Consider the following 57,671-nt stretch of genomic DNA (forward strand, 5'->3'; position numbering starts at 1 on the left):
CCAGTGCGCCGATGGTCCAGGGACCGGTTTGTTTGAGTACCACGGCGGTAGGACCTATGCCCCATTTTTCCGCACCCAGGAGCGGTTCTGTTGCAGTGGGGAACAAAAATACCGGGCCAACACCCCAGGTTACACCACCCGAAGTGGGCCCCTTTGGTGAGAAAAACAGGCTCTGTACTGTGTCGCCCAATCCTGTTTGGTCGCCGCTGCCGGGAAAAATATCTTCCTGATTGATCACTGGAACAATGGTGCGGTTAATCAGGTTCAGGTCTTCGGTGAGTTCAAAGGGAATCACCGGCTGGATATTCAGTCTGTAGGTTCGCCCGCCTTCAATCGGTCCAACCCGGTTGTCGAAGTTATGCTGAAAAGGCAGGCTAATAAGGTCAGAAATTGGATTACTGAGCTGTTTGGCAAGGCTGCTGTCGTCGGCAGCAACTGCGATGCAGGAAATCGCGAAGGCAAAAGAAGCGATGAAACAGCGGTACATCTACATCACCAAAGTGGGAAGTTCGAAAACAACTTCCGTCAGTCTAGATGTATTTGGTAATAGTTGAGTTGGTTTGGCATTGCGGTCAACAGGCGTAGAGAAAAACGCGCTGCCTGTCGGATTAACTGTCGCGTTGCTTGCTGTACTGAAGTTCGCGCTGATTTTTGCTTAGATTGCTGCGCTGAAATTATGAAAGGTGCGGCCGGGATCGAGATCACCGGCGCACTTATATAGGAAGAAGCAGGGTGTTACTTGGCGGCAACCGCCAGTGCCACGGCATTAGGGCCGAGGTTGATACCACCGGAAAGGCTCATCACCGAACGATAGATTTTCACATTGTGCTTCTCGGCAACTTTTTCAAATTCCTTAAAGCCCGGCACCTTGTCCAGATTCTTCAACGGGCCGGCAATACTGACCACCACCGCAGGCATCAGCAGGTCACCGGCGGCCATTTTTTCCTCCGCCAGCTGGAACAGGCGACGGGTACAGCCGTCGTAGGTTTTTACGGTATCGGCTACCGCAGAACCTTGGTAGGTCATTGAAATGATCGGGTGCAGGTCCAGCAGGCGCGCAAAAAACGCTTTGATCCAGCTAACGCTTTTTTCGTTCTTCTGGCGTGCACGCTCGCGCAGATAGTACACGTCCTCAACCGAGGCATAGCCCACCATCTTGCGGCCGAATTCCTCGGTGCGCGATTTGATCTGTGCGCCAGTGAGACCCTTTTGAATCAGGGACAGGGTGTACAGCGCCAGCAGGCCCTGGCCGGAGAACAGGGTGTGGGAATCCACCGCACTGATTTGTGCGTCGTCGTTGTTCAGGCGCTTGGCCACGTTGACGGCATTGGCGTAGGTGGGACTGTTGGCACCATTAATGGTCTGTACCACGATGTCCTTATGGCCTTCGCGCAGCAGCTTCGACAGGACGGTGTCGATTTCCTCCTCGCTGGCTGGGCCAGAGGTCACCTGATGGGTGCGGCCGACCAGGTTCAGGGAGTAGAAGTGATTCATCTGCGCGGGATTGCGCTGATCCCCGAACTGGTCTTTACCCACGCTCACGCTGTGGGGAAGAACCGGGATCTTGTATTTGCGCAAAAATTCGTCAGGCAGGTCACAGCCGGAGTCGACAACTAACTGAACCATGTTGGTGCCTCTTATTTTCTGGTCCAATGAGGGGTGTTTGGCGTCGAATCTAACACTGTGGCGCGTTATTTTACAGGTCGCGCGGGGGCAAATTACGGACGGTATGTGACCTGAGAGTTCTGTGTTCGTGTGGTGCGTGGAGTAGCGGAGTACTGACGGCGTGAAAAAAAGCCGCAGACAGAATCTGCGGCAAGCGCCTTTCGGGATGCTTGGGCGATGAAGATTGGGGGGCTAGTTTGGAGAACCAGACAGGCGAACTTGTTTTCGGACGAATTCGAGAAGGGCGTGGGAGCCACTGCGAACTTCGATCTTGCTGGGGATCTCTGTGACCAGCCACTCCACGGACCAGTCCAGGGTTTCCCCGGGTTGTAGGTTGCGTGCGGCGCTTTGTACCTCGAGCTCCAGATACGGCCGTTCGCCACTCAGATACAACTCAATGTCGCCCTCGCCGGTGGCCATATCTCGCAGCGCTACCTTTGGGTAGACCTTCAGGTACAGCAGTCCATCCAAGGCATAGGCGAGCCAGCCTTCACTGCCGTTGGCGATTACCTTGCCCTCTACCAAGGGTGCATCGGCGACCATGGGGAGCCACAGGGTGTCACTGTTGAGTTCGTAAGCCACTTGCCCGCGTACGGTTTTGACGCTGTCCGTGTTCACGGGAGCAAAGGCGAGACCGCGATTGGGCACGCGGGTAATCTCCCAGGCCGCGATCTCGGGGAAGGCTTTTTCGGCATTGATACGGTAGCGCACGGTGGCGGTACTAGCGCCGTCGAGCGAGACGGTTTTCTGTACCTGTGCCCCGGCGCCAAAGGCGCTGGTAACCGTTGCGGAATCTATTGACTGTGTAATCACGGAGTAGGGCGCGTTATCGTGCTCCGGAATAGGCGGCCAGTTCCACAAGGTCTGTGGGCTGAGCCAGAAGGTCGAACCGAAGTTATTTGCGCCCGGTTGCAGAATCGCCAGCAGATCCCGATCGCGGTACCAGAGTTCGGTAATACGCCCGCCGTGATTGGGGTCCAGTGTCAGCTTAAGGCTGTCGTTGCTGAGTTCTATGGGGGCATCGGTGGCATTGCCGGCGGAGACCGCCAGCAATGCCACAACCCCAATAGCGGCAGCACTTTTGTTCAGGCGTTGCTTGCGCAGCATCGGTCAGCTCCCGCAACGCACTTGAGCCTGTTCGCGAGCGCCGGGGACGAACTTGATGTTCGCCACTGCCATTGCCAGTTTGCCTTCACTGTGCAGGGACAAGCCCTGAGATACTTTGGTGAAATCTGCACCGGCCTCGGCGAAGCACTGCAGGTCGATCGACACTTCCGCCCACTCACCCACCGGGAGCTTGCTTAAGGTATTTTGCAACGGCAAGGCACCGCTGCAATCGGTACCGTCGCAATTGATTTGTGCACTGACTGCTGCCGCCGGCGCCTCGTCAACCCGTACCTCCATGGTGAGCGCAGAAGCTTCAGCGAGGTAACGGCTCAGGTCCTGCGGCTTCTGCGTGTGCAATACCACACTGCCGGCACGCAGCCCTTTCCAAGTGAGGGCACGGGCATCTTCTTGCGACAGCATGTCGATGGAAGCTACAACGATGTTGTCGTCGGCACTGCTGGCGAGATTGCCGTTTACCCACTGTAGGTCGGTACCTTCTTCTTCAATGTACAGTTTCCAGGGCGCGCGCGGGCGGGATACCATCAACCAGGCGTCTTCCAGCTTGCCATCCACGTAAGACTCGCCGTCTTCGTTTAGGTTGTTGGCGACCTGGGTGTCGCTGGTGTAATCGAGTCCGTAGCCGTAAGCGAACAGTGGCTGGTAATCCGCATCGTTGCGGTTGATCACTGTCTGGTGCACTTGTCCGGGCCAGGTAAACGAAAGTTGACCGGTAAAGTCGTGACGCTTGTTGCCGTCTGCATCGGTCAGCAGCACATCTGCAACACCGGCGCCTTCAGAGCCCGGCAGCCAGGCCGCGACGAAGGCATCCGACAGATTCAGCTCTTTGTTCACCCACAGCGGGCGACCGGAGAGAAATACACTGACGACGGGGATGTTCTGGGCTTTCAGTTTTTGCAGCAATTCCTGATCGGCTTTGCTACCCAGCTGATACTCGAGGCTGGCGATGTCACCGTGCCACTCAGCATAGGGCTCTTCACCGTAGACGACGATAGCAACATCCGGTTTGGCGCCATTACTGAATACGTCTCCCTTTAGTTCGCCGTTTTCACTGAGCACAACTTTACCGCCGGCGGCGTCTACCGCCTGCTTGATACCAGTGTAGATGGAGGTCGCACCCGGGAAGTCTTCCGCGGTATTGCCGGTGCCCTGCCAGGAAATGGTCCAGCCACCGCTTTGCTTGGAAATATTGTCGGCACCGTCGCCGGCCACGAGAATATTTTTGCGTGCATCGATGGGGAGTAGTTGATCATTGTTTTTCAACAGCACCAGCGATTTGCGCACGGCCTCGCGCGCAATGGCCCGGTGTTCGTCACTACCGAGAATACCCGACTTACCCGCCAGTGGACGGTCGCGCTCGAACAGGCCCGCGCGGATTTTCACCCGCAGGATACGGCTTACCGCATCATCGATACGGCTCATGGGAATTTCGCCGCTTTGCACCTGGGCGATGGTGTTTTTCAGCAGTGCCTTCCACTCGGCGGTGATCATGAACATGTCGAGACCGGCATTGACTGCCTTTGCGCAGCTGTCCACGGTACAGCCGTCTACAAAGCGGTGGCCGTTCCAGTCGCCTACTACAAAGCCGTCAAAACCCAGGCGCTCTTTCAAAACGTCAGTGAGCAGGTATTTGTGCCCATGCAGGCGTTTGCCATTCCAACTGTTGAAGGATGCCATCACCGATTGCACACCAGATTCCAGCGCGGTGATGTAGCCCGCTGCATGGATCTCAGCGAGCTCTTTTTCGCTGACTGCGGTATCGCCGCGGTCGATACCGCGTGTGGTGCCGCCGTCACCGACAAAGTGTTTGGCAGCGGATACCAGATGGTGGCCGTCGAGAAATGCTTCGCTGCTTTTTTCGCCCTGAATACCTTTGATCATTTCCCGAGCGTAAGCGGCAACAATCTCTGGGTCTTCGGAATAACTTTCAAAAGTGCGGCCCCAGCGATCGTCGCGCACCACGGCGATGGTCGGAGCGAAGGTCCAGTCGACTCCGGTCACGGCAACTTCGCGCGCAGTGGCTTCGCCGATGCGGCGAATCAATTCCGGATCGCGTGCGGCGCCGAGGCCGATATTGTGCGGAAACAGGGTCGCGCCGATGACGTTATTGTGCCCGTGAACAGCGTCGCTGCCCCAAATAATTGGGATGGCTACGCCACCGTCGGAGGTATCCATAGATGCGGCAAAATATTCGTCTGCTAGCTGGCGCCAGTCGTCGGGGGTGGCAAACTTGTCATTATTGGGGAAGGTGCCACCACCATTAAGAATTGAGCCAATATGATATTGCTTCACTTCTTCCGGGGTGATGGTCTTGATTTCCGCCTGCATCATCTGTCCGACTTTTTCTTCCAGGCTCATGCGGGCAAGTAAGTCGGCGATATGGTTTTCTACTTGCTCATCCCGTGGCAATGCTGGCTCCAATGCGGGCCATACATCGATGGAATTCGAAGCCGCGCCATCCTGCAGGACAGCTTGGGAAGTTGACGGAGCTGCGGAGGCGATTGGCTTCTCCGCCTCACCGCAAGCGCTTAAACCGACCGCGAGTGCAATGCAGCTTGCGAGGCGTATTACTTGGCCTTCGCCAAAGCGACCTATTTTATTATTCATGGTGACTTCCCTAATAAATCTGAAATGATTTTGCTGCTTGTAAAAAAGAACTGGGTACACCCGCGAAAGGGTAAGAGCGGGTGTACCCAGGTAAGCAAGCATTCGGCTGGCGAATTTGCCGCTTGCGCGGCATTACGCTTCCGTTTTTAAGACGGACGAGAGGTCGGAAATGAACCCTCTCAGCCCTTCATTTGTTCAAGTTCGAGCCCTTTGGTCTCGTGCACCATGTACAGAACAAATGCTACGGACAGTAGTGCGAACAGGGTGTAGATACCGTAAGCACCGGCGAGACCGATTCCGACCAGCATAATCGGGAAGGTCATGGTGATGGCGAAGTTAGCCACCCACTGTGCGAGGCCAGAGACCGCAAGGCCGGAGCCGCGCATCTGATTCGGGAACATCTCACCCAACATGGTCCACATGGCCGGTCCCCAGGAACCGTTGAAGAAGAACACGTAGGCGTTGGCGGCGACCAGTGCCAGCAGGCCCATGCTCTGGGAAAGCTGCAGGCTGCCGTTGGCATCCACGGTGGAATTGGCGAAGGCAAAGGCCACCAGACCCAGGGTTGCAGCCATGCCGATGGAGCCCACCAGCAAAAGTGGTTTGCGGCCGATCTTGTCGATTAACGCCATGGTGATCAGACAGGCGGCGATGCTCACACCACCGGAAATGATATTGATCATCAACGCATCGGATTCAGAGAAGCCTACCGCTTGCCAGAGAACGGCACCGTAGTAGAACACCACGTTGATACCCACGAGCTGCTGGAATACGGCAAGGCCGATACCGACCCAAACGATTTTACGAATCTTGCCAACCTTGTGGCCGGTGTTTTCTAGCAGGTCTGCCATGCGCGGGCGGTGGTCGCTGGCCACAGACTGACGAATGCTGTCCAGCTTTTCGGCAACGGCGGCTTCGCCATACAGTTTGCGCAGTACTTCGGTGGCGCGTGAGGTCTGCTTGGACAGCACCAGGTAGCGCGGGCTCTCCGGGATCAGCAGCAGGGCCAGGAAGAACAGGGTGGCGGGAACGATTTCGATCCAGAACATCCAGCGCCAGGCGTTGTAGCCCATCCACCATTCGTTAATGGCGGAGCCAGCAGTGTTAGCCAGCCAGTAGTTGCTGACAAATGCTGCGAACAGGCCGGAAATGATGGCGATCTGGTTGATGGTGATCAGGCGGCCGCGGATAGCCGCCGGGGCAATTTCACTGATATAGGCCGGTGACATCACACTGGCGGCGCCCACGGCGAGCCCGCCGAGGATACGGTAGAACACAAACTCCGGAGAGCTGGCAGCAATACCCGAACCCCAGGCGCTGACTACGAAGAAGACCGCGGAAATTAGCAGCAGGGTCTTGCGGCCCCAGCGGTCAGCCAGGCGACCAGCAAAGAATGCGCCGACGGCACAGCCAAGCAGCATGGAGGCCACGTTGAAGCCGGTACCGGCGGTATCGGAGTTGAAGGCCTGCTGTAGGCCGGTAACGGTACCGTTGATGACCCCACTATCAAATCCGAACAGGAAGCCACCAATGGTCGCTACTCCGCAGATCAGGATGATAAAGGGGAGGGAAGGTGCATCTTGGCGGCCCTGGGCTACGCCCTGGATACCGTCCGCGGAATTCTCAATCGCTTGCATGGGGGACTTCCTGCTTTTTATTGTTGGCACGAAGGGTATCCGTGCTTATTTCGGTGAACCGGCAAAACCCAGCCATCTCACCTTGTTGTTTTTGTGTACAGTTTTGCTGTACGAGGACCCAATCAGGGGCTTCTTTATGGTGACGTTTGGCGGTCGTAAAAGCGTCCTACTTTGCGAATATTTGTAAAGTTGGACGCCTCTATTCCCCTGCCAAGGTCCCAGTTTGGGTGGGAAGCGCCAAAAACTGGGACCTTCTGACCTTATTTGAGGGTAAACCCTCCTTCAAGACCAGATTCCGCATTTGGAGCAATCCACACCCGGAACTCTCCAGGCTCCACCGCTTGCTGCATGTCCGCGTTGTGGAAAGCCAGCTGGTCCGGGCTGAGAGTGAACTGCACCTGGCGGGATTCACCGGGGGTTAGGGTGATGCGTTCAAAGCCTTTCAGCTCCCGTACCGGGCGTGACACACTGCCCACGAGGTCGCGCACATAAAGCTGTGCCGTCTCGGTAGCGGTGGTTTTGCCGGTGTTGGTCAGCGTGGCGGATACAGTGATCTGGCCGTCCGCGTCCATGGTGGTGTCGGACAGCGCGAGGTCTTTGTATTCAAACGCGCTGTAGGTCAGACCGTAGCCGAACGGGAACAGGGGTTTGTGACCGTAATCCAGCAGGTTGGACGAGTTGCCCGGCTGGTGCTGGAACACTTCGCGGCCGATTTTCTCGATGCGGGTGTAGTTATCGTCCGTCGGCGGGCGTCCGGTGGCCAGGTGGTTGTAGTAGATGGGGATTTGCCCTGCACCCACCGGCCAGCTGAGCGGCAGGCGCCCGGAAGGCGAGGTCTCACCATAAAGTACGTCCGCCAGCGCCGGTCCGGCCATGGTGCCCGGGTGCCAGGCCATCATGATGGCATCCGCCTGTTCCAGGGTGTCATCCAGCTGAAGCGGGCGGCCGGCGAGTAATACCATGGCCAACGGCTTGCCGGTTTCGGCGAGCGCGGCGACGAGGTCTGCCTGGGCACCGGGCAGGCGAATATCGCCGCGGCTATGGCCTTCGCCGGAGAGAATCGCCTCCTCACCGCCGACAAATAGCACCACATCGGCTTTCCTGGCGGCCTTAAGGGCCGACTTGAACCCACGTGTGCTGGTATCGCGACTGTAGTCGAGACCGGCGGCGTAAAGGATCTCTCCTTCTTCCCCCACCATCTCACGCAGTGCCGGCAGCAGGGTGTGGGAATACTTTTTATCGCCGTTGTAGATCCAGGTGCCCAACTGGTCGTGGGCCGCCTCCGCCAGTGGGCCGATGACTGCGACCGTCTGGCCTTTTTTCAGTGGCAGCAGCTGCTTGTCGTTCTTGAGCAATACGAAGGTTTCCTTGGCGGCCTCCTTGGCGGCGTTGAGGAACTCGTCGTTGCGGATAATCTGTTCACGCTCGGTTTTGGACTTGGCGCGGGGGTAGGGGTTGCTCCACAAATCCAGGCGCAACTTTACCCGCAGGATGTTGGCGACCGCGGTATCGAGCTGGGCTTCGGAGAATGTCCCCTCGTCCATTAGCTGCGGCAGGAACTGTTCGTAGGTATCGGTATACATCTCCATATCGATACCGGCATTGGCGGCCAGGGTTGCCGCGTGCTTGGCGTCGCGGGCGAAGCCATGCGGGACCATTTCCATTACCGCGTTCCAGTCGCTCACTACAAAACCGTCGAAACCCCATTCGTCCCGCAGGATCTGTTTGAACAGGAAGGGGCTGCCGGTACCCGGTACGTCGTTCAGGGTGCTGTAGGTACTCATGATGCTCTGCATGCCCGCGTCGATACCGGCCTTGAATGGAGGCAGGTAGATGTCGCGCAGCAGACGCTCTGGAATATAGGCGCTGTTGTAATCTCGCCCGCCTTCGGCGGCCCCGTAGCCGGCAAAGTGTTTGCCGCAGGCGGCGAGGCTGCTTGGATCTGCGAGGTTAGCGGTCTGGAAACCTTCCACCATGGCGACGCCGAGAATGGAGGTCAGCAGCGGATCTTCCCCTAGTGTTTCGGCGATACGCCCCCAGCGCGGGTCGCGGCTGATATCGATCATCGGCGCGAAAGTCCAGCGTATACCGTCGGCGCTGGCTTCCTGGGCAGCGACGCGGGCACCGTTTTTGATCAGTTCCGGGTTCCAGCTCGCGGCTTGGCCCAGCGGAATTGGGAAAATGGTCTCGTAGCCATGGATTACATCCTGGCCGAAAAGCAGCGGAATACCCAGCGGACTTTCTTCCACGGCGATACGCTGGAGTTCGGCAAAGGCATCGTCGTCTACAGCGCTGAAGCTAACGTTCAGAAAACCGCCCACGCGTCCTTCGCGAATGGCCTGCTTGATGGCCTTCATATCGGAAGCACCGTAGGTGCCCCAGTCACGCAGGGCCAGCTGGCCAATTTTTTCTTTTGTCGACATCTGTGCGAGCAGGCTTTGCACGCGAGACTCGATGTTGGTCTCGGCCTGTGTCACCTGTGCGGCCGGAGTGACCGCTGGTGTGGCCTGGGTTACGGGCATGACCGCACATACGGACAGCATGCCGGCGAGCACGCCAAGGTAAATCGGATTTTTTTTCATGTTGCTCTCCATCAAGGCATTGGGATAGGTGCGGTAAAGTCAGTGCGCTTGCCGGTGGAAAAAAGGGCCCCCGCAAGGGGGCCAAGTAAGCAAGCGAGTTCGTCAATTACTGCAGGGTTAGAAGTTGTAGTTGGCACGCAAGCCGTAGAAACGCGGCATGGAAACTGGGCCCTTGATCAGGCCATCGCCCCCACCGGCCCAGTATGTTTGACGCTGGTCGGTCACGTTGTAGGCGAAGGCCTCGATGTTCCACTGGTTGTCTGGTGCTTCCAGCTTCAGTGTGGTGTTCACACTGTGGAAAGCCGGCCGCACATCGCTGAACGCGTCTGGCGTTTCGGTGGCGAAGACTTCGTAGTGTTTATCCACGTTGTGGAAGGTGTGGTAGGACTTGTCGCGCCAGTAGTAGCTCACGTGAGGAACCAGCGCGAATCCATTGTTGAAGCGGAAGGTGTGGGTGTAGTTCAGCTTCGCGGTCAACTTTGGAGATGCGGCCAGATCATTACCCTTGAGGTTGACCTTGAGCGCGTCGTTCTCCGGATTGGTGGCGGTGCCGTGATCGACCTCAAACAGATCGGTGGTGGCAAAGCCCCAGTGGTATACGAAGTCACTGGTGATTTCCGTATCCAGCCAGGTCACGTAACCGTCGAAGCGGCCGTTCTCGATCGGTGCCCAGTCAAACTCGACTTCGAAGCCCTTGATTGCCGCGCGGCCGATATTTTCCGTTTGGAATACGGTCTGGGTTTCGGTGGTGATCTCGCCGGTCAGTTCGCCAGTCTGCTCATCACGCTCTTCAACGTAGAACGGAAAGATTCCGCGGGCGGAGGCCGCCTGCATGTCTTCGTAATCGCTGTAGAAGAGGGTGGCCATCAGGTTCAGGCTGCCATCCATGAAGGTGCCTTTGGTACCCAGCTCATAAGTAGTGACGATTTCCGGATCGTAGGTATTCTGGTGACGCTCTTTAATGACGCGGTCGCCATTGGTATCGGTCAGGTATTCCGCGGTGGTGGGATCTTGCTCGTACTGCACAAACACGTCGCCGATACCGCCGGATTTGAATCCGTTGGCGACATAGCCAAATACCATCAGGTCGTCATTCAGAATGTAATCCAGGCCGATGCGGTAGTTGGTGAAGTCCCAGCTTCCTTCGGTCTGGTTGTCACTGACGGCGGTGTAAATGGCTGGATCGTCAAAGTAGTCGGTGGGCAGCTGGTTATACGCGTCGCGATCCCATGCGGGGAAGCAGCGTTCACCGGTTTGCGGATTGATGGTGTCACCGTTACAGGTCATGTTGCGGCCGCCAACGTCCTGTTTGGAGTCTTCGGTGTAGCGCAAACCGAGTGTCAGGTTCAGCTGGTCGGTGAGGGCGTAGGTGCCCTGGGTAAAGAAGGCTTGGGACTTGAGGGTACGTGCGGGCTGGTTCCAGTAATCCGCATTGTTGCCGCTGTTGATCCAGCCACCCTGCATATTGTTGTCTTCTTCAAAATAGAAGGCACCTGCGATCCACTGCAAGGGACCAGAGCCGGTGGATTGCAACTGCAGCTCGTGGGACTGGGAAACGAAGGTGGCGTCGCGGAAGAAGATCGACATATCCCAACCGGTGATACCGCGGTCCTGGTCGGAGTGCTGCGAGCGCACCTGCTCAGCCCAGCCGGCGTTATAGATCAGCGCGATTTCCTCGGACACATCCCAGCTCAAATTGGAGCGCACGGAATCGATACTCAGGTCGAGGAAGCCCGGAACACTGACCGCGACGGTGTAGTCGTCGGCGCCCGGGCCGTAGACACTTTCACAGCCCAGCAGGCCGGTAACCGGGGTGGCAGAGATATTGCCGTCGGCATCCACATAGTTGCCGTCCCAGTCTTTCTTGATCCGCTTGTCCGCCATATCACAGTTCATGGTGTCGGTGCCGCCGGCGCTGTCATCCTGGAATTGCTCGTAGGCGAGCATCCATGACAGCGACTCGGAGGGCTCCCACAGCGCGCTCACGCGGAAAGCATACTGGTCGGAGTTGTTGTAGAAATCGGCTGGGTCGGCCTTGACCAGCTCCTGCACCTCACCACTGCCCCAGCGCTCACGTTGGCGCAGGCTGCGGTCTTCGTCTGCACCCGTGTATACCGGGGCATTCTGGATTTCCTCCGGCAAATAACGCACGTCCCACTGGTTGGGGTCGTAGTAGCCACGCAGGTAGGAATCGCGGGTTTCCTGCATAAAAGAGGCGCGCACGGCGAAGGTGTCGCTGACTGGCAGGTTGACCATGCCGCGGGTCTGCTGGTGATTCCAGCGGCCGGCCTCTACACCAACGGATGCATCAAACTCGTTGAAATCCGGGCGCTTGGAAATGATGTTCACATTGCCGACCGTGGAGTTGCGGCCAAACAGTGTGCCCTGAGGGCCGCGCATGGCTTCCACGCGCTCGACGTCAAACATCAGTGCCATGGCACCTTGCGGGCGTGGGGAGTAGATGCCGTCTAGGTGCAGGCCCACGGATGGGTCGCCCAGCTCGGTGATGTTGGTTGAGCGCACGCCACGCATGGCGACCACGGGAGCTGTCTGGGACGAATCCATGGAGATTTCCATGTTCGGCACCATTTGCGCCATATCTTTAATGTTGGTGAGGCCCTCGCGGTCGAGCTTTTCCTGGCTGAACGCGGTAATGGAGATCGGGGTCTCCATCAGATTGGTTTCCCGCTTGGTGGCGGTGACGGTAACTTCTTCCAGGGTATTTGCCGCTAGGGTCGTGTCGGTGTCTTGTTGCTCTTGGGCCATTGCCAGGCCCGAGTGCACCAAGGCAATGGACAGCGCCAGAGGCTTGTGCAGTAGGTTCATTAGTATTCCTCTCAGTATGTTTATTGTTTTATTGCCGTGTTCTACGCGACGGAGAGAATGTGCCAAATGCTCATGAGCGCGGCGTCCGGGTGGGGGTATTCGAACCCCGAATCCAGCGATTTCTGGCGTTCGACTGGTTCGGATGTATTCGAACCTCAAAAAACCTCATTTAAATCAATGAGTTATACGTCTATGTGGTTGCTGGCTCGTTGTCGTAAAGTGGTTTGCTCGAGCGATTTTGATAAGACAGAACGGGTGCTCGCGCTTCATTTGTTGAGTGTTTTCTAGACGGTTTGGGTGCAGGAGGAGTCGTGTCGCAGATAAAGAAATGCGGTTGCTTGTGTCTGGCGGAGCATAATTGGGGCGGGTAACACCGTGTCGCTAGGGAGTGTTATCTCTCACGATCCTTATCCGTTATTATTCTGAGATTCTGTACGAGCAAGGCGCTGCTCTCTGGATGCGCCTGTGAATTGGCTATTGGATAACCAAGAAAAAGTATAAAAGTGAATCAGGTCCTGTTTAATTTTCACGACGTAGTACTGCTGATGACGGCGATGCAGTGCCTCTTTTTTGCAGTTCTCCTGTTGGCCACGAATGTGAGCAGACAGGCCAGTACTTACTTTCTTGCGGCCTTCCTTTTCGCTCATGCATTTATCCCGCTACATGAATTGGTCCTGTGGGGAGCTGAATTCAAGTTCACTGTGCGCGAGCTATTGCCCCAGATCTACTTCCTGGGTGGTTTTGCCTATTATTTGGACGGCATGTTGCTGTTCTTCTGCGTGAAATCCCTGATCTTCCGCGACTTTTCACTGCGGTCGCGCGATGCGGTACACCTGCTGCCGTTTGTCTTTGCGCTTCTTTATATGAGTGCGGTGTTCTTCCGCTTACCACTGGAGCAGCGCCTGGATCTCATCAACAGCGAAGACCTGGTGTATGGCTGGCACTATGTGTTGGTGGAGTTCCTGTGCAAGAGTTTGCGGGTGGCCTATTGCGTGTGGTCGCTACTGTTGCTCGTGCAATACACGCAGCGGCTGAAGTCGACGCATTCCAATGTGGAAAAGGTGGATGTCACCTGGATCAGGACTCTGGTGTTTGGTTTTCTGGTGGTGATGGTGATGGAAGCGGCGTTGGGCATTGCCAAAATGTTCAGCCTGTATCAGCCGTACGATCTGATTGTGTTCGAGAAAATCGGTCTCACTGGGTATTACACCCTGTTCGTGCTGGTGAACCTGTTGGTATTCACTGGAGTACGTTATTTCGCCAACTTTGAATCGGTGCGAGAGCCTGAGAAGCCGCGCAAGCCGGCTGCGGAGCAAGTCTGTAACCCGGCGCTTGCCGAAGAAATCGACAAGAAGATGCACGCGGAAAAGCTCTATCTGCAACCGGATGTAACCATCGATCTACTGGCGGAAGGCCTGGAGATCCCGCCGCGCGATTTGTCGATGATTATCAATCGACATTTTGAGGTGAATTTCTACGAGTTCATCAACCGCTACCGTATTGAGGAGGCGATGCGACTCCTGCGCAGTGCCGACGGGCAGGGAAAGACCATCACCGATATCTATCTGGAGGTGGGTTTCAATAGTAAGTCGGTGTTCAATACCTTCTTTAAAAAAGCAGCGGGTATGACGCCCTCCCAGTATCGCAGCGCGGAGACGCTTGCCCAGCCAGTCTGATGCGGCATGCCAGCGGTTCTCGCACCGCGCCGCTGGCAGATATACTTTTGCTTCCTGTTTGCGCGTAATCATCCAGTTCCCTCATGTCCGATATTGCATCTAATCTGACCGAAGTACTGCAAACCGCACTGCGTCGTTACCCGGCCACCGGAGCGCTGTGGCTGGGGTATTCCGGCGGCCTGGATTCTTCGGTGCTCTTGCATCTACTGGCAACGGCGAAGATCCCGTTTACTGCGCTGCATATACATCACGGACTCAGCGCACAGGCCGATGCCTGGTTGGTGCATTGTGAAACCGAAGCGGCACGGCTCGGTGTGCCCTTTGTGGCGATGAAAGTGGAGGTGGATGGCAAACGCGGTGGCGTCGAGCAGGGGGCCCGGGATGCACGTTACGCGGCTTTTATTCACAAGATGGGCGCCCGTGATCAGGTTTTGCTGGCGCAGCACGGCGATGACCAGTCGGAAACGTTTTTGTTGCGCCTGTTGCGCGGCGCCGGCGTATTGGGTCTTGGGGGTATGGTGCAGCAGCGCGGGATTGGTGCCTCGGGAGAGGGGAAGTCGCTCTTGCGTCCTTTATTGGGGGTGAGTCGCGCGGAGCTGGAGCAATATGCGGCAGTCAACGAGTTGCGCTGGGTCGAAGACGACAGCAATGCTGATGTTGCTTATGACCGAAACTACCTTAGGAGTCAGGTTGCCCCTGCCCTGAAGGCGCGTTGGCCGCTGAACGCGCGAGTTGCACAGGCTTGCGAGAATTTGCGCGAGGCGGCGGGCTTGCTCGAGGAACTCGCCGGAGAGGATTTGAGCCGCTGTGGTGTTCGCGAGGAAAGTTTTGGCGGCAGTATCGGCCTTACGGTATTTCGCGACCTGTCGGTTCCCCGCCAAAAAAACCTGTTGCGTGGCTGGTTGGCCAGTTTGGGTGCCCAGATGCCAGAGGCTGCCCATCTTGGGCAGGCGTTGTCTCAACTGGAAGCTCGGGACGACGCAGTGATCGAGGTGCCCTTGGGTGAGCGAGTTTTGCGCCGCTATCGTGATCGCCTGTATCTCACACCACAATTGCCTCGTCTGGAACTAGTGGCGGGAGAGGGTGAATGGTCGTGGGATGGTGTGGTCTCGTTGGCGTTGCCCGGTGGTTGGACGCTCAGTCCCAGTCGCGACTGGCCCGCGGGCGAGTACTCCGTGCGCTTCCGCAGCCATGGCGAGCGGGCCCGGCCGCGAGAGCGCCATCACTCCCAGACCCTGAAAAAGCTGCTCCAGGAGTACGGCCTTCCTCCCTGGTTACGCGATCAGGTGCCGCTTGTGTCCCGCGAAGGCACCTTACTGGCAGTGGGCGACCTTTTTGTCACCGAAGAAGGTCCGCCGAAACCGCCAATCTGGACGTTTTTGGATTGAGCAGAAACCCGCTTTCTGGTAGTCTGGCGTCCCATCTCAAAGGCACCGAGTTGCGCGAGTCTGCGCGCTTGAGCCAGTCCCGCACGCCCGAACTCGTCGGGCATTCAACTGACCAAGGTTTTGCATGACGCGCTACATTTTTGTCACAGGCGGCGTGGTTTCCTCATTGGGGAAAGGTATCGCCTCCGCCTCTCTGGCCGCTATTCTTGAAGCCCGCGGCTTGAAGGTCACTATTCTTAAGCTCGATCCGTATATCAATGTGGATCCGGGCACCATGAGCCCATTCCAGCACGGCGAGGTCTATGTGACCGAAGATGGCGCCGAGACTGACCTGGACCTGGGCCACTATGAGCGTTTCGTTCGCACGCGCATGTCCAAGCGCAACAACTTCACCACTGGCCGGGTATATGAAACCGTGCTGCGCAAAGAGCGCCGCGGTGACTATCTGGGTGGTACCGTACAGGTGATCCCGCACATCACCGACGAAATCAAGCGCCGAGTGATCGAAGGTGGTCGCGATGTAGACGTGGCTATCGTTGAGATCGGCGGTACCGTGGGCGACATCGAATCCCAACCGTTCCTCGAGTCCGTGCGCCAGTTGCGCGTGGAAATGGGCATCAACCGCGCCCTGCTGATTCACCTGAGCTATGTGCCTTACCTGGGCACTGCCGGTGAAACCAAAACCAAGCCGACCCAGCACTCCGTAAAAGAGCTGCGCTCTATCGGCCTGCAGCCAGACATTTTGCTGTGCCGCTCCGAGCGCGCCATCGATGACGACTCCCGTCGCAAAATCGCGCTGTTCACCAACGTGGAAGAGCGCGCGGTAGTGCCGCTGCCCGATGCCAAGACCATTTACGGCGTACCGCGCATGCTGCACGAATACGGCCTGGATGAAATCGTCGTCGAGAAACTCCAACTCGAATGTGAAGCCCCGGACCTGCACGAATGGGATGACGTGGTTGACGGAAAACTGAATCCAGAGCACGAAATCACGATTGCCATGGTTGGCAAATACATGGAGCTGCTGGATGCGTACAAGTCCTTGATTGAGGCTTTGATCCACGCCGGTATCAAAACCCGCACCAAGGTTAATATCGACTACATCAACGCTGAAGATGTCGAAGGCGAGAATGGTCTGGACCTGATCAAGGGTGCCGACGCGATTCTGGTACCCGGCGGCTTTGGTGAGCGCGGCCTCGAAGGCAAGCTCGAAGCGGTTCGCTACGCCCGCGAAAACAATATTCCGTTCCTCGGTATTTGTCTTGGCCTGCAGTCTGTGGTGATTGAATACGCGCGCAACGTACTCAATCTGGACGGCGCCAACAGCACCGAATTTGACGGCAAGACCCCGCACCCGGTTATCGGCCTGATCACCGAGTGGATCGACAGCGAAGGCAACATCGAGACCCGTGACGAGAAGTCCGATCTGGGCGGCACCATGCGTCTCGGCGGCCAGGAGTGTCGTCTGGCGAAAGATTCCAAGGCTCGCGAAATCTACGGTGAAGATGTCATCGTTGAGCGCCATCGTCACCGTTACGAAGTGAACAACAACTACGTCGATCGCCTGCAGCAAGCTGGCCTGAAAATCGGCGGTTGGTCTGCAGATGACACTCTGGTGGAAATGGTTGAACTGCCCGAGCACAACTGGTTTGTGGCCTGTCAGTTCCACCCGGAATTTACTTCTACCCCGCGTGACGGCCACCCACTGTTTGAGAGCTTCGTAGCTGCGGCTGTCGAGCACAAGCAGGCTTAATCAAGAAGCATAAGCAGGCGCAGATAATGAAAACAATTGAAGTCGGCAAACTGAAAGTTGCCAACGACAAGCCGTTCACTTTGTTTGGCGGCATGAACGTACTGGAATCCCGCGATATGGCCATGAAAGTGGCCGAGCACTATGTCAATGTCACTGACAAACTGGGCATTCCTTATGTTTTTAAAGCGTCTTTCGACAAGGCGAACCGTTCTTCCATTCACAGCTATCGTGGCCCGGGGATGGAAGAGGGGCTTAAGATTTTTGAAGAAGTCAAAAAGACCTTCGGCGTGCCGCTGATTACTGATGTGCATGAGCCTCATCAGGCTGCCCCGGTTGCCGAAGTCGTGGACGTTATTCAGCTGCCTGCATTCCTCGCACGCCAAACCGACCTGGTTGCTGCCATGGCGGCAACCGGTGCGGTGATTAACGTGAAAAAGCCGCAGTTTATGAGTCCGCCGCAAGTAAAAAATGTGGTGGAGAAATTTGCCGAGGGCGGTAACGAAAACATCATTTTATGTGAGCGCGGTGCCTGTTTCGGCTACGACAACCTCGTGGTGGACATGCTCGGTTTCCGCACCATGATCGATGCCTCTGGCGGCGCACCGCTGATCTTCGACGTGACCCACTCTCTGCAAATGCGCGACCCGGGTGGCGCTGCATCTGGTGGTCGCCGTTCCCAGGTGACCGAGCTGGGCCGTGCGGGTTTGGCCATCGGTATCGCAGGTCTGTTCCTCGAAGCGCACCCGAACCCGGACAAGGCGCTGTGCGATGGCCCAAGCGCGCTGCCCCTGGAAAAGCTCGAGCCCTTTCTGGCACAAATGAAAGCCGTGGATCAGCTGGTGAAAAACTTCGAGCCGCTCGATACCAAATAACCCGCTACCAGATAGTAGACAAACGAATAACTAAAATGAGCGGCCCAGAGAAGGCGGCCGCCGCACTTAAACTTCACAGAAACACACATTCCGAGTAAATAATTTCCGGAAAAACAAGGAGCCCGTTGTAAACATGAGCAAGATTGTTGCTGTAAAAGCTTTTGAAGTATTGGATAGTCGCGGTAACCCCACCGTTAACGCCGATGTAATTCTCGAGTGCGGCGCGGTAGGTTCTGCCTGTGCACCGTCTGGCGCTTCCACCGGCTCCCGCGAAGCTCTCGAGCTGCGCGATGGCGACAAAAGCCGTTACCTGGGCAAAGGCGTTCTGAAAGCAGTTGAAAACATCAACGGCGAAATCGCCAACCTGCTGGTAGGTATGGACGCAACCGATCAGCGTGCCCTCGACCAGGCCATGATCGACGCCGATGGCACTGAAAACAAATCCAAGCTGGGTGCGAACGCCATCCTGGCCGTGTCCCTGGCCGCAGCCAAAGCTGCCGCTATTTCCAAGGGTATCCCCCTGTACCAGCACATCGCTGAAGTAAACGGCACTGCCGGTGAGTACACCCTGCCGGTACCGATGATGAACATCATCAACGGTGGTGAGCACGCCGACAACAACGTCGATATTCAGGAATTCATGATTCAGCCGGTAAAAGCCAAGTCTTTCGCCGAAGCGCTGCGTCAGGGTGCTGAAATCTTCCACGCCCTGAAAAAAGTTCTGTCCGCTCAGGGCCTGAACACCGCCGTTGGTGACGAGGGTGGCTTCGCCCCGAACCTGCCTTCCAACGAAGGCGCCCTGAAAGTCATCGCTGAAGCTGTAGAAGCCGCTGGTTACAAACTGGGCGACGACATCACCCTGGCTCTGGACTGCGCGTCTTCCGAATTCTACAAAGACGGCAAGTACGACCTGTCTGGCGAAGGTAAAGCATTCGATAGCGCTGGTTTCGCCGATTATCTGGCCGAGCTGTCTGAAAACTACCCGATCATCTCCATCGAAGATGGCATGGACGAAAGCGATTGGGACGGCTGGAAAATCCTCACCGATAAAATCGGCGAGAAAGTACAGCTGGTGGGCGACGACCTGTTCGTCACCAACACCAAGATCCTGAAAGAAGGTATCGAGAAGGGCGTTGGTAACTCCATCCTGATCAAGTTCAACCAGATCGGTTCTCTGTCCGAGACCCTGGACGCGATCAAAATGGCCAAAGACGCAGGCTTCACCGCGGTTATCTCTCACCGTTCCGGTGAAACCGAAGACACCACCATCGCTGATCTGGCTGTTGCTACCGCTGCTGGCCAGATCAAGACCGGCTCCCTGTGCCGCTCCGACCGCGTAGCCAAGTACAACCGTCTGCTGCGTATCGAAGCCGAGCTGGAAGGCAAAGCGCCTTACCGCGGCATTGCCGAGTTCAAGTAATTCGGTAAGCCCGGTAAACTGGCTAAAACTCGTATCGGCGCTTCATTAGCAGAGCGCCGATGCGAAGGTGCTGATACCGATGCCCCTTTCCGGGACCTTCTGCGACAGGGAAGTCGCGGAAGAGCCCCCAGGGATGGGTTCACGGCGTGTCCCGGGAAGGGGCATCGGTAGCAGGGCCGCCACGAAACTTCTTTCGTGTGAACTCTGAAAGCCAGAAGAGAACAAAACAAATGAAATGGCTGCTGGCAATCCTCACAGTAATGCTGCTGGTCTCCCAATACCGATTGTGGGTGGGCGAGGGCAGTTTTGCGGATGTGACCAGACTGGAACGGCAGCTTGAAGAGCAGCAGCGAAAAAATGCTGCACTTGAGCGGGAAAACCGCCACCTCCTAAGGGAAGTTCGTAGCCTCAAAGAAGGCACCGAAGGCGTCGAAGCCAAAGCCCGCTACGACCTCGGCCTTATCAAAGAAGGCGAAACCCTGTTTATTTTTCTCGATCAGGATGAGCACAAAAATTCTGCGCAGTCACAGCGAGAAAAACAATGACCCCCTCAGATAGCCATGCGACCACCGATTACTGGGTCGTAGTACCTGCCGCTGGCGCCGGCAAACGCATGGGCGCAAATACACCCAAGCAGTACCTGCCTATCGATGGTAAGCCACTCATCGCCCATACCCTCGAAAACATATTGTCCTGGCCCGGACTGAAAGGCGTCGTTGTTGCGCTTTCCGCGGACGACGCTGTATTCGCAACACTCGAATGTGCGCAGGACGATAAAGTCCAAACCGTTATTGGCGGTGCCGAGCGTGCCGACTCTGTTCTTGCCGCTCTTGAATACCTGAGTCAGCACCAATCACCGGCCACCTCAGTGTTGGTTCACGATGCTGCACGACCGCTGGTCAGTATTGAAGACATCGACAAACTTCTCGCCGCCGCCCCCATGGCACTGCTTGCCCAGCCCGCCAGCGATACCGTTAAGCTCGCCGGTGAAGCGAATTCTGTTCGACAAACTCTGCCCAGAGAACAAATCTGGCTGGCGCAGACACCACAGAAAGCACCGCTCGGTGCCTTGCTGCAAGCACTGCAACGTGGCCTTGATGAGAACCCCAAGGCCATCACCGACGAAGCCAGCGCGCTCGAATTAGCGGGCCATGCCCCCGAGCTGGTAGCGGCCTGCCGTAGCAACTTCAAAATTACCCACCCGTCAGATCTGGTGCTCGCAGAAGCCCTGCTTCGCCACCGGTCCGACGGCGCCTCATCAGGAAACAAACTATGAACCTCAGAATTGGCCAGGGCATAGATGTACATGCCTTCGGTCCCGGAGATCACGTCGTCCTGGGGGGCGTTCGTATTCCACACGATCAGGGATTGGTTGCTCACTCTGATGGAGATGTACTGCTGCATGCCCTTGCCGACGCGTTGCTGGGCGCACTGGCCCTCGGCGATATCGGCAAGCATTTTCCGGATACGGATGCCGCTTATTCCGGTGCAGACAGCCGCGTGTTACTGCGCCATGTAGTGGGATTGATTCATCAGCAGGGCTACCGGCTGGTTAATGCCGACGCCACACTGGTTGCCCAGGCTCCCAAAATGGCACCACACATCGATGCCATGCGCGTAAATATCGCTGCAGACTGCGCCGTGGACGCCGGTGCAATCAGTGTCAAAGCCACCACCAGCGAAAAGCTCGGCTTTACCGGTCGTAAAGAAGGTATCGCCGCCCAAGCGGTGGTGTTGCTGGAGAAGCTGTGAACGATTCGTTGAATCATTCTGAAAAAGAAGGTGAGCAAGCCTGGGATCTGAATTGGCCCCGTGCGCTCGGCGGAGCTGCAGTGCAGGCGGATTTCCGCAGTGAGCCGGAAGACTTTGTGGTGGATGAACTGGCGGCCCCTCAGGAGGAAGTCGGAGAGCACGTCTACTTACATATTCGCAAACGTTGCGCCAATACCGGTTTCGTCGCCCAGCAATTGGCTCAGCTCGCCGGCGTGCAAAGCAATGATGTGGGCTACTTTGGCCTGAAAGATCGTCATGCGGTGACTACCCAGTGGTTCAGTGTCTGGCTGGCACAGAAGCCCGAGCCCGATTGGACGCAGCTGAACAATGAAGAAATTCAGGTGCTGAAGCACTTTCGCGGTGCGCGCAAGCTGCGCCGCGGTGGGCATTTGGCGAACCGTTTCCAGATTCGGCTGCGCAACGTAATCGGTGATTATTCAGCTGCAGAAAACGCCCTTGCGCAGATACACCGAGGTGTGCCCAATTATTTTGGTGAGCAGCGTTTCGGTCACAACGGCGGTAACCTGAATCTGGTAGATCGTATCGTGGCGGAGCCAATTGCCGGTAAGCGCAAACGCCTGCCGCGCAACCAGAAAGCGTTTGCCTTGTCCGCCGCGCGCAGTTGGCTTTTTAACCAGGTACTGGCTGCACGGGTAGAACAGGGCACGTGGATGGAAACCCTGGAAGGGGAGCCGGAAGCGACAGGCAGTGGCCCCCTATGGGGGCGCGGAAGGAATATGGCCTCAGGCGAGCAGCTCTCGCTGGAGCAAAACGCTATGGCGCCTTGGCAAACCTGGCAGGACTGGTTGGAGCATGGTGGTTTGAGCCAAGAGCGCAGACCATTAATGTTGATACCCCAGGGGTTTGAGTATCGGTGGGAAGAGCAGGAAACGGGCAGGGATTTAGTCCTCACCTTCGCTTTGCCACCGGGCACATTTGCCACTGCGCTGCTGCGGGAAGTGGCCGAGCTGGCCAATCAATCTTCTGTGGCCCTAAAATAAGTAAAAACTAACGACAACAAACTGTGACCGTGGGAGCGAGTGTCTTCCCGGTCAATCGCCGGAAAGCGTGGTTCTTTTTGTTGGAGGACTGCTCGGGGGCCGGTGATTCGCTTGTAGGGAGACTATCAATCCTTATGGATCGATTTAGACACGAAGGCCTGGGTATGACATCCCAGCGCACCCGCAACCGTTTGATTCAACGCTTGCGCGACGAGGGGATCAGTAACGAAGAAGTGCTGGATGTTATGGCATCCACACCTCGTCACCTGTTTTTGGATGAAGCCCTGGCGATTCGCGCCTACGAAGACACCGCATTGCCCATTGGCTATGGGCAGACGATCTCCCAGCCCTACATTGTTGCGCGAATGACCGAGCTGCTGCTGAGCAGAGCCTCATCGCGGGCACGCGTATTAGAGGTTGGCGCCGGCTCAGGCTACCAAACCGCAATTCTCGCCCGCTTGGTTGAGAAGCTGTATTCCGTGGAACGGGTTGAACCCCTGTTGGTCAAAGCTCGTCAGCGAATGCGTGAATTGGGGATATTTAATGTGGAAATGCGCCTGAGTAGTGGCGGTTTCGGTTGGCCGGAACAGGAAACCTTCGATGCCATTCTTTGCGCGGCAGCGCCCGCGACGGTTCCCGACGAATTGCGCGAGCAGCTGGTACCGGGTGGGGTGATGATCATTCCTGTGGGGAGTGAGCGCCAGTACCTGACGATTGTCACTCGCAGCGAAGACGGAGAGCGCTTTGATGTGGAAAAAGCCGAGCCGGTACGGTTTGTGCCCCTGCTAAGTGGCGTGGTGCGCTAATGACCACAGGAAACAATGCGCCGACAAACACCATATTGCGAAGTCGTTACTGGGGAGTTGGTTTACGTGGCCTAGCCATGGGTGCCGCGGATGTTGTCCCGGGTGTCTCTGGAGGCACTATTGCCTTTATTACCGGTATCTATCAGGAGCTGCTCGACTCTCTGAGCAAGATTGGCCCGCATACTGTGGTGTCTCTGTTCCGGAATGGTATTGCCGCCACGTGGCGGGAAATCAATGGAAGCTTCTTATTGGCGCTCTTTAGCGGCGTCCTTATCAGTATTTTTAGCCTGGCCAAACTGATTGGATATTTGCTCGAAAATTACCCGATTATCGTCTGGTCATTCTTCTTTGGTTTGATTCTCGCTTCAGTGGTTCCGATTGCTCGTCGGGTGATGCATTGGCAGTGGTCCAGCTGGTTGGCCCTTTTATCTGGGGTAGCCCTGGCCATTCTGGTTAGTGAAATGCGACCGACAGAGATAGCCGCAACGCCGTATACCTTGTTCTTTTCAGGTGCTTTGGCAATCTGCGCGATGATCCTGCCGGGAATATCCGGGTCTTTCATCCTGTTAATGATCGGTATTTATCCACAGGTGATCAACGCGGTCCACGATCTGCAGATCGGAGCACTGATTTGGTTTGCAGCTGGAGCAGGCTGTGGGTTGTTATTGTTTAGCCGGGTGCTTTCCTGGCTTATGCACCGTTTTCCTTCTGTAACGCTTTCATTTCTTGTCGGTGTGTTGTTGGGGAGCCTGAAAATCGTGTGGCCCTGGAAGCTCGCTAACGGTGATGTGGGAGAACTGAGTAGTGCCAAGCTCGCTCCAATGTTATCTAACGTGTCGCCAATGGAATTTGCTTCCGTCACCGGGCAGCCTTCATATGTTGTCGGGGCGGCGGCTGCTGCTCTGGGAGCTGTGATTCTGGTACTTGCACTCGAATGGATCCATGGCCGGCATGTAGGAAAAGTCGTACACGATTAAGAGTTAAAGGCGTACTGCAGCGTTACCTCCGGATTACCCGGATACAAAATATGACTTTGGGGTCTTTATTCTCAATCAAGCCGCTTAAAAAGGGTTTGTTCGGGAATCCGCAAGAAGACAGATTTATTGGCCGTCAAAAGCCGTTGAATCAGAGGTTTTCTTTAGACACTTTTTCCATAAATGGACCCCTTTGATGTAAAAAGAGAATAATGAAACGGCGCATATCTCGACATTTTAAGGCCAAATCTGCCGACTCTGGTGGATGCTTTTTGCGTCTTTGTCCCTTTTTACTGGGGCGGCTTACGGTTGTTTTCTGCGCAGTGCTTCTGCTTGCTTCCTGCGCGAGCAATCTGGCCCCAACTTCCTCCCTGAAGCAACCTCCAAGTCAAAAGATTCGCCACCACACTGTCAGCAAAGGTGAGACCCTTTACTCCATCGCATGGCGTTACGGTAAAGATTTCAAAGAGTTAGCGTCGGTAAATCGTATTTCCGCGCCTTATCGGATTTTTCCCGGACAGCGTCTCGCGCTGACTGGGCGAGCCCCTGTTGCTAGTAGCCAGCCGGTGGCAAAGACCGTTGCGAAAACAAAGAAAGTGACTCGTAAAGCGCCAGCCAAGGTATCCAAGCCTGCGCCGAAGGTTGTGAAAAGATCGTCAATTTCGGACGGTAATAAAAGTGTCACAAAATGGCGGTGGCCAGTTCGCGGCAGGGTGCTCTCACGTTTTCAGGCTAACGACCCGTTGCGCAAGGGTGTTGATATCGCCGGGAAAAAGGGGGAATCTGTTCAGGCAGCGGCGGATGGCACAGTGATTTACGCCGGAAGCGCACTGAGAGGTTACGGTAAGCTTTTGATCATCAAGCACAATGAGGAGTTCCTCAGTGCTTATGCCCACAACGACAAGCTACTTGTTGGCGAGGGTACGAAAGTCAGAGCAGGGCAACGGATAGCGGAACTGGGTTCAAGTGGTACCAACCGTGACATGCTCCACTTTGAAATTCGCAAGAATGGTCAGCCGGTAGACCCATTGGCATACCTGCCATAAGGAGTCTGCCGAAATAAGCGCGATAACCGCTCACCCATACGCTGTTGTGCAATAAAAATGGATTTTTATTTATAACCACTTGAGGTAGTCACCGGGATCGGAAGTAGCTGCCCTGCAGTGACCCTACTCACCAGTGACGGTGAGTTGCCGAGAACGGAGGCTGTCGCAGTTGACGGCGACCGATTCAGTGATCGCAAGCTGTCGCAAGCGGCTGATACAGGCAAAGTACAAGGAGTTGGGGAAATGGAAGCACAACGTCATGATCAAATGGATTTTGGTGCTAAGACAGATATTGCGCCGGAGCCCTTCGATCAGGAAAAAACCTTAACCGAAACCAAAACAAGCCGTACCCGGAGTAAAACGGCAAAAAAAAACTCTGAAACAATCTCCCACAAGACATCGAAGTCAACTTCGAAAAGCACATCCACAAAAACAACCATACGAAAGCTCGACGATGCGGCCGGGCAAAAAAACCTCGACGCGACCCAGTTATATCTCAACGAAATCGGATTCTCCCCTCTATTAACCGCCGAAGAAGAAGTCTACTACGCACGTAAAGCTCTGCGTGGTGATGCGGCGGCCCGCAAGCGCATGATTGAAAGTAACCTACGACTGGTTGTGAAAATTGCCCGTCGTTACGTTAGTCGCGGTCTCGCGCTCCTGGACTTAATCGAAGAAGGCAATCTCGGTCTTATCCGCGCGGTGGAAAAATTTGACCCTGAGCGGGGCTTCCGTTTCTCGACTTACGCCACCTGGTGGATTCGCCAAACCATTGAGCGCGCCATCATGAATCAAACGCGGACCATCCGTCTGCCCATTCATGTGGTGAAAGAGCTTAATGTTTACCTGCGTGCCTCCCGGGAACTGGCTCAGAAGCTGGATCATGAGCCAACGGCGGAAGAAATCGCCAATTTGCTGGAAAAGCCCGTTGAGGACGTAGAGCGTATGCTCGGACTCAACGAACGCGTTACTTCAGTCGATACGCCAATCGGCCCTTCGTCTGAGAAAACGTTGGTGGACACCATTCCGGACCAGCATGAATCGGATCCGGCGGAATTGCTGCAGGATTCCGACTTGTTTGACAGCATTAACCGCTGGTTGGGCGAGTTGCCAGATAAGCAGTGTGAAGTGGTTTCGCGCCGGTTTGGGCTACGAGGTTACGAAGCCAGTACCCTGGAAGAAGTCGGTCGTGAAATAGGTCTGACCCGTGAGCGTGTACGCCAGATTCAAGTGGATGCGCTGAAGCGTCTACGTGAAGTCATGGAGAGTCAGGGGCTTGACGGTATGTCGCTGTTTGCGAATCTCTGACCAGTACAGTTTGAGACTTGTTTAAGTCCGAAAACCCGCAACTCAGGTTGCGGGTTTTTTTATGTCTTGAAATCGCTACTTTTGTTTCCAGCGCCCTAGGTTGTCCTGGTAGTACTCGCCTTTCTTGAGTCGGGCTTCTAACTTTTCTGCCGCCCGGGCGGCTACCTGACTGATATCAATCTTGTTTCGCTTGGCGATCGCCGCATACTCGTTTTTACGCTTGCGGTTTACTTCGTTCACCAGTTTTTCCAGTTCTGGCGAGCTGTCCTGCACAATAGCGATATAACCGCTGTTTGCCTCCCCAACCAGACCTTGGGTTTGCGCCTGTTTGAGCGTAATGGCACTCGCGGGAAGGGCGAACAGGAAGGCGAAAATCATTAATACGCTTGCAAGCAATGGCTTACATGCGCGTTTGGTCGGCAAAGTGTGTTCTGCGCGAGAAATAAAAGTGTTTAGCATGTTTGTGTATCCTTCAATTGTCCAGCTGCGACGTATTTCAGTCAGCTCTAGAAAATGCCTTCCTTGTCTTCAAACAAGTCGTCCAGTTCTTTGTCAACTTTTACACGAATCTCATGCTCGATTTTGACATTGAGGTTCACGGTAATTGGCTCACTTGGGGCCTGGACCGCTACGGTGGGGGTACACCCGATTAGGGTCCCACTGAGCGCCAGTGCGCCCCACAGGACCAGGGGCTTTAAACTGTCTGCTTGGTTCACTACAAACTCCTGCGACTCTCTGGTAATGGCTCTTTCAGCGCTACTTAGATCGCGCGGAGGAAAGAGCCGAAAACGCGCCAATTGCTGGCATCCTGCCAAACCGATGGGGGATACACGCAATGGTTGCTGATTACTATAGATAGTTCAGGATTAACCGTTCCTGAACACACGGAACCCGGTGGGGATTTGGCGCCCAATATGGGGACTGACCGGGATCTGTTCGATTAGGCTTACTTACTGCGCTTGTTGCTCCAACACATCGGTTAAATCACGGCTAGCTTGCAGTGAGCGAAGCATACTGGGGACATTGTTTTCCAGGTTCAGATTAATAATGAGATCGCGCTTCGCGTCTATCGCCTGGCTGTTCCCTGTCAGCTTCAAGTTGAGCTGCAAATCACCACTCAATGGATACTGAATAGTGCCATGAATGTCCCGGTAGGTGTAATCCTCCAGCGCTCCAGCCACCAGTTTCAGTTGTGGGTTGCTGGATAGCATTTGCGGGGAGAATGCGCCGTAGTAGCGCATACGTCCACCCGGTGGCCGGGATTGTAAGCTTCCGTCTTCGACCGTAACGCCTTGGGCATCTGTGGTAATCGGTATGGTTGCATCCAGTAGCCCACTTGCGGAAAAGTTGGTGGACTCCAGTTCTGTCGTCAGTGCGCGCAGAGAAATACCGGTGAACTGGAAGGTGGACTGTCGCTTTTCTCCGCCAAAGTTCCATTTAACCATGTCTGAAGTCAGGGCTCCCTCGAGCAGTTCAGACGAAAAATCCTTCAGTACAAGATCGCCAGATGCGCTGATTGTCAGGTCGAAATGCAGATTGTTAAGGGCGACGCCCGCATCAACCGTATCGGCCGAAACTCGAGCTGGGCCGGTTGTCGCCCATGAGTCACCCTCTCGCTCAAGGGATATTGTGGAATCTATCCCTACCGCATAGCTGTTGTTGTATTGAACAACGGCATCCGATAAAGAGGCCTGGGCTGTATCCTGTTGGCTATCTGGCCAATGGAGTTTTGCAGTGCCCTCGAGTTTTCCTCCTACCAGGTTGGCAGGCAGTCCATCTACACCCATTGCCAGTGAGTTACTGCGGCTGAATTCGGTGGGAGGGAGTACAAGTTCCAGTATCCCTTCTTGCTTTTTGCGATTGTGTTGCCAGCTGCTGTTAAATTGCAGAGGGCCACTGGTGACGGTACTGGTCCCGGTTAACTGTTTGTCATTGAATTCAAATTTCCCATGGGATGCCAATTGAATCGTCAATGCATTTACGGTTTTGATGGTCAGTTGATCTGCACGATAATTAGAGAATCCGGAAGTGATCGCGCTGTTCTGTCCTGCGGTTACCGAAGTTTGGGCTTCTAATGTCGTAAGGTTGAAATCCTCGAGAAACACGATTCCCTCAAGGCTATGTCCTGCAAGTGCCATAGGTGCGAAGCTGACAGCAATTTGTGGTGACTCACAATGCATTTTTTTCGCGTCAATTTCGCAATGTGCCGCAGAGGAAAATAGCTCGGAGTTATCAGCACTTATTTCGCCTGATGTACTTTTATCTACCGCCATATTCAGGTCGCGGAGATCGACAACAGTCGATGCAGTATCCGCAATTGCAGACATTGCTATTTCAGTCTGTAGAGTAAGGTTTTCTATGAGAGTATTTTCCTCAACAAGACTGAGATTTGAGGCGTTGGCGTCCAGTTGAAATGTACAGGCTTTGGACAAAATATCCGCGCACTTGACTTCCAGTAGTTTACTTTCGATTTTGGGGTTGGAACGGCCTTGAGACTGCTCAGGGGCCTCCATCGTTACCATAAATTTGGGCGTACTTACCTGCACTGGGCCTGGGATTTTTTTTGCGCTGAAGGACACTGCTTGATCACCGGGAAGAGTGATTTTAGTCGTGCGCCAATCCTGCAATGCCGCCGGTATTTTGGTTTCCGGTTGTTTCAACAGCAATTCGCTTTTGTCAGGAAATTTCCATTCTACTGACAAATCGCTGATATGTTGCTGTTCGCCAAGAAGTTCGATATTCAGCTTGGGGAGCGTAAATGATGTGGACACGGCGTGCGTGCCTGCTAGCCGCTTCACCTCATATCCCGCCAAATGTTTTTTAATGGTCGGGTACTCAAGTACTTCTTGCCAATTCGCCAGCTCAAGATCTGTATCGATCGCAACTAGGGGTAAGCCTTCCTCGGACTCCGTAAGGCGGAGTTTGGCATTGAGTAGGGATGCCTCTTTATCTGCTTGCGGGCCTTGAACCTGTATTGAGAGCTCACCACTGATCTTTTGTGCCGAAAGCGGCTGCAGGCTATCGAGTTCGACGGAAATCGGTGATCTGGTATTTGTGGTGATGAGTACTGGGATACCCATGAGTTTTTTGGGGAGCGGCACAGTCAGATTTTCAACTTGGATCTCGCTGTGAAGATCGCTGATACCGTGCAGTCCCTGGATCTTATCTTTAATCTGTCCACGTAGGTTAATCGAGGCTGACCCTCGGCTTTGCGCGAGCAGGGCCAGCCCGCTGTGCCAGCTCTCTGTGGACGAAGAGGGCAGCTGTTGTCTGATATTTGCGGTTAGTGTGGATAACCGCTCTGCGGCGAGCTGGGTGTTGCTAGAAAGATCCCAGGCTGCAGGAGCGCTGTCGGGGAGTTTTTGTAGGTGGCCTGAAACACTCGCAACTACATCTCTTTCATGAGTGAGTTCAAACTGAAATTTTGGGCGGTCGCTAATCGGTTGTATATCCACTGACAGCAGGCATCCATCGCAGTGTGAGTTGCGTATATTCCCCGTAATTGAGCCCTGGCTGTTGCGAGAAAATTGTGCAGTAGAGTATCCGGGTAAATGCTCGGGGACCTGAATTGTACGAATTTCGACACTCCGTATAGGTAGCGCTTGTAGCTGTTGCAGCAGGTCGCTGATTGTTAGAGTTTCGCGCGCGGTGTCTTCGTCCTGGTCGACTTCTGTGGATTGGGAACGATCGGAATCGGATTGCCGGGTAGTCGTGGCCTTCGATTCGCGGTCCTGTCCTGCAGAGCCGGGCGCCGGTCGCGCGGTGAGGTCTCCGATCTTCTCGATAGTCACCTGATCGATGGATACCTCCGCTTTGGGAGCAGCCTCACGGTTGGCAGTGAAAACGTGGAGGATCAGATCGTTGAGCGGTTGTATCTGGAGGTTGGCCAGGAGAATTTGCTGATCTTGTTCCGTTTCTATGACTAATTGCTGGATATTCGCACGCCAGTCGCCATCGTCCCGGGATACCTCAAGCCGCTCAATCGAGGTTACGCGTGCGTTATCGAGTTGCTGATTTATTAACCAGGGTAGCCAGATATGTCGAGTGACCCATGTGGTTACCCCAGTAACAACTCCGGTAACAAGAATCGCCAGGGCAAAAACGACAAAATAGCGTACCAGTACCTTCGCGTTGCGTTGGGAGAGGCGGGATGTCACGCGCGCGAATACCTCAGTTGACCGGTATGGCTATTACAGAGAGACTTGTTCTGAGAATAACGAGAAGGGCAGTTATTGTGAAATTCCAGATGACATTTTTCCTCAAGCGTCGCATGTGCGATGGCGCCCAAGTGCCGAAAACATCGCGCATAGTGCGGGCGGCAACCGCGACAGCTGGTGCATTTCTAAGCACCTTATTGTTTTCCGCCAGTGTTACAGCCTATGACCGTGTTAACGGAGAAGGGTTCGCAAGTCGCTCACCAGTCTTGGCAACACAGGGCATGGCCGCAACCAGCCACCCCTTAGCGACGCAAGTGGCGCTGGATATTCTGAAAAAGGGTGGCAGTGCCGTGGACGCAGCAATTGCTGCCAATGCCGCTCAGGGGCTAATGGAGCCAACAGGCAACGGTATTGGCGGGGATTTGTTCGCAATTGTCTGGAGCGCCAAAGATAAGAAGCTGCACGGGCTAAATGCCAGTGGCCGGTCGCCAAAATCTCTGCCATTTAATTATTTTTCCGATAATAATCTGGAAAAAATACCATCCCATGGTCCTTTGCCCGTTTCGGTACCCGGTGCGGTAGATGGTTGGTTCGAGCTGCATGAAAAATTTGGCAAGTTGCCCATGCAGGAGCTGCTGGCGCCAACCATTCGATATGCAAATGAAGGGTTTCCGGTTACGCAGCTGGTGGCTTACTACTGGAATCGATCGGTGCCCAAGTTGGAGAAGTTCCCAGGGTTCCGGGAGACTTACATGCCTGGCGGCAAGGCTCCGCAGGAAGGCGACCTGTTTCGGAATCCGCGCCTTGGCAATACCCTGCAGAAAATTGCCGATGGTGGTCGCGATGCCTTTTACAAAGGCGATATCGCGCGCGAGATCGGCCGCTATATGAAAGCCAATGGTGGTTTCCTGTCATACGAGGACCTGGCCGGCCACACTTCCGATTGGGTGGAGCCAGTTTCTACCAACTACCGTGGCTACGATGTGTGGGAGTTGCCGCCAAACGGCCAGGGTATCGCAGCACTGCAAATTCTCAATATTTTGGAAGGCTACGACCTGAAAAAGCTTGGGCGTACTAGCCCCGAGTACATTCATCTTTTTGCCGAGGCGAAAAAGCTCGCGTTCGAAGATCGCGCCAAATACTACGCCGACCCGGATTTCAACCAGCTGCCGGTGCAGGAGCTGATCTCCAAATCCTACGCAGACAAACGTCGTGCCTTGATTGACTCCAATAAAGCGGCAAAGCGCTACGAAGCAGGAACCGTTGCACTGCGCCACGGCGATACTATTTACCTCACTACTGCGGACAAAGACGGCAATATGGTGTCTCTGATCCAGAGTAATTATCGGGGTATGGGGTCTGGTATGACCCCCGGCGACCTGGGCTTTATCTTGCAGGACCGCGGGGAAATGTTCAGTTTGCAGGAAGGGCATTTCAACCAGTATGAGCCGGGCAAGCGTCCATTTCATACCATTATCCCTGCGTTTGTGACGAAGGGTGGCAAACCCTGGTTGAGCTTTGGCGTTATGGGCGGTGCCACCCAGCCCCAGATGCATGCGCAGATCGTCATCAATATGCTGGATTTCGGTATGAATGTGCAGGAGGCCGGCGATGCCCCTCGAATTTTGCACAGTGGTTCGAGTCAGCCCACCGATGAACTAATGGAAGATGGTGGCTATCTGAGCCTGGAAGACGGCTTTCCAATGGAAACCCGGCGCAAACTTGTCCAGATGGGGCATCAAATCCGCTTTGAAAGCGGCCCCTATGGCGGCTATCAGGCAATCCAGAGAACAGAAAACGGCGTCTACCACGGTGCTTCTGAAAGCCGAAAAGATGGCCAGGCGGCCGGTTACTAATCACAAGTTTATTGATTGCCATGTGGAGGCGGGTTAATCGCCTGACCACGAGATTTACCAGAGACTGTTTAGAATGCAAGACACACAGCCACAAACTATTTTTCTGAAAGACTATCAGGTCCCAGACTATTTGATTGACCGAACCGATCTGACGTTCGATCTCGATCCGCAAGCCACACTGGTGAAATCGCGGTTGCAGGTTCGCCGTAATCCGGCAGCCGATGCGAGCGGAGAGCTCCCACCGTTATGGCTCGACGGGGTGGATCTCGAGCTTCTTTCCGTTGTGGTAGATGGCGAGCTGCTGCCGGCCCAGCGCTACAGCGAGCAAGCGGATGGGCTGTTGCTGACTGTGGACAAAGAATCGTTTGTATTGGAAGTGCAGACCCGTATCGCACCGGAAAGCAATACGTCGCTGGAGGGCTTATACCTCTCTAATGGTATGTACTGCACTCAGTGTGAGGCGGAAGGGTTTCGCAAGATCACATTTTATCCGGATCGTCCGGATGTTATGAGTGTGTTTACCACCACGATCGTGGCACCGGCCACTTACCCGGTTCTTCTATCTAACGGAAACAAGATTGACAGCGGCACGACCGAAGATGGGCGCCTGCGCGTAACCTGGGAAGACCCGTTCGCCAAACCTTCCTATCTATTTGCCCTGGTCGCTGGTGATCTGCAGTTTGTGGAAGATCACTTTACGACCAGCAGTGGCCGCAAAGTGACTTTGCAGCTGTTCACCGAGCCAAAGAATATTGGCAAGACCGCGCACGCCATGGAGTCTCTGAAGAAGTCCATGAAGTGGGATGAAGAAGTCTACGGTCGCGAGTATGACCTGGATATCTTTATGATTGTCGCGGTAGACCATTTCAACATGGGCGCGATGGAAAACAAGGGATTGAACATCTTCAATTCCGCGTGCGTTCTCGCGAGCCCGGAAACCGCGACCGATGCGGCGTTCCAGCGTATCGAGGCAATCGTTGCCCACGAATACTTTCACAACTGGTCCGGCAACCGAGTAACGTGTCGCGACTGGTTCCAGCTCAGTCTGAAAGAGGGCTTTACCGTATTTCGCGATGCGGAGTTTTCCGCAGATATGAACTCCCGCGGGGTGAAGCGGATTGAAGATGTCACATTGCTGCGTACGGCACAATTTGCCGAAGATGCAGGTCCGATGTCACACCCGGTACGTCCGGATTCCTACATGGAAATCTCCAACTTCTATACCCTGACCGTGTACGAAAAGGGTGCGGAGGTTGTGCGTATGATCCACCGCCTCCTGGGTGCCGAAGCATTCCGTCGCGGCAGTGACCTCTACTTTGAACGGCACGACGGCTGCGCGGTTACCTGTGAAGATTTTGTCGCGGCGATGGAAGACGCCAATGGTGCCGACCTGACCCAGTTCCGTCGTTGGTACAGTCAGGGCGGTACGCCGGTGCTGGATGTTGAGGACAAGTACGACGCGGAAGCGCAGGAATACCACTTAACCATTCGCCAGCACACTCCGGATACGCCGGGACAAACAGACAAACAGCCCTTACATATGCCGGTAGCGGTAAGCCTGTTGGGTGCGGATGGCGCGGAGCTTTCGCTGGATCAAGAGGCAAACATCGAGCGGGTATTACATCTGACGGAAGCGACGCAGACATTTACCTTCGCAGAGATTCCGGAGCGGCCGCTGCCATCTTTACTGCGCGGATTCTCTGCGCCGGTAAAGCTGCGTTACCGCTACACAAGTGACCAGCTTCTATTCTTGATGCAGCACGATACGGATTCCTTTAATCGCTGGGATGCGAGCCAACGGCTTGCGTTTGAGGCGCTCGAACAATTACAGCGCGCATATCGTGCTGGTGATGATATGCAGGTGCCGGAGGCCTTGTTGCAAGGCCTATCTGCTGTTTTAGAGAATACCCAGTTGGACCCGGCGCTGGTTGCGAAGATGCTGACGCTGCCGAGCCCGCAAGAGCTGGCTGAACACGGTGAGGTCATCGATGCTCAGGGAATTATCGCCGCCCGCGCATTCGTACGTGACTCAATCGCTAAAACTCTGGAATCACAGTTCCTTAAACGCTATCAGTCACTGGATCAACGCAAGCCTTATCAGCCAGTTGCGGCGGATATTGCCGAGCGCAGCCTCAAGAATACGTGTCTGACGTACCTTTGCGCCACCGGGAATGCAGATGCATTAGCGTTGGCTGAAAGCCAGTTTATGCGGGGGGGAAACATGACGGATGTTGCCGCCGCGCTTGCAGCGCTCATTGAATTTGGCCCCGCGGAACAGGCTGAAGAGTATCTTGAATCGTTCTATCAGCAGTGGCAGCAAGATACGCAGGTAGTGGAAACCTGGTTTGGCCTGCAGGCGGGCAGCGCGAATTATGGAACTCTGAGCCGGGTGCGCGGGTTGATGTCTCACCCTGCGTTCGAGTTTACCAATCCGAATAAAGTACGCGCGGTAGTCGGAGGTTTTGCCATGCGTAACTTTACTCAGTTCCATCAAGAGGACGGAACGGGCTATGCGTTTTTAGCGGAACAGGTGATTGCGCTGGATAAGTTAAATCCACAAATTGCCGCACGGATTGTCACACCACTCACCCGCTGGCGAAAGTACCGTTCACTGGAGGCGGAGCAGATTCGATCCGCATTGCAGAGGGTGTTTGACAGTGGTGAGCTTTCGAGAGACCTCTATGAGGTAGTCAGTAAGGGGCTGGAAAACTAATCTCAGCAACAAGAAACCGGCTTGCGCCCTTACTGAATTCGGTGGGGCGCGTGTCGTTCTAGGCCTAACTCCACGATGGTGAGTACGTCATTGTCCAGTGACAGGCGAGTTTGTGAGGTGTAATCGGGGCGGAACTGGGCGATCCGAGCGTCCTGCCGAATCTCGGCGATTACGGCATTGATCACCATAAAATGGCAGAACACGAGCGTCGTCTCTACTGGTCCGGAAGTCTGAGTCGGACGAGATTCGATGGACTTGAGCGCGCGAATGATCCCATTGCGCCACGCATGTTGTGCAACCGTCAAATCGTTCCAGTTGGAATTAAGAAACGCCTGAATCCAGTCGCCGCGTTGCGCAAGGGAAACCCCCTCGGGTGATGGAATTTCTATCACATCATTGAGCTGCTCAAGGGGCTTTTGCCAGAGGCTAGCTATGGGCTCTGCGGTCTGACGTGCACGCGATTTGGGGCTGCTCATTAGTCTTACCCCTTGCCCTCCCGGGTACAGAACATTCAGATGCCCCGCGAGCTGTTCCGCTTGTTGGTGCCCAAGGCCAGTTAACCCGGGGTCATCATCGGTGGGTGACTTGGCTGCTTCGCCGTGTCGGATCAGGACAATTTCGTGCAAATTCGGCTACTCCAGTCTGCGCTCTGTGAGTAAATTCTACCTGTATTTTATTCTGCTCGCAGTTCTGCCGCACATCGGGCCTCTATCGCGAATGGCGCTCAGCGCTCACAGGAATCCCCTTAATTGCTGGTCATCCATCCCTTGCCAGAGAGCTTGTAACGCGGCCGAATCAAGATCGCGCTTGCTGTGTTCGCCAAACTGCTGGGTGTGGCCCTGATCGAATGCGGGCCAATCGTCACCCGGATTCCCCGACTCGGCAAAGTTCAGCCAGGCATTTCGCATTGACTCACTGAGGCGGTGTGGTTCGGTTTCCCCCCCATAAAAGTGCGCGAGATCACCAGCGCCATGTGTGCCAAATACATACCCGAGCTCGGCCGCATGGCAGGCGCCTAGCAGCGGTTGCGCGCTGAGGGGTTGGGTAAAGTGATAGTGAAAACGTTTCCCCTGATGGGCGTTGAGTAGTCGCAACCCGGGCACGGTAAATACCATATCCGTTAGTATTAGGTTCCAGGCCCGGCTCCACAGGGGCCAGGGATCGTCATGCAGTGCTTCTGCGCGGACGCGGTAATATTCCAGAAGCTTGGAAATCATTGGGTCTGGAATTTGTTGCTGCAAGTGATCGCGAATTTGCTGGTCATCCAGCGTGTACGTTTCAGGACGCGCAGCACTAAACAAATTCCACTCATCGCTATTGCTTCCCACCATCATGGGTATGCCGGCTGCAGCGGGGCTTTGTAGCGCATCGGCGGGTGAGTGCAACAGAAACTCGCCGTCTTGCACTGGCTTGAATGGCAGGTGGCCCCACCGGGCATGCATTGCCTGACTACTAATCAGTGAGGCCTGAGCCTGCAGAAGCTTCTCTGTAGATAGGTCGCTCAGGTTGGTCTTTCCCACGCCTGCTGCGAGGGTGTCTAAATACAGTTCCGCCAGACTATTTGCGTTGTCTGTTTGGTGGAAGACGCCGGGATTGCCACTTTGTACGATGGCTTTATGGAACAGCCTACCGCAAAGCGGCTTATCCCCTTGCGGGCATGCAGAGAACAACGAAGAAATACTCATTGCGCCTGCGGACTCACCAAACAGAGTGACGTTTTCCGGGTCGCCTCCAAATGCGGCAATGTTTCTGTTCACCCACTCCAGTGCCGCAAGCTGATCCATTAATCCTTCATTACCGGTAGCCGGTATATCGCTCAGATCACATAGCCGCAAGAAACCGAGAGCTCCCAAGCGGTAATTTAACGTGACGACGATGGCGCGACCGCTCGAGGCGAGGTATTTGCCGTCGTATAGAGTCTGGCAGCTTGAACCGAGATAAAACGACCCTCCGTGGATCCATACCATAACGGGCAATTTGTCATGGCGTGGTTTTGCCGGTGCGTAGATATTGAGGTAAAGGCAATCCTCATTTGTTGGTTCTTCTCCATCCGGCCCACGAATTTGAAAGAGCTCAGATGGATTCTGTGGTGCGGGCATGCCGTAGCGGGTGGCTTCTCTGAGGTGGCTCCATGGGTCTAATGCTTGTGGAGGCTGCCAGCGTAGTTCTCCTACTGGCGGTTTGGCATAGGGGATTCCCTGGAACTGCTTTACCTGTTGGAGCTGATCATATTTTCCCTGTATGGCTCCGCAGGGTGCATCGACTAGTAGAGAGGATTTTCCGAAATTGACCATTGCCGCTATGTCCCGAGCAAAGAGTTACGTTGAATGAATACAGCGAATTTATGCGCCCAGACAGGCAATCTTTGGCAAAAGGAATTGGGGCGCAGCTGAAAAGCAGGGGTAAGTATAGAAGCTGTCATATATTGGGGGAGTGTGACCAAACTGTTGCCAAGAGAAATCTGACGAAGACGGTTGCAACCAGATCGTATTCGGATATGATTGAGCGCTTACTGTCTAGATATCTGTGAATCAGAATCTACACTCGTATCAAGTTTATGAATTCAGTTCTCACCAGAGTTTTCTCTATGCCGATCAATATGAACGCAAGCAGCATGATGTGCTGGCGAAATCGCGAGCTTTTCGCGGGCTTTGCCGTGTCTGCTGTTCTAGCGCGTCTTGTTTGCGCATGGCCGGCGTTTATGGCGATTTCTGGTGTGCTATGTGCGAAGTCCGTCTATGGCGCGTCCTCCCTGATTGTCCGTACCTGGACCATCAAGGTGTGTAAAGCGCATGGCGGCCGCAAGGTACGTAATTTGTTAACCTGACAGTAATATCAAATTGTGCTGGAGGGTTCTTTCAAGGCCCTCCACGGAAAAACCCGGAAGGCCTTGGCCTCCGGGTTTTTTTTTGCCGTCAATTTGGGAGAAATCGGCATGGACAGGCAGTGGTGGCAATCGCTCTATGGCTTACCGCCTTTGATATGGATCGTACTCGTGGGGAGTTTCTTCGGTCGCGGTACCTACTTTATGGTGTGGCCGTTTCTCGCAGTCATGTTGCATCAACAGTTTGCGCTAAGCCCGGGGGAAATCGGCGCTTTGCTCAGCGTTTCAGCGATGTGCGCGGCAATATTGGGTTTTTATACCGGGGCATTGTCTGATCGCTTCGGCCGAAAGCTTCTGCTTCTCAGCGGCACCTCTATCAACGTCATCGCGTTTGTATACCTTGCCTTGGCGGATAGCGTGATGGCGTTTGCCGTCGCAATTACCCTGAGTGCAATTGGGCGATCCGTTTGGGAACCGCCGGCGATGGCGATGTTTGGGGATTTGATTTCAGATACGAAAGCGCGTGAATTGGCAATGCAGTTCCGCTATTTCCTCATTAACGTTGGCAGTGCATTGGGTCCGATCATTGGCGTATGGATTGGGTTAAGCGGGCAGCAGACGACGTTTGGTATCACCGCGTTCAGTTACCTGAGCCTGTTTGTCGCGTTTGTTGTGGCCTTTCGCATATATGGTTCTGACAAGCCGTCCAGTCCAGGGAAAACTTCGAGCGGAAAATTTTCGGATACGCTGCGAGTTCTCGCACAAGATCAAATGTTTTTGATCACCATTCTGGCGAATGTCATAGCACTCTTTGTTTATGCGCATATGGATTCGAGCTTGATTCAGTACTTGACCGTAAATGACGCGCCAAAAGTTGTTACGTTGATTTCGAGCATGATCCTGATCAACGCGTCGACCATCGTTTGTTTGCAGTTCCCCCTTCTGCGCCTTATGCGAGAGGTGAATGTAAATCAGCGTATTTTTATCGGGATGATGTTGTTGGCCGTAGGGCAGGTATGGTTTGCCTTGAATCCGATCCACTGGTTTTCCGGATGGCTGGGCGCGATATTTTTGATCAGCGTTGCAGAAGCGATTCTATTCCCAAATATGAGTGTTCAAGTAGACCGAATGGCACCTGCAAATATGCGCGGGAGCTACTTTGGTGCAACGAGTCTGTACGCCTTTGGTTGGTCCAGTGCGCCGCTAGTCGGCGGTTTGGTGATTCAATTTTTCGGTGGGCCAGTGCTTTATTGGGTGACGTTTGCGCTCTGTTTGCTCGTCATGTGGATGTATTGGCATGCAGGCGAGCTTATGCGGCAACCTGTGTGGCCGAAACACAGTCTTGATTCAAATGATGTGACGGGCAAAGCCTCGACATCTGCGACGTCAGTCAATCAGATGGCAGTGGGGGATGGTGGCGCCAGTGACAATGGCAATCCAGATCCGAATCCTGCATAGCCTTATAAATAAGGTGTGGCGATGGGAAAACTTGAAGCGGCTTCTGTAAAAGGGAGCCGCTTTTTTTGTGCTGCTCCCGGCCAGGCGCGTGGCGCGCCCTGAGCGATACTGCGCCAATCTGTCGCTGTTGACACGCTGCACCTTTTACTGACGTTCGTGTTTACGGTACGACTACTTTGTTCCGGCTAAAATGTGAACTGCTTCAAGTTTGCGGAAGCAGAATCATCCAAATCGATTCGCCGAAAAAATCGCTGGCCAGCTATGGATTCTCTTCAGCGAACGGTCGCGAACTTGAATTTGACGAATATCTCATCCATACCAATTAATGGGGTGGTTAAAAATTGACCTATCGCTGGGTGGTGTTACCCCTAAGGTGGTCGATAACACTGGATTTTTCTATCGCCAGATAGGGCCAAGGAATAGGTACGCAGGATGCAGACGCAGGTAGTCGACAAGGCAACTGGTACTCTGAGTTCATTTGAATCAGCGAATGTGGTTCTAGATGCTCCGGGTTTTGTGAAACTCCAACTCTCGCAAGACGAGATATTGTCGACCTTCAAGGTGGGTGATGACCTAATCATTCAGTTGGTGTCTGGCGAAATTGTCACCCTGGAAAATTTTTATCTTGCCGACGGTGCTCAGACCCAAAGTGACCTTCTTCTAGAAGACCCGGAGTCAGGAGAAGTGTTACTGGCTCAGAAAGGCGCCGATGGATCGATATTCGCTCTTACGCAAGTGGCTAGTAGTGCCGACATCGCAGCAGTCGCCCCTTCTACTGCCGCGCCGGTATGTCCCGCCGTTTGGGCTGGTCTGGCAGCGCTTGGCGTGATCGCACTGGCGAATGGCTACAGTGACGATACACCCAGCGAAAGCATTGATCCGTTCGATCCTACAGAACTTCCACCTCCTCCGGGAAGCGGCCCGATTCCGCCTCCAGATGGTGACGCTGACGCCGACTCTGACGCCGACGCTGATGCGGATACCGATGCTGACGCTGATGCAGACGCAGATACGGATGCCGACGCAGATGCGGATGCTGACGCGGATGCAGACGCGGATGCAGATGCAGATGCCGACGCCGATGCTGATGCGGATGCGGATGCGGATGCGGATGCGGATGCAGATGCGGATGCGGATGCTGACGCCGATGCCGATGCCGATGCCGATGCCGATGCCGATGCGGATGCCGACGCGGATGCGGACGCCGATGCCGACGCCGATGCCGACGCCGACGCGGATGCCGATGCCGACGCGGATGCCGATGCTGACGCCGACGCAGATGCCGATGCTGACGCGGATGCAGATGCCGATGCTGACGCCGACGCCGACGCCGACGCCGACGCCGACGCAGATGCAGATGCGGACGCTGACGCCGATGCAGATGCAGATGCAGATGCAGATGCAGATGCCGACGCGGATGCCGATGCCGACGCGGATGCCGACGCGGATGCCGACGCGGATGCCGACGCCGATGCAGACGCGGATGCAGATGCCGATGCCGATGCCGATGCTGACGCGGATGCAGATGCAGATGCAGATGCCGACGCGGATGCTGACGCCGACGCCGACGCCGACGCCGACGCCGACGCCGACGCCGACGCCGACGCTGACGCAGATGCGGATGCAGATGCCGACGCGGATGCCGACGCCGATGCCGACGCCGATGCAGACGCCGATGCAGACGCCGATGCAGACGCGGATGCCGATGCCGATGCCGATGCCGATGCGGATGCCGATGCCGACGCCGACGCCGATGCGGACGCAGACGCGGATGCCGACGCCGACGCCGATGCTGACGCGGATGCCGATGCCGACGCGGACGCTGATGCAGATGCAGATGCAGATGCAGATGCGGATGCGGATGCGGATGCGGATGCGGATGCCGATGCAGACGCGGATGCGGATGCCGACGCAGACGCCGATGCGGATGCAGATGCGGACGCCGATGCCGACGCGGATGCTGATGCCGATGCCGATGCGGACGCCGATGCCGATGCGGACGCCGATGCCGATGCGGATGCCGATGCGGACGCCGATGCCGATGCGGATGCGGATGCCGATGCGGACGCCGATGCCGATGCTGATGCCGATGCGGACGCCGACGCCGATGCCGACGCCGATGCCGATGCAGACGCGGATGCCGATGCGGACGCCGACGCGGATGCCGATGCGGATGCGGATGCCGATGCGGATGCCGATGCAGACGCCGATGCCGATGCCGACGCCGATGCCGATGCCGACGCCGATGCCGACGCCGATGCCGATGCGGATGCCGATGCTGACGCCGACGCCGACGCCGACGCCGACGCGGATGCAGATGCGGATGCGGATGCGGATGCCGATGCAGACGCGGATGCGGATGCCGACGCAGACGCCGATGCGGATGCAGATGCGGACGCCGATGCCGATGCAGATGCAGATGCAGATGCCGATGCCGATGCAGATGCCGACGCCGATGCCGATGCCGATGCCGATGCGGATGCCGATGCAGACGCCGATGCCGACGCGGATGCCGATGCCGATGCGGACGCCGATGCCGATGCGGACGCCGACGCCGATGCGGACGCCGATGCCGATGCGGACGCCGATGCCGATGCGGACGCCGACGCCGACGCCGATGCGGATGCCGACGCGGATGCCGACGCGGATGCCGATGCCGATGCGGACGCCGACGCCGATGCGGACGCCGATGCCGATGCCGATGCGGACGCCGATGCCGATGCGGACGCCGACGCCGACGCCGATGCGGATGCCGACGCGGATGCCGACGCGGATGCCGATGCCGATGCCGATGCAGATGCCGATGCAGATGCGGACGCCGATGCCGATGCCGATGCGGATGCCGATGCGGATGCCGATGCCGACGCGGATGCGGACGCCGATGCCGATGCCGATGCCGATGCCGATGCGGATGCGGATGCCGACGCGGATGCCGATGCCGATGCTGACGCAGATGCTGACGCAGATGCTGACGCAGATGCTGACGCAGATGCTGACGCCGATGCTGACGCCGACGCCGACGCAGATGCCGACGCAGATGCCGACGCAGATGCCGACGCGGATGCCGATGCCGACGCGGATGCCGACGCCGATGCCGATGCCGATGCCGACGCGGACGCGGATGCCGACGCCGACGCGGATGCGGACGCCGATGCGGATGCCGATGCCGATGCGGATGCCGATGCGGATGCCGATGCGGATGCGGACGCCGATGCCGATGCAGACGCTGATTGTGACGCCGACGCCGACGCAGATGCCGACGCAGATGCCGACGCAGATGCCGACGCGGATGCCGATGCGGACTCCGATCTCGACCACGCCATTGGCTACGTAGCCTTTAGATTGGAAGATGGCAGGGTCATCAAGGTCGAAGGTTTCGAAGGCGAGTTCGCCGAAATCAAAGATCCGGCGTATCCACAGTCACTCTACGATTGCATCGAGGATGAGTACGGGTCTGCGGTAGACCAGGACGGGCCGGGAGATCCTTACATCATCAAGGCTGGTAATGGCCACTACGATCCCGATGGTAATGAGACAACTACGGACGGCTGGCCAACGAATATGTCTGGTAACGTCGGTGGCCCTGGTGTCTTTGATGAAATTAATGTGGCCGATCTGTGTGATGACAGCGAATTGTCTTTGGACGAATCCGCTGGTGAGCCTCTCCCTGTGGAAATGGTGCAATTCGACGAAACGTTGGGGCACTTGAATCGGGTACCAGACACGGAGACCAAGGAGCAGCTTAAAGAAGCATTGCAGAACGTGCTTAGCGATATCATCGAGTTAGCTGAGCACATATCTGGGCAGGCTGACGACCAGCATTTCTCGCTGATGCCTGAAAGCGGATCGGAGTATCCGAGCTTACAGGATCTTATCAGTGACTATCTGGAAAGTGACTCGATTGAGGGCCTGGGATCAAGTGAGGTGTTCGACGAAGTATTGGGCGGCTTGCTTGCGGATCAATATACGCAAGATATTGCGCCAGCTGATACGGAGGATCCGATGAAAGATATGTGGAGTCAATCAGGTAATCACGACCTGTAGCGGCCAGTTTTAAGCCACGTTCTACTCGGAAATTACCGGGCCTAGTGCCCGGTATTTTTTTGTCCTGATTTTGGGAAAAGTGCTTCTTGCCAAGCAACGCAGGAGAGATTTCTATTGCTTCATATTAGAGCTTTAATTGGCGCTCGTCACATCATACAGCGCACCGTTGCTGAATTATTAAGCTAAAGTTTTTGTGTAAATATCAATAAATATCCCGCCGATGGTTTTAAGGAAAAAACCGGAAGGCGGCATCAAAAAGTGGAATATAGTGAAGCAGCGATACGGACTTATCAGGCAATGGATGGCTGAATGTCTTAAATGCCGCCAATTGTCTGTCTCCTTCTTCCCTGTCTTCATGGCGGTTGTACTTATCGTAACAGCTCGTGGGGAGCCCTCACTTGCAGACCAGCTAGAGGTCATTAGTCCCTCCCAGATTCAAGGGGAGGTTACCAAAGATCAGTTTCACTCTGTTAGACCATTAGTCTCCACATCTTATTCTGGCCACACACCGTTCGAGTTGAATATCAGCGATGCAGTCGTTCAGGCAGTTGGTTGGCATCCTACAGTAGGACAGTCCGTAGGTGAATTGCGCCGCCAGCAACAAAATATTCGCACTGCACGGGCGGGTTATTTTCCCCAATTGAGTCTTGGTGTGATCGGTGGATACGATTCAGAGACCGATGGCGATGGTGATGGCCACGCCGTCCAGTTGTACGTGTCGCAGGTAATTTACGACTTCGGAAAAATATCCGGGAGTGTGGGCTCCGCCACCGCAAGCGCGCATGCGTCCCAGGCCCGTGTTCTGCTGCAAATCGATACCGTGGCACGGGATACGGCCCAGGCAGCGTTGGAGGTTCTGCGCTATCAGACCCTGGTGCGTTCGGCAGATGCGCAGGTGGCGGGCGTCTCAAGTATTTCTGATTTGGTAAGAATGCGAAACCAGCGGGGTGCCAGTACCCGCTCAGATGTCTTGCAGGCACAGGCTCGTATCGAATCTGCGCGCGCCAATCGTCAGCAAACTCTGGCCCAGCTCAGTCGCTGGCGAGGTGTATTACAGAATCTCGTTGGCGTGCAGGAACCCATTGTATTAAAACCGGGCGTACCGGGTTCCGTTGTGAATGGATGTATGGTTGACCCGCTAAAAGTGAATACCGCACCAAGTGTGCTTGTTGCAGAAGCCGACCGTTCCCAGGCCGCGGCCCAGTTAAAGGAAGCCCGTGCGCAATCTTGGCCAACATTGTCGTTGGATGGCAGTGTCAACCGCTATCTCGATCAGCAATATGTCGACTCGAACGCGCTGAATGATCATGAAAGTGCAATCTTTCTCAACCTCTCCATGCCCATCTATCAGGGTGGACGGATATTCGCCAATCGAGACGCGGCTAATTTCGCTATGCGATCAGCACAGGCTGCAAAGGATGCCGCTCAGCTGACCGTCTCTAGAGACCTTCGAATTGCACAGAGCCAGAGCGTTGGGCTTGAGCGCAGTCTGAGTATTCTCGATACAAGGCTGCGAGCAATTGAAGAGACGCGAGACCTGTACAGGAAGCAATATTCCGCACTGGGGACTCGAACGCTTGTTGAGCTGTTGAACTCAGAAGAAGAGGTGCAACAGGCGCGTGTTGAAAGAGCCAACACACAGTATGACTTGTATCGACTCAATATTGATTGCCTGTACACCGTAGGCGAAATTCGAGAAGCCTTTGCCTTACAGAGACGCACCATACAGGGAGTGGAAATTCTGCCATGACAGAAATGCAGGAATCGCCAAAGTCACGGACGGATCGCAACCCTGGCAGAGAAAATGCTCGTAACAAGCCCCTGGACTACCGGCCGTGGATGCGGGCAATTTTAGCCGTTGCGAATCACTATCGGCTCGAATTTTCCACGGAAAATGTGCGTATTTCCTCGCAGTGGGGAAACGATGAGTCTGTCGAAAACATGGTGCGTAGCATGGCGCGGCAGGCTGGGCTGGTCGCGAAGTTCGGAAAGTTTAGTGAAGACATGCTTAGCCCCTGGCGTTTGCCAATAGTTGTTCAGTTAACAGGGGGGCAAGTCGGTGTGATCAATGCCGTTGGCCGTAATCGAGTACTATCAGTTTCATTTAGCGGTGATGCGGGTGCTGCCTCACAGATACATGCCGATAAGCTAATAGCGCATATTGCTTCTGCGGTTGTATTGAGGCCGGCGAGCAATGCGCCCGATGCCAGAATCGATGATTATATAAAACCGCAGGAAAAACATTGGTTTCGCTCGATTATTCTTCGTGATCTGAAACCTTATGGTCACGTAATGCTTGCAACCACTGTGGCCAATGTACTCGCGCTAGCGGGAATTTTATTCGCCAAGCAGGTCTATGACCGTGTCATCCCAGCGGAATCTACAGCAACCCTGTATGTTCTATTCAGTGGGGTAATGGTCGCAGTTCTGTTTGATTTTATTATGCGAATCAATCGCGTTCGAGTAACGGATTTACTGGGTAAACGGGCGGATATTCGCGTGTCTGATCTTGTATATGGTCACGCCGTACGTCTGCGTAACAATGCCCGGCCGAAGTCCACCGGAGCTTTTATATCCCAAATTCGAGAGCTTGAGCGTGTGCGGGAAATGGTCACCTCGACGACGATACTCGCTATAGCGGACATGCCATTTTTCTTCTTGTTTTTGTTCTTCATGTGGTACCTGGCGGGTCCGCTTGCGCTGGTTCCATTGGCTGCGCTTGCGGCACTCGTAATTCCCGGGTTATTGGCACAGCCTAAACTTGCCCGTCTCGCGGGCGAGTCGATCCGTGAATCATCATTGCGAAATGCTATGTTGGTGGAAACGGTCCAGGGAATGGAAGATATCAAAGCGCTACAGGCAGAGCAGCGTTTTCAACAACAGTGGAATCACTACAACGCAGTCACGGCCGAATCCAACTTACGCTTGCGTGGGTTGATTGGAAAACTCGTTACCTGGACCCATAACGTCCAGTCCTCGGTGTTCGCCTTGATCGTTCTGTTTGGTGCCCCCATGGTCATGGCCGGTGATATGACCACAGGTTCTCTGGTCGCGGCGTCCATTCTCGGATCACGGATGATGGCGCCAATGTCTCAAATAACCCAGGTGTTGAGTCGCTGGCAGCAGGCGAAGTATGCGCTCAAGGGGCTTGATCAAATCATGAAGTTGCCGGTAGATCAGCCAGAGGGAGCGCACCTTGTCCATATGGCCTCCATTCGGGGTAACTACAAACTGCGCGATGCAGAGTTTCGATATGGCGATCAAGAGGGACCTGCGGCATTAAAGATCGATGAATTGCAGATCAAGGCGGGCGAAAAAATTGCGGTGCTTGGCAGAAATGGTGCTGGTAAGTCGACACTCTTACAGGCGCTATCAGGCCAGCTGTTGCCGACATCCGGCGCGTTGAATCTGGAAGGTGCGAGCCTTGCGCATATTGATCCTGCTGACGCCCGTCGCGATATCGGCCTGTTGACCCAGAATGCACAACTTTTCCACGGTACATTGCGCGAGAATGTAATACTGGGTGCGCCAGATGCTTCTGATAGAGAGATTTTAGCAGCGCTGGATATGTCCGGTGCACTGGAGTTCGTGCGCAAGTTTGCCAAGGGTCTGGACCATCTCATCTTAGAGGGAGGGCTTGGGTTATCCGGCGGGCAGCGTCAATCCTTGCTGCTGGCCCGGCTATTTATCCGTAGTCCTCAGGTCATTTTACTGGATGAACCCACCGCGTCGCTGGATGACCTTACCGAAAAACGATTCATCGAAAAGCTCCAGCGTTGGGGGAGCGGTCGTACGCTGATTCTCGCCACGCACCGGAGCAGTACTCTGCAGCTGGTCGATCGTATTATCGTCGTTGAAAATGGTCGGTTGATTATTGATGCGCCGAAACAAATCGCACTGGAAAAGCTGGCTCAGGCAAGTGCGAAAGCAGGGCAGGCTGGTAAAGGTGCACATCGGGGCGGCGAAGTAAAAGACGCGGATGAAAGGGTAAGCTGATGCCTGATAAGAGCCAATCAAATAGTACCTCTGAATCTCGTCTGGAATCCGCAATTAGTCAGTCTGGTGCACATGCCGGACACTCCAATCTGGCAATACTTGAAGCCGATTTTCAGAATGCCGGTAGCCACCATAATGAAGAGGCGGATGACGTACTGTTGTCAAAATCCGGGCGCATTATCTGGACATTTTTCTTGCTCATAATTTCTCTGGTCATCTGGTCATACTTTGCCAAGGTAGATGAGGTATCAAGAGGAAGCGGAAAGGTAATACCCACTTCCAGAGCGCAGGTGATTCAATCTCTGGAGGGGGGGATACTGGCGCGCTTGAACGTCATTGAAGGCGATATTGTCGAGCGTGGAGAGGTACTTGCGCAATTAGATCCAACCAAAATTCGCTCAAATGTTCAGGAAAGTGAAGCGCGCTTCCGGGCCGCTCTGGCCAGCGAAGCGCGCCTGAGCGCAGAGGTTAATGGTGCGGAGCTCGCGTTTCCGGCTGTACTTGACGACTATGAAGAGTTGCTCGTCAAGGAGCGGAAGTTATACCACACGCGCCAGAGAAGCCTGAATGATTCGCTGAGCAGCCTGGGGGAGTCGCGAGATCTGGTGAAACGTGAGTTGTCGATTACTCGTTCTCTGGTGGAGTCAGGTGCAGCAAGCAATGTTGAAGTCTTGCGTCTCAGTCGTCAGAAGTCTGAGCTAGATCTCAAGATAAAAGATGTACACTCGGAATATATGGTGCGTGCGCGGGAAGAGCTTGCATCGGTCAGCGCTGAGGTGGAGGCACTTCGCTCAGTAATTGAGGGGCGTGCAGACTCGCTCACACGATTGACGCTGAAGTCGCCGGTAAGAGGCATCGTCAAGGATATCGAAATCACCACCATAGGCGGCGTCCTGCCGCCGAGCGGTCGTCTGATGGAGATAGTGCCGTTGGATGATCGGTTGCTGGTGGAAGCAAAAATTTCACCGAGGGACATCGCCTTTATCCATCCCGGCCAAGATGCGAAGGTTAAAATCACTGCTTATGACTACTCCGTGTATGGCGGTCTCGACGGCAAAGTGACCACCATCTCTCCCGATACCATTCAAGATGAAGCCCAGCCGGGTGAGTACTTCTATCGTGTGCTGATACTGACAAACGAAGATGCGCTAGTGAATAGATCGGGCAAGGAATTTCCGATAGTGCCAGGCATGGTCGCAACGGTAGATGTACGCACCGGATCAAAAACCGTGTTCGATTACATTGTAAAACCCTTCAATCAAGCGGGCGAGGCGCTGCGTGAAAGGTGATCAAGCAGTCTCTGGATTTACAGAGGGTCGGCGCGCTCGCAACTTTATTGATAACTGTCGCCCTTCTCATGGTTATTTCTACCGCTAAAGCCAGCGATTCGGCAATCACTGAAAATAGCGAAAAAATCTATACCCTCGTCGCAGAAATAACCGTCCTTAATCGCACGGATCAGCCTATTCAAGGTTACATCCATCGTATAGCTATTCCTGTGGATGGTCATATGCAACAGCGTGTTCTAGCGGTTCGCCCGGACGGCGTTTCACGGATCGAGCGAAAGGCATTTGATCATGGTGCCGGTGAATACCTCGAGCTGGAGTGGGATATTTTTGCGAACGAGGAATCCATCAAGCGGGTCTACTTCGATATCCTGGTCGATAGTTACCAAATGCCCGTAGATGAAGTCGAACGGTCACCTGGCACACTGCATAGTGTGCCGGATAAGAGTTATCTCGAGCCGTCAAAATACATTGAGTCTGAAGCCAGCGAGATTGTGCGCCTTGCTCGACATATCGAACGTAGCTATTCCGACCCGGAAGCTAGATTACGTGCAGCCTATTTAACGCCACAGCAGCTAATTGCATATCGTCGGCAACCCACTCGTGGAGCTCTCTATGCGGTGACCGCGCGGCAGGGGGACTGTACGGAGTTCTCCGCACTATTTGTGGCGCTAGCACGAGCGCTTGGTTATCCGGCAAGGATGACGTCAGAATTTCTATTTACCGAAAAGCGTGCGTTTTCTCAGCCGAATCATCATGCGGCTGAAGTGTATTTGAATAGTCAATGGATACCGGTAGATGCCAATCTGGCTTTGGATCCCAGTTTTGGATATGGATTTGGGGAAGGCCAAAATCGCAAGATTGTGCTAAACCGAAACTCTGTATGGGTTTGGTCAAATTTATTTCCACGTGGTGTGAGTAAGCGTCGCGGTAAGGTCGATGTGAGTATGCACTGGCGTATTTTAGACGGTCAAGGAGTTGACTAATGCACGATGCCATCGAAAGTTCAGAGGCAACGGTCAGTGACGAAAGATCTGGCCTGACAGCGGAAGAGAAATCTGTAAGTGTGCCCAGCGATCGCGTGCAAGCACCATTGCCCGTGGAGAAAGTCATTCAGGAGTCTGGACCAAACGATTTCTCCGCTTCCAAGTTTCTGCAAAGTCAGGATGATGTCGGTATACAACTGTTGTGTAACGCGGCGGCGGCGCTTGATCTGGATGTTCAGTATCACGGCAATCTCATCTTCGAAGTGTTTGACGAACATCGCCGGTTTGTTTTTCGTCAAAACGCACCAGAAAATTCAGCTGTCTATGCGTATTGTGCGCGAGAGAAGCATATTGCCAAGCAAATTATGGCGATGCAGGGTGTGCCGGTTCCCCCTGGCAACCTATTCCGCGACTATGAATCGGCGCTTGAGTTTTTTAAGCAGTCTGGGGTGATGGTCACGGTCAAGCCGGCCGATGGTGCCGCAGGTCATGGCGTAACAAGCCGGGTTTCGACGGAGTCGGAATTCTCCAAGGCGTGGGGAATTGCCATAAATGAAAGCCGTGAAGTCATCGTCGAGCAACATATTTTTGGGGAAGACATACGTATCCTTGTGGTAGCTGGCAAGGCTGAGGCTGCGTATGTACGCGTACCAGCAAGTGTAATTGGCGACGGACAAAACTCGATTCGTGAACTTGTTGCTGAAAAGAATGCAGTCAGGAAGCGTAATCCAAGCCTTAGAATCGATCCAATAACCCGATTTGATCTATTGGAGCGCTGTGGTCTTTCTCTGGACTACGTTCCGGAAGATGGCGAGACAGTGCAGCTCACGAGTGTGGCAAATGCGTCGGCCGGCGGGGAAACCGTGCAGATTTTCGATTATCTGGATCGTGAAGTTCTGGAAATTGCGGAGCGCGCGGCTAAGTGCTTTCCTGGACTATTGCAGGTTGGCGTTGATCTCATTTATCTCTCCCCAGAGCAGTGGCGTGAAGGCCTGCCTCATGGCTACATCATTGAAGTGAATTCAAATCCGGCTATTTCGGATGCGGTATTTCCGAGTTATGGCCGTCCAATCGATGTGCCGGATAAGCTCGTTTCCCATATGTTCTCCGAAGCCTATACAGCATTGTCACGGTCTTCCCCGACTGGGGGGATAGCGCTTGCGGAGTCCTATTGTTACGAACGTTATGAGAGAATTTTCGGTAAAGGGAGCGCGCGGCAAATTGCGTTGATAAAACAGGCTGCGTACGGTCTAAATCTTCAAGTTGAGCAGGTTGCGGACGACCTTTATCGTCTTGTTGGGGAGAATAGCAGCTGTCTGTTCCATCACGGAACACCCGATAGATTGCGCATGATCTCCCGTAAAATTACGCGCAACAGTGAATGGATGGCGTCGCTAATGCCGTCAAACACTGTGGTTCCGCCAAAGGATGCGTCAACACTCAAGCATTATCGTCTGTTGGTTGTGGGAGGAAAGCTGGTTTCTGCCCTGCAGATTCAGTCAAAGCCGGGGCGATCAGGGGTTGTACGCAGGGAGGTAGGGGACCTGGTTCACCCCAGTATACAAGGGGTTTTACAGCAGACGTTAGCGTCCCTCTTCGATCCTCCATTGGTCGGCATCGATTTTGACGCTGAGGACCTGAGTAGTGATCTTTCCAACCAGCCTTGGAAAGTAAACGACGCGGTTTGTAATCCAAACCTATCCTGGCACCACTTCCCGTCTGCGGGGGCAGGGCGCAATGTGGCTCGAGCGCTGGTTGCTTCTGTGTTTGATGATCTGAACTGTTCTTCGGTACCGAAGACCTTCGAGCGTTTTGTCATCCGCGGTGATGTACAGGGGGTTGGGTTTCGACGCTGGTTGAAATTGATTGCGATTTTGCATTCTGTATCGGGCTGGGTCAGGAACTACCGGGTAGAGGGTGAGCCTATTCTGGAAGCGGTAGTGGAAGGTACGCCAGCTGCAATCAACCGTCTCTACACTTTGTGCCATCGCGGGCCCAAGTCTGCGCGGGTAGATACGGTTGACCGTTCAGTGCAGTCTTGCACAGGCAGATCTGAGTTCTCGGTTATCGGTTGAGTTAGGCTGGAGGTTATTCTCTAGTACTGGGTATCTATCCTACAGAAAATTCATGTATAGACGTCGTATCAGGCGATCTCTTGTTTTTCGAGAGCTTCGTTTAGCAAGGTAGCGACGCGTCCAAAGTCGGAGTCTCTCCGGGATCCTTTTATCAGAAGTAGGTCATTTGGCCGGACCGCACTTGCCAGGTACCTCGCCATGTCTTCGGCTGTGGAAAAATGAGGGCCCAGTATGTTCTCTGGTAACACGCCGCGCAGGTGGTGCATTTCTTCCCCATGAGTTACCACCTGTGTCGCACCGCTTTCAATCAGCGGTTTTGCCAGGCTACGGTGTAATACGGCGGCCTGCTCGCCAAGATCCACGATACGCCCCAGTGCCGCAATTTTTCGTCCGTTATTCGATACTTGCGCTTCTGCCAATACAGAGAAGGCATTTAGCATCGAGCTGACGGTGGCATTCCAGCTGTCATCAATGAGTTGCGCAGCGCCGCCGGAGAGCGCGAGTTCACTCTGATTCAAGTGTGCATCGTCAAGTGTAAAGCTTTCCAGAGCGCGCGCAGCCTCATCCAATGATCGCCCCAGTGCATAGGCTACGCATAGTGCAGCTACTGCATTGTGCACCATCCCCATACTAGGGACGGGTACAAATATTGTTCGCTCTGTCTCGTCAATATTCAGTGTTACACGACTGCCTGAGTCTGCGGCCTCGACATGAACGATACGAACTTCTGCGTGTTCGCTGGTGCCAAATACGATCACCCGTCGCGCATGTTGCTTTGCCTTGGCCAGCACATAGTCAAAGTGCAATAACTGCTCATTTACGATGGCAACTGAGCGGCCAATAAGCCCATCAAAGATACGCGACTTCCAACGCGCAGTGTCTTCGGTGGTCTTAACCCTTTTGGTGGTTTGCGATATGCCAATGCCGGTGATCAGGGCAATCGTTGGGCGAATACGCTTTGTGATTGGGCCTGAACGCATCCACAGTGCACTCTGGGCAATTTCTATGATCGCGACCTCGTGGCCCGCACTAAGGCTAGCCAGCATGCTTGGCGCTCCGACCCGTGAATTGTAGTTACCAAGGCTCGACAGGACAGTTTCCCGATCTCCCAGCATGTTTCTCAGCATATTGACCGTGGACGACTTGCCGGCGGTGCCGGTAATGGCGACTAGGTCGCCCCGGAATCGGTTTCTCGCTGCGAACCCGAGTTCGATAATTGCCTGTATCGGGTCCTTCACTCGGAGAACGGGAAGATGCGCGGGTAACCCGCTCACTGGCCGCGTGACGATTACGCCACCCAGGAGGGGACCGGCAGCTTTCACGATATCAGCAAGCTTGTCGTGGAGGTCCCATCTTTTGTACTTCGCCTTTGACGTGCGCTCATGGTAGGCACGATCACTGTATTTATGGGTGACGAAGAGCACCGGATCTAGGGACTGTTCGATAAAGCTTTGTCCTGACACCACACTGCGGACGAACCAACCTGGAGGCGGCGGTACCAGCCATTCTCCACCGGTAACTTCACTCAACTGCTGTGCGTTCCAGGTTTGCCCCGGCGTTTCTCGATAGATACATGCGGGGAAGGTTTCGCGATAGTGCGGTGGGGTTCGGCCATCAATAGATGAGCTTTGTTTTGCATATTCGCCGAGCTTGAGCGGGATGAGCTTATTGGTTACTGGAATAGGGCGGATATGGGTTTCTGAGCCGACCAGGCCGATTTCCAGGCGCAGGTCGATATTTCGGAGTTGTTTGGGGGCGGGAGGGCGTAAGCCGTAGTAGTCGCGATAGATGATACCGGGCTTCCAGCGGCTGGTGGGTAGCTGCCAGTCACATGGGTCGTGATCCATGGATTTACCCCAGTAGGGCATATCTGTTGGCGCGACCGGTACGGCGCGTATGTCCAGGCGAATGTTCTCGTTAAGTTGCGTGGCTCTGGACGGGTTAAGCGTCCAGAAAGACTCCACGTACAGCAGCTGGCGGTGTTCAATACTTTGTGGGGCGTAGCGCAGACCTACAAGCAGCAGTGGCCCGAAGTCCACTGGTGTGATGGCAGCGTCCTGGGGGACCTCACTGGCAGTCCAGTTCGGAGAAACAGGGCGTTGAGTTTGCTCCAAAGGTGCGGTGTTCAATAGCGCTTTGCGCGCGGGTGGCAATGAAGGGAAGTCCCGGTGTGGCGGTTGCAGTACAATTTTGCCGGAACCATCTTTTAGCGGCTGTAATGATGTACCCATCTTTTCGCACAGATCAGCAAAACGCCGGGTTGCCGCCTCCGCGTCTTTCCCTGTGCGTTGATGACTGAAGCCGAACCCGCAACCGACCGGGAAGAACCGTATCTTCTCCACGCCTCGATGGCTCAGGGACAACTGAAAGATTCCGCTATCTTTCAGTGTCTTGCGCACCGCATCGAATAGCAGGTCACCTGCATCGTGGATAATCGGGCGATCTTTATAGATTTCTATACCTTGCAGAATATGCGCGCTGGTACCGAGAACCCCGTCAGCGCCCGCGTCAATGATGTGATGGCCTACCGAGATCTCGTCTGACCCCGGCTCCTTTTCCAGATTGTTCCCCCAGTGCACCGCCACCAGCACAATATGAGCGTGCTGGCGTGCTCGCAGAATACGGGGCTCCAGCAGCCGCGACCATGCAATCGGATTGTCGAGTGGCAAGAAGGCGCTGCCGGGTTGCTTTGGACCAGCAGCAAAAGATTGCTGTGTCGCGTCCAGGGAGAATATGGCTACATTGAGATCCTTGAGTGGCAGGATAATGGGTGTCAACGCAGCGTCGAGATTCATTCCGCTACCCGTGTGACGGATGCCAATAGTGTCTAACCAGAATCCCTGTTCCAATAATGCCTGTACCCCATAATCACCACTGTGATTATTCGCGGTGGTAACGGCATCGATATTGGCCCGACAAAGCAGCTTCAGCATTTCCGGGCGCGCGCGGTAGTAGTAGGGGGCTCTTTCTGTCTTGTCGATACCCTGTTCGCCGGTAGTGGCGACGACACATTCCAGGTTGATTACACTCAAGTCAGCACCGGCAAGTGCAGGGATACGCCCGAGTACTGCTTCTTCGCCAAGCTCTTCGGTGCGGTAGTGCTGCCTGCGCGCGAGGTTTACATCCCCGCCCCAAGCGAGTGTGGGTAGTGCGCTTTCTTCGGGGGGAGCAAGTTGCCGTACCTGTGATGCCGGTGAAAATTGCTGTGGACAACCACCATTGCGAAGGTATTTTCTAAATGCGATAAACCCTGATAGGTAGTGCTCCACATCGTCAATCCGTACGCGGAATGCATGGTGACGAATGTAAAAGCTGCCGACGATTTTTTCCGGGTTCTGGAAGAACATTGCATATTCCGGCCAGAAATAACCGTTTAACAGGTACATGGCGCGGGTATGCAGGGCGAAGTAGAACCTCTTCAGGTCCAGTTGATTCAGTAGATACGAGAACTCTTTTTCCTGACGCAGGCGGGTGACCATTCGCTCCGCAGCCATCATTAGCTCCAGCAGAGTGGGGAATGTGGTGATGCGCTCAATAATAAAGTCCAGATGCCCAACTACATTTTGAATACCGAACTGATAGTAGCGAGCCTCTGGACGATACAGGGTTAACTCATTGACGCAGTAGCTCAGCCAGTGATCGTGGGCTTGCCAGTGGTTGTTCGCAATAAAGTACTCGAAGGCTTTCTCAACAATACTCAACCAGCGCGTATCCTTGGTCAGGCCGTATAGGCGCATGAGACCGAAGGCCGCTTCTCCGTCGTAATAAATGATACGGAAAGCTTCTTTGACGGAGAGGTCCGGGTATTGCAGTACGTGCACGAACTTGCCGGTCTCCGCATCCTGCATGAAGTGGATGCCCCGGGCGAGCTGTTCCAGCAAGCCACTGTACCTTGTCTGGATCTCACTGCTGTTACTCAACTCGATGTATTTGACCAAGGCGAGTAGGCATACCGCATTTCCGCCGAGTTTAATCTCACCGTTGGCTTCCACGAGAAATGCGGCTTCCTCGCCTGTGGGAAGCCGTGCTTTCTTAATGAGTTTTTCGGTCAGGTATTTGAGCGCGCGATCAATGGCTTGCTTGGTCTTGTCGTCGCGCGTGACTTCCCAGCCTTCGGTCATGGCATAGGTAGAACTGGCGTGGCGGAGAGTGTTGTAGGTACCGATTGGGCGGTCAAAGCAACAGTGCCAGCCGTATTCGAAACGACCATTTTTCAGCACCTGTGAGGCCAGATAGCGGCTGCTGGTTTGAATGACGTGGTCGCTAGTGGCTTGGTCCAGTTCGTCGATTATCCTTCGGCCAGCATTACGACCAGGGCCATAGAGCCGCTGGGGCGCGGAACCCTTTTCGACAAACAGTCCCTCGATGTGCAGGCGGGTAACGGGGGCTTCGTCATCGAAATTCAGCGGCGTATTAGGCCCAAAGCGTATGTCGGTGTAGGCGCGAAATTTACTGTGATTGACCACGGCGTGGGCGACTTTATTGCCGCCGTACAGCATGGCGTTGCCATTAAGTTCCTGTTCCAGGAAGGCAATCTTCCAGTCTGCGTCAAGTGCGAGTCCATAGCGAAAGTAACCGCGTTTGGTGTACTTGAATTTTCTTTGCAGCGTACCCCAGTCCATGGGTTCTGCATCGGTCACCCAGTCGATGCGCAGCCAGCGTCCATCCATTTTTGCACTGGCAAGTTGCTTGCGTGACTGCGCGGCGAGCTTGAGCCAGAGGGCATTTAGATCGTTGCCGCGAGCATGACAGACCCTGGCGCGCTTGCTGCCGTCGCTAACGGAAAAGAACAGGGTGTAGGGTGGTTGCAGATGCTTTAGTGCTTGCTCGGCACTTGGCCGTGCGCGCGCGAGTAAGTCTGAGAGGATGGACGTCGCCATGTACAGAGCCTTTCCTGTCGTTCGTTATTCTAACGGACAGGGAAGCTCATTCAGTTGGCGTTTGGTATAGCGGTCGCTGCGCTTGTGGATAATGGCGCTAAGCGGGGAGGAATGTCGCGCTTCCCTGGCGGATCAATCCGTATGCCTCAGTATAGTTCTGCGGCAGCGATTTGCCGCCAGATCAGCCTACATCCGGCAAGCTTGATGTATCAGGGACGCGCTAGATGTCATTAAATTTCTGCCGCAAGGCGCGAGCCCTGATCAATCGCTCGTTTGGCATCGAGTTCCACAGCCTCATAAGCCCCGCCAATCAAGTGACTTATTTGGCCTTTGGCCTGCAACGCATCGTGCAGGGTGCGCAGGGGCTCCTGGCCCGCGCAAATAATGATGTTATCCACATCCAGAATTTGTTGCTCGTCACCCAGGCGGATGTGCAGGCCCTGATCGTCAATTTTTTCGTAGGCGACACCCGAAAGGTTTTTCACCTGGCGGTGCTTGAGACTGGTGCGATGGATCCAGCCTGTGGTCTTACCCAGCCCAGCGCCGACTTTGGTTGTTTTGCGCTGCAGTAGATATACCTCGCGAGGGCTGGTGACCGGTTCAATGGGCTTCAGGCCTGCGCGGTGGTCCAGGGTGATATCCACACCCCATTCATCGAAGAATTCTTGTTTGCTACTAGCCACCAGTTCACTGATGTGATCTTCGCTGTGGGTGAGGTATTCCGCGACATCAAAGCCGATGCCACCGGCGCCAATGATCGCCACACGTTTCCCCACCGGCTTTTTGTCCCTAAGCACCTCGAGATAACTGAGTACTTTGGGGTGATCGATACCCTCGATAGGCGGAATGCGCGGAATAATACCGGTGGAGATGATCACTTCGTCGTAGTCGGCCAGGTCCGCTTCGGTGGCTTTGGTATTGAGTTTTACATCGACGC

General features: G+C 54.9%; 38 protein-coding genes (2 of these 38 cut by a window edge). 23 read left to right on the plus strand and 15 right to left on the minus strand.

The window, feature by feature from the left end; all coding sequences use genetic code 11:
• The 8 genes from KUV22_RS00255 to KUV22_RS17235 all read right to left on the minus strand — a co-directional run.
• Positions 1-487, minus strand: the 5' portion of a protein-coding gene (locus KUV22_RS00255) for a transporter (protein ID WP_222227670.1). Its footprint begins 305 nt before the window's first position; 487 of the gene's 792 nt are visible here — the first part of the coding sequence; it begins with the start codon at positions 485-487; its stop codon lies off the left edge, out of view.
• 248 nt (positions 488-735) lie between these two features.
• Complete coding sequence (locus KUV22_RS00260) at positions 736-1,626, minus strand: DegV family protein (protein WP_222227671.1); 891 nt, start codon at positions 1,624-1,626, stop codon at positions 736-738.
• 231 nt (positions 1,627-1,857) lie between these two features.
• Positions 1,858-2,772, minus strand: coding sequence for a DUF4380 domain-containing protein (locus tag KUV22_RS00265; protein ID WP_222227672.1), 915 nt, complete (start codon positions 2,770-2,772; stop codon positions 1,858-1,860).
• A gap of 3 nt (positions 2,773-2,775) precedes the next feature.
• Complete coding sequence (locus KUV22_RS00270; RefSeq protein WP_222227673.1) at positions 2,776-5,397, minus strand: glycoside hydrolase family 3 protein; 2,622 nt, start codon at positions 5,395-5,397, stop codon at positions 2,776-2,778.
• A gap of 179 nt (positions 5,398-5,576) precedes the next feature.
• Entirely contained in the window at positions 5,577-7,034 is a 1,458-nt protein-coding gene (locus KUV22_RS00275) for a sugar porter family MFS transporter (protein WP_222227674.1), read from the minus strand.
• 260 nt (positions 7,035-7,294) lie between these two features.
• Positions 7,295-9,616, minus strand: coding sequence for a beta-glucosidase BglX (gene bglX / locus KUV22_RS00280; protein ID WP_261319042.1), 2,322 nt, complete (start codon positions 9,614-9,616; stop codon positions 7,295-7,297).
• Positions 9,617-9,733: 117 nt separating this feature from the next.
• Complete coding sequence (locus tag KUV22_RS00285; RefSeq protein WP_222227675.1) at positions 9,734-12,442, minus strand: TonB-dependent receptor; 2,709 nt, start codon at positions 12,440-12,442, stop codon at positions 9,734-9,736.
• 407 nt (positions 12,443-12,849) lie between these two features.
• Entirely contained in the window at positions 12,850-13,089 is a 240-nt protein-coding gene (locus KUV22_RS17235; RefSeq protein ID WP_261319168.1) for a hypothetical protein, read from the minus strand.
• A gap of 54 nt (positions 13,090-13,143) precedes the next feature.
• Between KUV22_RS17235 and KUV22_RS00290 the strand changes: the two genes are divergently transcribed.
• From KUV22_RS00290 to rpoS, 13 genes are all read left to right on the plus strand, one after another.
• Positions 13,144-14,118, plus strand: a complete 975-nt coding sequence (locus tag KUV22_RS00290; protein WP_315857480.1) for a helix-turn-helix domain-containing protein — start codon at positions 13,144-13,146, stop codon at positions 14,116-14,118.
• A gap of 83 nt (positions 14,119-14,201) precedes the next feature.
• A complete protein-coding gene (tilS, locus tag KUV22_RS00295; RefSeq protein ID WP_222227677.1) occupies positions 14,202-15,506 on the plus strand; it encodes a tRNA lysidine(34) synthetase TilS in 1,305 nt (434 codons plus the stop codon).
• Positions 15,507-15,630: 124 nt separating this feature from the next.
• Complete coding sequence (locus KUV22_RS00300; protein WP_222227678.1) at positions 15,631-17,259, plus strand: CTP synthase; 1,629 nt, start codon at positions 15,631-15,633, stop codon at positions 17,257-17,259.
• Positions 17,260-17,285: 26 nt separating this feature from the next.
• Positions 17,286-18,131 carry a 3-deoxy-8-phosphooctulonate synthase gene (gene kdsA / locus KUV22_RS00305; RefSeq protein ID WP_222227679.1) on the plus strand — a complete coding sequence of 282 codons (846 nt, stop codon included), beginning with the start codon at positions 17,286-17,288 and terminating at the stop codon, positions 18,129-18,131.
• Positions 18,132-18,264: 133 nt separating this feature from the next.
• Positions 18,265-19,551 carry a phosphopyruvate hydratase gene (eno, locus tag KUV22_RS00310; protein ID WP_222227680.1) on the plus strand — a complete coding sequence of 429 codons (1,287 nt, stop codon included), beginning with the start codon at positions 18,265-18,267 and terminating at the stop codon, positions 19,549-19,551.
• A gap of 230 nt (positions 19,552-19,781) precedes the next feature.
• Positions 19,782-20,096, plus strand: coding sequence for a septum formation initiator family protein (locus KUV22_RS00315; RefSeq protein ID WP_222227681.1), 315 nt, complete (start codon positions 19,782-19,784; stop codon positions 20,094-20,096).
• A complete protein-coding gene (ispD, locus tag KUV22_RS00320; RefSeq protein WP_222227682.1) occupies positions 20,093-20,827 on the plus strand; it encodes a 2-C-methyl-D-erythritol 4-phosphate cytidylyltransferase in 735 nt (244 codons plus the stop codon). Before KUV22_RS00315 ends, ispD begins: the two co-directional genes overlap by 4 nt.
• The gene (gene ispF / locus KUV22_RS00325; protein WP_222227683.1) at positions 20,824-21,303 is read left to right on the plus strand and encodes a 2-C-methyl-D-erythritol 2,4-cyclodiphosphate synthase; all 480 of its coding nucleotides are present in this window, start codon (positions 20,824-20,826) and stop codon (positions 21,301-21,303) included. Before ispD ends, ispF begins: the two co-directional genes overlap by 4 nt.
• Positions 21,300-22,325 (plus strand): tRNA pseudouridine(13) synthase TruD, encoded by a 1,026-nt coding sequence (truD, locus tag KUV22_RS00330; RefSeq protein ID WP_222227684.1) that lies wholly within the window; start codon positions 21,300-21,302, stop codon positions 22,323-22,325. The genes ispF and truD overlap by 4 nt, the downstream gene beginning before the upstream one ends.
• Positions 22,326-22,459: 134 nt before the next feature.
• Positions 22,460-23,131, plus strand: a complete 672-nt coding sequence (locus KUV22_RS00335; RefSeq protein ID WP_222227685.1) for a protein-L-isoaspartate(D-aspartate) O-methyltransferase — start codon at positions 22,460-22,462, stop codon at positions 23,129-23,131.
• Entirely contained in the window at positions 23,131-24,108 is a 978-nt protein-coding gene (locus KUV22_RS00340; protein ID WP_222227686.1) for a DUF368 domain-containing protein, read from the plus strand. The genes KUV22_RS00335 and KUV22_RS00340 overlap by 1 nt, the downstream gene beginning before the upstream one ends.
• A 209-nt stretch (positions 24,109-24,317) precedes the next feature.
• Entirely contained in the window at positions 24,318-25,151 is an 834-nt protein-coding gene (locus KUV22_RS00345) for a peptidoglycan DD-metalloendopeptidase family protein (protein ID WP_261319043.1), read from the plus strand.
• A gap of 243 nt (positions 25,152-25,394) precedes the next feature.
• Positions 25,395-26,459: an RNA polymerase sigma factor RpoS gene (gene rpoS, locus KUV22_RS00350; RefSeq protein WP_224918991.1), complete on the plus strand. Its 1,065-nt coding sequence runs from the start codon at positions 25,395-25,397 to the stop codon at positions 26,457-26,459.
• A 75-nt stretch (positions 26,460-26,534) separates the two neighbouring features.
• On the opposite strand, the gene KUV22_RS00355 is transcribed toward rpoS, so the two are convergent.
• The 3 genes from KUV22_RS00355 to KUV22_RS17440 all read right to left on the minus strand — a co-directional run bounded on the left by KUV22_RS00355 (position 26,535) and on the right by KUV22_RS17440 (position 30,616).
• Positions 26,535-26,918 (minus strand): YdbL family protein, encoded by a 384-nt coding sequence (locus tag KUV22_RS00355; RefSeq protein ID WP_222227687.1) that lies wholly within the window; start codon positions 26,916-26,918, stop codon positions 26,535-26,537.
• A 47-nt stretch (positions 26,919-26,965) separates the two neighbouring features.
• Entirely contained in the window at positions 26,966-27,175 is a 210-nt protein-coding gene (locus KUV22_RS00360; protein ID WP_390625211.1) for a YnbE family lipoprotein, read from the minus strand.
• Between the two features lie 234 nt (positions 27,176-27,409).
• On the minus strand, positions 27,410-30,616 hold the full coding sequence (locus KUV22_RS17440; RefSeq protein WP_222227688.1) for an intermembrane phospholipid transport protein YdbH family protein: 3,207 nt from the start codon (positions 30,614-30,616) through the stop codon (positions 27,410-27,412).
• Positions 30,617-30,897: 281 nt separating this feature from the next.
• Here KUV22_RS17440 and ggt point away from each other — a divergent pair, with 281 nt between their 5' ends.
• Together ggt and pepN are read left to right on the plus strand one after the other, a co-directional pair.
• Entirely contained in the window at positions 30,898-32,472 is a 1,575-nt protein-coding gene (gene ggt / locus KUV22_RS00370) for a gamma-glutamyltransferase (protein ID WP_261319044.1), read from the plus strand.
• Between the two features lie 73 nt (positions 32,473-32,545).
• Positions 32,546-35,185, plus strand: coding sequence for an aminopeptidase N (gene pepN, locus KUV22_RS00375; RefSeq protein ID WP_222227689.1), 2,640 nt, complete (start codon positions 32,546-32,548; stop codon positions 35,183-35,185).
• A gap of 29 nt (positions 35,186-35,214) precedes the next feature.
• Here the strand turns inward: pepN and KUV22_RS00380 are convergent, their stop codons facing one another.
• Together KUV22_RS00380 and KUV22_RS00385 are read right to left on the minus strand one after the other, a co-directional pair.
• Positions 35,215-35,811, minus strand: coding sequence for a histidine phosphatase family protein (locus KUV22_RS00380; RefSeq protein WP_222227690.1), 597 nt, complete (start codon positions 35,809-35,811; stop codon positions 35,215-35,217).
• A 105-nt stretch (positions 35,812-35,916) separates the two neighbouring features.
• The gene (locus tag KUV22_RS00385) at positions 35,917-37,479 is read right to left on the minus strand and encodes a carboxylesterase/lipase family protein (protein WP_222227691.1); all 1,563 of its coding nucleotides are present in this window, start codon (positions 37,477-37,479) and stop codon (positions 35,917-35,919) included.
• A 293-nt stretch (positions 37,480-37,772) separates the two neighbouring features.
• Between KUV22_RS00385 and KUV22_RS00390 the strand changes: the two genes are divergently transcribed.
• The 8 genes from KUV22_RS00390 to KUV22_RS00425 all read left to right on the plus strand — a co-directional run bounded on the left by KUV22_RS00390 (position 37,773) and on the right by KUV22_RS00425 (position 51,854).
• Entirely contained in the window at positions 37,773-38,012 is a 240-nt protein-coding gene (locus KUV22_RS00390) for a hypothetical protein (protein WP_222227692.1), read from the plus strand.
• 15 nt (positions 38,013-38,027) lie between these two features.
• Complete coding sequence (locus KUV22_RS00395; RefSeq protein ID WP_315857481.1) at positions 38,028-39,467, plus strand: MDR family MFS transporter; 1,440 nt, start codon at positions 38,028-38,030, stop codon at positions 39,465-39,467.
• Between the two features lie 432 nt (positions 39,468-39,899).
• Entirely contained in the window at positions 39,900-43,511 is a 3,612-nt protein-coding gene (locus tag KUV22_RS00400; RefSeq protein ID WP_222227693.1) for a BapA/Bap/LapF family prefix-like domain-containing protein, read from the plus strand.
• Positions 43,512-43,779: 268 nt separating this feature from the next.
• Positions 43,780-45,261: a TolC family outer membrane protein gene (locus KUV22_RS00405; protein ID WP_222227694.1), complete on the plus strand. Its 1,482-nt coding sequence runs from the start codon at positions 43,780-43,782 to the stop codon at positions 45,259-45,261.
• Positions 45,258-47,507 (plus strand): type I secretion system permease/ATPase, encoded by a 2,250-nt coding sequence (locus KUV22_RS00410; protein ID WP_261319045.1) that lies wholly within the window; start codon positions 45,258-45,260, stop codon positions 47,505-47,507. Before KUV22_RS00405 ends, KUV22_RS00410 begins: the two co-directional genes overlap by 4 nt.
• Positions 47,507-48,796 (plus strand): HlyD family type I secretion periplasmic adaptor subunit, encoded by a 1,290-nt coding sequence (locus KUV22_RS00415; RefSeq protein WP_261319046.1) that lies wholly within the window; start codon positions 47,507-47,509, stop codon positions 48,794-48,796. Before KUV22_RS00410 ends, KUV22_RS00415 begins: the two co-directional genes overlap by 1 nt.
• On the plus strand, positions 48,793-49,779 hold the full coding sequence (locus tag KUV22_RS17445; RefSeq protein ID WP_222227695.1) for a transglutaminase-like domain-containing protein: 987 nt from the start codon (positions 48,793-48,795) through the stop codon (positions 49,777-49,779). The genes KUV22_RS00415 and KUV22_RS17445 overlap by 4 nt, the downstream gene beginning before the upstream one ends.
• Entirely contained in the window at positions 49,779-51,854 is a 2,076-nt protein-coding gene (locus tag KUV22_RS00425) for an acylphosphatase (protein ID WP_222227696.1), read from the plus strand. Before KUV22_RS17445 ends, KUV22_RS00425 begins: the two co-directional genes overlap by 1 nt.
• 68 nt (positions 51,855-51,922) lie before the next feature.
• Here the strand turns inward: KUV22_RS00425 and KUV22_RS00430 are convergent, their stop codons facing one another.
• Both KUV22_RS00430 and KUV22_RS00435 read right to left on the minus strand, forming a co-directional pair.
• Positions 51,923-56,734 carry a CapA family protein gene (locus tag KUV22_RS00430; protein ID WP_222227697.1) on the minus strand — a complete coding sequence of 1,604 codons (4,812 nt, stop codon included), beginning with the start codon at positions 56,732-56,734 and terminating at the stop codon, positions 51,923-51,925.
• Between the two features lie 230 nt (positions 56,735-56,964).
• On the minus strand, positions 56,965-57,671 hold the 3' end of the coding sequence (locus KUV22_RS00435) for an NADPH-dependent 2,4-dienoyl-CoA reductase (RefSeq protein ID WP_222227698.1). The gene runs 1,324 nt beyond the window's last position; only the last 707 of its 2,031 coding nucleotides appear in the window; the start codon falls outside the window, past its right edge; it ends in the stop codon at positions 56,965-56,967.

This window comes from Microbulbifer agarilyticus (assembly GCF_019800665.1).
GTDB lineage: Bacteria > Pseudomonadota > Gammaproteobacteria > Pseudomonadales > Cellvibrionaceae > Microbulbifer > Microbulbifer agarilyticus_C.

Excerpts from the sequence above, each read along its gene's own strand:
- KUV22_RS00385 (WP_222227691.1), bottom strand. The coding sequence starts at position 37,479 with ATGGTCAATTTCGGAAAATCCTCTCTACTAGTCGATGCACCCTGCGGA.
- KUV22_RS00265 (WP_222227672.1), bottom strand. The coding sequence starts at position 2,772 with ATGCTGCGCAAGCAACGCCTGAACAAAAGTGCTGCCGCTATTGGGGTT.
- KUV22_RS00430 (WP_222227697.1), bottom strand. The coding sequence starts at position 56,734 with ATGGCGACGTCCATCCTCTCAGACTTACTCGCGCGCGCACGGCCAAGT.
- KUV22_RS00340 (WP_222227686.1), top strand. The coding sequence starts at position 23,131 with ATGACCACAGGAAACAATGCGCCGACAAACACCATATTGCGAAGTCGT.
- KUV22_RS00335 (WP_222227685.1), top strand. The coding sequence starts at position 22,460 with ATGGATCGATTTAGACACGAAGGCCTGGGTATGACATCCCAGCGCACC.
- pepN (WP_222227689.1), top strand. The coding sequence starts at position 32,546 with ATGCAAGACACACAGCCACAAACTATTTTTCTGAAAGACTATCAGGTC.
- KUV22_RS00275 (WP_222227674.1), bottom strand. The coding sequence starts at position 7,034 with ATGCAAGCGATTGAGAATTCCGCGGACGGTATCCAGGGCGTAGCCCAG.
- rpoS (WP_224918991.1), top strand. The coding sequence starts at position 25,395 with ATGGAAGCACAACGTCATGATCAAATGGATTTTGGTGCTAAGACAGAT.
- eno (WP_222227680.1), top strand. The coding sequence starts at position 18,265 with ATGAGCAAGATTGTTGCTGTAAAAGCTTTTGAAGTATTGGATAGTCGC.
- ggt (WP_261319044.1), top strand. The coding sequence starts at position 30,898 with ATGGCCGCAACCAGCCACCCCTTAGCGACGCAAGTGGCGCTGGATATT.
- tilS (WP_222227677.1), top strand. The coding sequence starts at position 14,202 with ATGTCCGATATTGCATCTAATCTGACCGAAGTACTGCAAACCGCACTG.
- KUV22_RS17235 (WP_261319168.1), bottom strand. The coding sequence starts at position 13,089 with ATGAGCGAAAAGGAAGGCCGCAAGAAAGTAAGTACTGGCCTGTCTGCT.
- KUV22_RS00285 (WP_222227675.1), bottom strand. The coding sequence starts at position 12,442 with ATGAACCTACTGCACAAGCCTCTGGCGCTGTCCATTGCCTTGGTGCAC.
- KUV22_RS00425 (WP_222227696.1), top strand. The coding sequence starts at position 49,779 with ATGCACGATGCCATCGAAAGTTCAGAGGCAACGGTCAGTGACGAAAGA.
- KUV22_RS00300 (WP_222227678.1), top strand. The coding sequence starts at position 15,631 with ATGACGCGCTACATTTTTGTCACAGGCGGCGTGGTTTCCTCATTGGGG.
- KUV22_RS00345 (WP_261319043.1), top strand. The coding sequence starts at position 24,318 with ATGAAACGGCGCATATCTCGACATTTTAAGGCCAAATCTGCCGACTCT.
- KUV22_RS00270 (WP_222227673.1), bottom strand. The coding sequence starts at position 5,397 with ATGAATAATAAAATAGGTCGCTTTGGCGAAGGCCAAGTAATACGCCTC.
- KUV22_RS00260 (WP_222227671.1), bottom strand. The coding sequence starts at position 1,626 with ATGGTTCAGTTAGTTGTCGACTCCGGCTGTGACCTGCCTGACGAATTT.
- KUV22_RS00355 (WP_222227687.1), bottom strand. The coding sequence starts at position 26,918 with ATGCTAAACACTTTTATTTCTCGCGCAGAACACACTTTGCCGACCAAA.
- KUV22_RS00315 (WP_222227681.1), top strand. The coding sequence starts at position 19,782 with ATGAAATGGCTGCTGGCAATCCTCACAGTAATGCTGCTGGTCTCCCAA.
- KUV22_RS00400 (WP_222227693.1), top strand. The coding sequence starts at position 39,900 with ATGCAGACGCAGGTAGTCGACAAGGCAACTGGTACTCTGAGTTCATTT.
- bglX (WP_261319042.1), bottom strand. The coding sequence starts at position 9,616 with ATGAAAAAAAATCCGATTTACCTTGGCGTGCTCGCCGGCATGCTGTCC.
- KUV22_RS00410 (WP_261319045.1), top strand. The coding sequence starts at position 45,258 with ATGACAGAAATGCAGGAATCGCCAAAGTCACGGACGGATCGCAACCCT.
- ispF (WP_222227683.1), top strand. The coding sequence starts at position 20,824 with ATGAACCTCAGAATTGGCCAGGGCATAGATGTACATGCCTTCGGTCCC.
- ispD (WP_222227682.1), top strand. The coding sequence starts at position 20,093 with ATGACCCCCTCAGATAGCCATGCGACCACCGATTACTGGGTCGTAGTA.
- KUV22_RS00415 (WP_261319046.1), top strand. The coding sequence starts at position 47,507 with ATGCCTGATAAGAGCCAATCAAATAGTACCTCTGAATCTCGTCTGGAA.
- kdsA (WP_222227679.1), top strand. The coding sequence starts at position 17,286 with ATGAAAACAATTGAAGTCGGCAAACTGAAAGTTGCCAACGACAAGCCG.
- KUV22_RS00390 (WP_222227692.1), top strand. The coding sequence starts at position 37,773 with ATGCCGATCAATATGAACGCAAGCAGCATGATGTGCTGGCGAAATCGC.